We start from the raw sequence: 57,671 nt of genomic DNA on the forward strand, positions 1-57,671 counted from the left end.
GGTTGGATAAAATCTGAACATCAACAATTGTTGGACCCTGATATCCAATTTTATTCCGGTCCACAATATCCAAATAAGAAGGAAAATTTTGGTGTCTTTTTAGATAGCATGCCAGATACCTGGGGAAGAACCTTGATGAAAAGACGTGCAGCCCAACTAGCTAATGAGAAAGATCGAAAAGCTGTTACATTATATGAAATCGATTATCTACTTGGAGTTTATGACGAATGTAGAATGGGAGCTTTACGTTTTAAAACAGACCGTGATGGACCATTTTTGGATAATAATGAAGATAATCCTACCCCCCCTTGGTCATCAGTGAGGGAATTACAAGAAGCTGCCAAGCATTTTGAGAACGACACCGATAATGAAGAAGTAAAAAAATGGTTGGCCGTTCTAATGGCCCCAGGATCTTCTTTGGGTGGAGCAAGACCCAAGGCCAATATTTTGGATGAACATGGAAATCTTTGGATAGCAAAATTTCCTTCAAAGAATGATACTATAGATAAAGGAGCATGGGAATTTTTGGCATATCGATTGGCAATAAATTGTGGAATCGAAATGGCACCCTCCCGAATTGAAAAAATTACGGGAAACTATCATACCTTTTTTACACAACGTTTTGATAGGATAAGAAAAGAACGTATCCATTTTTCATCGGCCATGACCATGACAGGGAATAATGAGGATACTATCCGGGATAACCCAGCAAGTTATCTGGACATTGCCGAATTCATCCAAACAAATGGGGTAAACATTGATAAAAACCTACACCAATTATGGCGTAGGATTGTTTTTAATATTGCGGTTTCCAATACGGATGATCATTTGCGAAACCATGGTTTTATCCTGACTTCAAAAGGTTGGATACTTTCTCCCGCTTATGATATTAACCCATCAATAGACAAAGACGGACTAGCACTTAATATTGACATGGAGAACAATGTTTTGGATTTGGAGCTGGCAAAAAGGGTAGGGGAGTACTTTCGTTTGGATGATAAACAAATGGATACCATTATTGAGGAAGTGATGGCCTCGGTTAGTCAATGGAAAAAGATTGCCGATGAAATCGGAATTCCAAGGGCGGAGCAGGAATTAATGGCAGCGGCATTTATGGATGGCTAGCTGTTGTACAAGTTAAGGATGTCGATAAAACTCAAAAATTTTGACACATGCAGCATATCCGTCGCTGGTATAGACATCTCGCCATATTACATACATGGCCAAGTGTCCCATAAAAGCTCAATTAACGAAACTATTAAAAGAGACCAAGTTAAGGATATTCTAAGTATTTATAACAAGTCTTTCTTTAAGGTCCGTTTATTATAAAGACTGAAAACTTCTTTTCAAATTGGTGACTACTCTCCCAAGTGCACAACTTTTCATTGTCGTCCGTTCTAGATTTTACATAGTTCCGTAAATCGAACCTTATTTGGATCTAAAAAATAATTCCTATCTTAAACTTGAAAGTTCAACTAAAGTATTCCTTGACTTAGATAAATAATTAGACAAATGTTGTCAATAAAATCAAAACACATATGAAGTATTATGCACTGTTCCTTTTATGCTTTACGGTCTTGAACCTATATTCCCAAGAGAAAAAATTTATAGACTGGCTTCCGCAAGAAGTGGAGTACTATAGAAATCTTAAGGGATTGGCGGAATACATCAACAACAAGGATAAAGCTGATATTTCCAAGGATACCTTGTTAAACAAATACATCTACATGGATATGGATACTTTAAAATATAAAGGAACCATTTATGATATGGCGAATATGGATACTATTTTCTCACTTATCCCCCAAGCCATTAGAAAGAACGGTGGTATCGAGAATTTGGACGCGAAACCGATTCGTTTCTATAAAGATCATGAAGTATACCGGCCATTTGAAAGGGCGCTTAAAGATGCTGTCCCTTTTGTTTTGGTATACTATAGAAAAGAGCGCCCAGATGAACCTTTGGGAACATTGCTATTTGACCCGAAAACCCGTAAATTGGCTTCATGGATATTGATCAGTCAAGGAGGGAGTGGTTGGTATTACTTTTAGAAAGCTTCCAAAAAGGTTATAATCTCTGAATCTTCCAGATATCCTTCTTCTTTTTGTGTTGGCTAATGGCCTCTAGTACCAAACTCTTAACAAAATGTGTTTTTAAAAAGACATTTTTTTTACAATATTTCAAAAAAAACCTCCTAGACTATTTTTTAATTTGAGCATAACTCTTGATAGGTATTTTTTCTAAATAAGAAAACACCTAGCTAATCTTGGAGTTTATAATATTTGATGATATTGATTTTCTTTGTAATTTCATCCCGTAAATAACACATAATCAATACGTTCTTGAGCTATTTATAAATCGAGTGTCCATATAGGGATTTGATTTTGATAAGTAAACGTAAAATACTGAAAATCAATTACTTGTAACATATGGTTGTATTCTGTCATCCCGACTTGACTAGTTTCATCTAGTCGCATGACGTTGCAAATCACCTGATTTGCAACGTTTTATGTTTTTAGGGGTGTCAGATGGAACCTCTTGAAAATCACTTGAAAAAATGGATCAAGTACAATTTCTGGGTATTTTCCCCAACCTGGAGACATTTTCTGGTTTTTTTCATTTTATTATTAGCGCCAAACCATTTTTTGGAGCCGAATGGCATTGAGGATGGCCAATAACGCAACCCCCACGTCGGCAAAAACGGCCTCCCACATTGTTGCAAGTCCCCCTGCGCCAAGAATAAGGACCACTATCTTTACACCAAATGCCAACGCAATATTCTGCCAAACAATTCTACGTGTAGAACGCCCTATTTGAATAGTACGTGCAATCTTGCTCGGCTGGTCGTTCTGGATGATGACATCTGCAGTCTCTATGGCTACATCGCTGCCAAGGCCTCCCATGGCAATTCCTACATCACTCGCCGCCAGGACAGGGGCATCGTTAATACCATCACCAATAAAGGCAACTTTGGTATCGGGCCGCTTTTTGAGCTTTTCAACTTCGTTCAGTTTATCTTCGGGCAATAGCCCGCCCTTTGCCCAATCCAATTTCAATTCTTGTGCCAGCTGTTGGGTTATGGAATCCTTATCGCCGGAAAGCATGATGATTTTGGAAACCCCTGATGCCCTAATTTGCTTTATGGCTTGGTGCGCATCGTCCTTTAACTCATCCGCAATGGTGACATAGCCTGCAAATCTTCTATCAATGGCGACCATTACAATTGATTCTACAATACCATCTGTTTCTGAACCCACTTCTATTTTGTTCATGGCCATCAAGGCTTTATTGCCTACCAACACGGTTTTTCCGTTCACCCTTCCCTTTAATCCTTTCCCGGCGACTTCGGAAACCTCGGTCGCTACAAAATCGGTACCCTCCGCCCTGTATTCCAAAATTGCCTTTGCAATGGGATGGGTGGATTGTGCTTCCATCGCCATTAGGTACCGCATAAATTCTGCTTCGGTATAGAAAGGGCCGTTTACAATTTCCTTGATTTTAAAGACCCCCTTGGTAAGGGTTCCCGTTTTATCCATTACCACGGTGTTTACCTTGGTCATCGCATCCAGGAAGGATGCACCTTTTAACAGGATCCCATTTCGGGAAGCCGCCCCCAGACCCCCAAAATATCCTAGGGGAATGGAAATGACCAAGGCACAGGGGCAGGAAATGACAAGAAATATCAAGGCGCGGTACAGCCAATTTTGAAATACATAATCGTCAACAAAAAAATAGGGCAGGAAGGTGAGACCAATTGCCAAGAATACAACGATTGGGGTATAGATACGGGCAAACTTTCTGATAAACAGCTCCGTTTTGGACTTTCGGGCGGTGGCGTTCTGTACCATATCCAAAATTCGCGCTATGGAACTGTCCTTAAATTCCTTTGTCGTCTCCACTTCTATAACCCCATCCAGGTTGATGCTACCGGCAAATACCTTTTCATTTTTTGCAATGGTATCGGGCTTGCTTTCTCCTGTCAAAGCTGCCGTGTTAAGCGAAGCTTTCTTGGAAAGCAGTATCCCGTCCAGTGGTACTTTCTCGCCCGCACGTACCTGGATCCTCTCGCCAATGGCCACCGTTTCAGGGGCGACGGAAATAAAGTGGCCATCACGAAATACCAGGGCTTCCTTGGGGCGTACGTCCAGCAAAGCTTTTATGTTTCCCTTGGCACGTTTAACGGCGGCACCCTGGAACAGTTCGCCTACGGCATAGAACAACATCACGGCCACCCCTTCCGGATATTCGCCCAAGGCAAATGCCCCCAAAGTTGCAAGGGACATCAAGAAGAATTCCGTAAAGAAATCACCTTTCTTAATACTCATCCAACCCTCTTTAATGACGGGAAACCCTACTGGTATATAGGCTACCGAATACCAAACGATGCGGGACCATCCATTAAGGAAAGGGAAGGCCCCGAAATAATCCATGGCCATCCCCACTATCAGCATAATAAAGCTGAAAATGGCAGGTACGTAAGGTCTAAAATCGGATATTTTTTTAGGACTGTTGTGACTATGTCCGTTATCCGGCCCCGACTGGGTGGCGTGCCCGTGCTCGCCCCGATGTTCTTTGGGGTCCAAATTGCGTAAGTTTACTTTTTTCTTTTTCATAACGGATGTAAAGTTCCTTAAAATAAGCGTGCAATGGAAGTGCATTTATTGACCGATACACCTCTCTGTTAGTGCGAGTCCGCCCGTTCACTGAATCAGTCGGCCATAAAGGCATCTCGCTCGTTACGAAAAGGGTAGACAAACCATAGTAGAAAAGAAGATGATGGTTTAAAGAGGGGGTGAAAATACAGATTCAAAAACGGGACTATTGCAAGGAATTGATAAATTTTGATTAATATTGAGCGATTCAATTAATAAAAGTTGAATTTTACTCGATAATCGAGATTTAAATGCTCCGACACTTGCCTGCCCGTTCCGTTCAGGCGGGCGTCGAAATCAAACTTGAATTTCCTTTCAATGCCTCGTGGGCTTGCCCCGAGGCAGTTTACTTCAAAATATTTTTTAAAGGAATATATTAAATTTTACTTGGAAACTGGGTGATGAAGCATAAGGTAGAAGGCGATAAATTATTGGTTAAGGAGCTTATCACTGGCAATGAAAAAGCCTTTCGTAAACTTTTTGATAGCTATCGTAACGACCTCTATAAATTCAGTTTAAGTATGGTTTGTTCAGAAGAGCATGCCGAGGAAATAGTTCAGGATGTTTTTATGAAAATTTGGATCAAGCGAGGATCTTTAAAGCCTGAAAAGTTGTTCAAGGAAAGCGCAAAAGCAGGGTTTCCATTGTGGGAAATTCTTTAGGGCCGACCCCTATCCAATTGGTCGTAGATTACCTTTTCTTGTTTTGAAGAATAATAACATTACTATATTTACTTTATCTCCTATAGATTTTCTAAGAATATTAAAGGCTTTGGTAATATGGGCCTCTACCGATTTAATTGACACCTGCATATACTCTGAAATTTCCAAATTTGTAAGTCCTTCCTGTTTACTTAGTATAAATATTTCCTGACATTTAGGAGGTAGGTTTTGAATTTCACGTTTTATTAAATTTATTTTTTGATCTAAAGCATATTCATCTTCGTTTTCAACCATATTTGTAAGCGCATCGATATATTTCTTTTCCAATGGAACAACTAATTTCTTTTTGCGGTATTCATCTATAAATTCGTTATGAACCGATTTATATAGAAAACTTCTAATTTCAAAATCACACTTTAATTGGCCCCGTTTCTTCCATGTCCGAATAAAAACGTTCTGTACAATATCTTCGGCAGCATTATGATCATTGGTAAGACTATATGCATAAATACATAATTTATGGTGGTATATATCCACAAGGGCTGTGTATGCCTTTGAATCCCCTAATTTCAGGGCTTCAATAAATTTTGAGTTGTCCAAATATTTGTTAATCATATAGTAATTTGATAAAATTTTACAACTAATTTGGGCAATTTATAAAAAAAAGAATAATAAAAGTTAGGGTTATGTAAAATTGATACGTACTTATTGTAAATAATAGAATGAATAATTCCGAAGCGAAGGCATTAATAACCAAATTCTTGACCCATCAGGCCTCTGTGGCCGAGTTGGATGAGCTAGTGATTTGGTTACAGGATGATAAGAACGAAAAATTGTTCAGCTCCTATGTCCAGACAAATTTTGCAATAGAACATGAAATGAGACAATTCGACGCCAATAAATTAAAAAGCAAGTTGGAGAAGTTAATGGTCGAGGAGAAAAAGGCCTTTAGGGTCAAAAAATGGCGTCAAATTGGAAGCTATGCAGCTGCCGCGGTTGTTGCGGGATTATTGGTAACCGGCTTTTTAATTAAGGACAAAATCATCAATAAACCAGAGGAGACAACCCCCCGTATTGTTAACAATAATATAGAAGTTGGTTCGGACAAGGCTACCTTGACCTTGGAAGATGGCTCTCAAGTTTCATTGGAAAGGGGAAGTACATATCAAACTCAAAATGCCCATAGCAATGGGGAAGAAATTGTGTATTTGCCGAAGGAAGGCAATATTACAAAAGTGGCGAACAATATTTTGACCATACCCAGAGGAGGGCTGTTTCATCTTGTTCTTTCCGATAAATCGGAAGTATGGTTAAATTCCGAGTCACAACTAAAGTACCCGGTAAGCTTTGTAAAAGGACAGCCCCGTATAGTGGAACTCGTTTATGGTGAAGGGTATTTCGTTGTTTCTCCGAGTACCGAACATGGGGATGCCAAATTTATCGTTGCCAATCAATCTCAAGAAATAGAGGTATTGGGTACCGAATTTAACATTAAGGCCTATAAGGACGAATCAAATATTTATACCACCTTGGTGGAGGGCAAAGTATCTGTAAGTACGTTAACTACAAAAAAGATGTTGAAACCCTCCCAACAAGCAAACCTAAACCTAATAGATAATAGCATGGACATAGGAACGGTTAATGTTTATAGCGAGATTTCCTGGAAAGATGGGGTTTTTAGTTTTCGAAGAAAACCACTATTGGAGATTATGAAGGTGTTATCGCGCTGGTATGATATCGATGTTAATTTTGAGGACCCTAAACTTGAAAAGGCACTATTTAATGGGGCACTGGGAAAAGATCAAAATATTGAAGATATATTGAATACAATAAAAAATTTCGGAGTTATAAAGGATTATGAAATTATTAATAAAACAATACTATTAAAATAACATTATTCAAAAAAAAAGGAAACGAAGTAGAACATTTTGCGGTGCATCAACTTCGTCCCTTTAGAGCGTATTACTTAAACAAATGTCCAACCAATACTATGTAAATTTATGAAAATTAAATTAATTAAATCGCAATCGTTCGTCCGAATGCGGGTGCTAATTTTGATTATGAAAGCCTTTGTCTTTTTATTGTGCACAACCGTTTTTGGATTTAATCCGGGAAAATCATTTTCTCAAGAAAAAATATCTATTGAAGTAGACAAAGTAGTTTCGGTAGATGAGGTCTTTGATATTATTCAAGACCAAACAAAGTATCGGTTTTTATATCCTGCCGATTTGTTTGTAAATGCACCAAGGGTACAGTTAAAGAAAGGCGATATCGGGGTAGATGAACTTTTAAATCAAAGTTTATCCCATAGTGCCGTTGAATTTGAACTGCTACAAAAAAATCGAATCGTTATCCGTGAGCGGGACCATTCCAACAATGCAGTAGATGTTTCCCAACAGCAGCAATTCGAAATCACCGGTATGGTGCTCGACGATGAAGGTGGGCCTTTACCGGGAGCGAGTATTGTTGAGTTGGGCACATTAAATGGAACCCAGACCGACTTTGATGGTAATTTTTCGCTTTCCGTTACCGATGAAAATGCTGTTTTAAAGATATCCTATATTGGTTTTGCCACTAAGGAGATTGCGATCAATGGCCAACAGAATGTAACAGTGACCCTAAATGTTGACGCCTCCGGTCTGGAAGAGGTTGTTGTTGTTGGTTACGGAACCCAGAAAAGACGGGATTTAACAGGAGCCGTAGCCTCTATCAGTACTCAGGACATCGTTAGGGCAAACCCCGTACAGGCTGCTGCTGCACTGCAAGGACAGGTTACCGGGGTTAATATCAATAAGGTCAAGGGTAGGCCTGGAGATGGTTTTACTATTGATATTCGAGGACTTAGTAGTTTTGGGGGTAGTGAGTCAAGTGCCCCCCTTGTAGTAATCGATGGAGTGGTAGGAGGAGATATAAATTCCATGAACCCCAACGATATTGCTTCAATGGATGTATTGAAAGACGCATCCTCAACGGCTATTTATGGTTCACGTGGAGCCAATGGGGTAATCATCATTACCACCAAGAAGGGGGTATCGGGGAAGCCAAAAGTGACCTATAGGAACTATACCGGAATAAAAGTTCCCACGCACCTCCCGGATATGATGAACGCACAACAGTTTTATGACAGGAACTATGTATTACGTCCGCAAGAAACAGGAAGGAATCCCCGTAATATAACCGATAGTGAATTGGCCAATGCCCAAAATGGAAGAACGGTGGATTGGGTGGACCTGATTACGGGAGCGGCCTTACAAAGTAGTCATGATATTTCCCTTTCTGGAGGTTCCGATAGGACTACCTACGACTTTTCGGCCGGATATTTGAACGAAGAGGGGAATACCTTGGAAACCGGATTTAAAAGATATACCATAAAAGGAGGAATCCAAAGTGCATTAAATGATAAGCTAAAGGTAGGTATGTCTACCTACTATACCTATAGCAAGCAAAATTTGGCAGGAACCGAGTCGTTGCGGTCAGCATATAGGGCAAGGCCGACAGGAACTGTTTTTTATGACGATTTATTGCCACAGGACCAGGCCCAGGACAAAGATTGGAACGGATATGCGGTTTTTATGGGAATTAACGACAATCAGGTTATTCACCCATTGGTCGAGATAAATCCTGAGAATACCGTTCTTGAAACACTTCGCTCATCTGTATTGGCAAACGCCTATGTAGATTTTACGCCCGTAAAAGGGCTATCGTTCAGATCGTCACTTTCTGCCGCAGTATCGAACCAAAAAGCAGGGGATTATAGGGGCACCTATACCAAGAACCAAAAAACAACGCTTTTGCCCATAGCCAATTTACAGACAACGGATATATCCTCCTACACACTGGATAATACCATAACCTACAATTTAAATTCGGATTCCCACAATTTGACCGTAACGGGCCTGTACAGTATTTTTCATGAAAGGGAACAATTTTCGCGATTGGATGTAAAGGACCTGCCATTTAGGTCTTTATGGTATTCCATGGGAGATGGAGAGGTTACCAACAACGAGTCTTATTTGACCGAGCAAGCCTTGATTTCTTATATGGGCCGTATCAATTATAGTTTTAAGGATAAGTATTTGTTGACGGTAACCGGCCGAACTGATGGCGCATCGGTTCTGTCCGAGGGCAACAAATGGCAATTTTTCCCTTCAGTGGCCCTGGCCTGGCAATTGGGAGAGGAAAATTTTATTAAAAATGCAAACCTGTTCTCAAATTTGAAATTAAGGGCAAGTTATGGGGAAGTGGGGAACGCCACTTCGGTTCAGCCGTACGATACCCAATCCACAGTGACCCAAACCCAGTATGATTTTGATGGATCACCGGCCTATGGGTTTGCGATCAATAACCTTTCCAATAAAAATTTGGTGTGGGAGCGCAGCAAGGAACTTAATTTCGGGCTCAATATGGGACTCTTTAATAATAGGATCTCCACTTCGATCGAAGTTTACGACAGGCAAACCGTAGATCTGATCTTGGGGGACAAATTACCTAATTCAACGGGGTTTACAGATGTTGTGGCCAATGTGGGCGAGATCAGTAATTCCGGGCTAGAGGTGCTTCTGAATACCGAGAATATTGTAAAAAATGATTTTAGGTGGTCCACATCCATCAATTTTACTAAAAATAAGAATGAAGTTACCAAATTGGCAGGTGGTCTAACCCAGGACATCGGGAACAACAGGTTTGTGGGGGAGTCCGTGCAACCCCTTTATTTTTATGAAGTAGCGGGGATATGGCAAACAAACGAGGCCGCGGAGGCAGATGTATTTGGTTATAAACCGGGCAATGTAAAAATTGTAGATCAAAATGGCGATGGAAAAATTACGGAAGATGCCGATCGTATAATAGTAGGGTCCGAAACTCCGGATTATATTATGGGTATTCGGAATCAGTTCAACTATAAAAATCTGGATTTTTCCTTCTTTATCTATACCAGACAAGGGGTGAAATGGAAAAGTAATTACCTGAGGGGAACTTTTGGTGAGATTAATGGGGATCGCTATAACGCCGACGCCTCCATTGACTTTTGGACCAGTACCAACCCTTCCAATACCTATTTTGGCCTGGATGGCGCAGGGGGTTCCGGAAATGCTGCAAGGGATGCCATTTCCGTAGTGGATGCCAACTTTGTAAGGGTCTCGGATATCACTTTGGGCTATACATTGCCAAGTGATCTGTTAGGTCGCTTAGGCTTAGGTCATTTAAGGATCTATGCACAAGCAACCAATCCATTTTTGTTTACGGATACCAAGGGGTTTAGCCCTGAGTATAATTCGGGCATAAATAGCGATGATGTACCTTTTGCAATGTATGCGATCGGCTTGAACATAACTTTCTAATCTAGATAGTTGAATAAAAAATTGTTTGATTGTTCCACAAAAAAATATTGATAAAATGAAAATATATAAAAAATGGAAAGTACTGATCTCGTGTATTTTGGTCTTTTCTGCAGTTGCATGTAGTGATTTTTTGGATGAGGATCCACTATCGGTTCAGACCGCTAATAGTTATTATGTAAATGAAGAGGGCTTTGAGGACTTGGTAAGGGCCGCATACCCTCTATGGCGGGATATTATACAGGACCGTACTTTGGTGCTGAGGGGCACGGATATGTTTAGCGCGGGTACCTGGGACGATGCAGCTACCAATCAGGGACAAGGTCCGCCGGAGGATGCCTACGATACAGGTTTTGGAGCAGGTTTTGAACCCTTGGGAACCTTATGGAATTTATTGTACAGGGAAATTAACAGGGCCAATACCGTAATTGACCGTGCCGATGCCGTTGTTGGTATGGATGATGGATTAAAAAACATAAGGGTTGCCGAAGCCAAGGTTCTACGATCACTGGCACTCTTCTACGCGGTACAACAATGGGGGGATATTCCAATGCCACTGACCGAAACCACTGTTCCGGACAAGGAAGTGATCAAGGTAGCTGCTGCGGATGTCTATTCCCAGCTCATAGCCGATTTAACAGCTGCTGAAACTGTTTTGCCTAAAGAGGCTACCGACTATGGACGTGTTACCAAGGGAACCGCCCAATTTTTGCTGGCCAGGGTATATCTGACCCGTGGATGGAATTTTAATAATTCCTTAGGGGGCAGTAATGTCGATTTTGATATGGCGCTGGATTATGCGGACAAGGTCATTGCCGAATATCCGCTGGCCGCAGACTATACCGATCTTTTTCCGCAACGAAATGATAATCCGCTACTGGAAACCAATAATCCCGGTACTCAGAATGCCAAGAATGAAGAAATTGTTTTTGCTGTTCAATTTAATACCAATGATCTTACCAATGCAGGCGATGACACCAATGCCAATTCTTTGGTAGGGAACGATTACCACTCCATATTCGGTGGAGGAGCGGACGATGTGCCCGGTGCAGTGGCCCGTTCAGGTTTATATAACCGACACTTGAATAAATTCAATACTACCCCGGCCATATACCGTTTGTTCGACCCGGAAATTGATAGTCGTTATAATCACAATTTCCTCGGAAAATTATATGCCTTAAAAGATGCCTCTGGATTTAGTCCTGTAGAAGGAGGTGATCCAATAGATATTAAACAAGGGGATGTTGTACTTGAATTTAGACCTTGGAACAGTCCGGCATTGACTCCGGCAGAAAGAGGATTGGATGTAGGGGGGTCGTTGCCCTATTCCGTTATCAATACTGACGAATACGGTAGAATAGACGCATCCAAATACCACGATTCCTATAAAGCACCGATGATGTGGAAGTTCTGGGAACCGGGCATACCATATGGAGATGGTGGGGGTACGTTCGATTTTGCCCTATTCCGTTCAGCAGAAGCCTATTTGATCGCTGCCGAGGCCATAGTTAAAGGAGCAACAGGAGGTAGTCTAGGATCGGCCGACGTATATTACAATAGAATTGTTGACCGCGCCTTAGGTAGCAATGCTGGAGCGAACCCGTTACAGGCATCTGTTCCCGAGGATGTTTCATCTTTGGCTTCAAAGTCCTATAGGGCCACTGGGGCCACTATCGATATCGACATGATTTTGGATGAACGTGCAAGGGAACTGATGGGTGAGTACGTTAGATGGTACGATTTAAAACGTACCGGCAAGTTAATCGAAAGGGCTAACAAATATAACCCTTGGACCGCCGCCAGTGGTAGTTTGGATGAGCATCATCTATTACGTCCCATTCCACAACAGGAGATAGATTTGTCTTCAAATAATTTGGGTCAGAACCCCGGTTATTGAAGAACAATAGTTTTAGTTTAGTTGGTTTTTAAGCACGGACCGGCTTTTAATTAAGGTCGGTCTGTACTAAAAATGAGAGGTTCGGGCAACGAAAAGATCATAAACGATTTGGTTTGGCCTCAGTATTCTATTCCCTAATTGCTGGCTATATAGATAGTAATAATAGAATGGTCAAAACTCGCATATTAAAAGGAGATGGCAGTAACGTGCTTTATGTCTCCCGGATATTTATTCCGTGCTCCAACCCTTAAAACTTTGATAAATAACTTTAATATTTTAATCCGATGGAAAGAAGAAATTTTGTAAAATCCAGTGCCTCGGCCATAGTGGGCTTTGCTGGCTTCTCTATAATTCCCTCAACCGTTCTAGGAAAAACATTCGGCCAAGTTGCTCCAAGTGACAAAGTAAATTTGGCCTGTTGCGGAATTGGCAATAGGGGTGGAGGAGTGGTTAAATCCCTTTATGAATCAGGCTTGGCCAATATAGTTGCCCTATGCGATGTGGATCTGGGTGCTCCACATACTTTGGAAGTCATGAAGATGTTTCCCAACGTGCCACATTTTAAGGATTTTAGGGAAATGTTCAATACAATGGGAAATAAAATTGATGCGGTAAGCGTGGGCACTCCGGATTTCTCACATTTCCCGATTACCATGTTGGCCATGTCCATGGGAATCCATGTATATGTGGAAAAGCCTATGGCGAGAACCTTTAATGAGGTTGAATTGATGATGAACTGTGCTGAGCGGCATAATGTGGTAACCCAAATGGGAAACCAAGGGCATTCAGGGGAGAATTATTTTCAATTTAAGGCATGGAAAGAAGTGGGCATTATAAAGGATGTAACGGCTATAACGGCCCACATGAACGGTAGACGGCGTTGGCATGGGTTTAATGTCAATATGACCAAATATCCAGCCAAAGAATCCTTACCTACAACATTGGATTGGGATACCTGGCTCGGTACGGCTTCCGAGCACGATTACAACAAAAATTTTGTAAACGGACAATGGCGCTGCTGGTACGATTTTGGTATGGGCGCCCTTGGCGATTGGGGAGCCCATATTATGGATACGGCACATCAGTTTCTTGAGCTGGGGCTGCCGTATGAAATAGACCCGGTTATGCTTGAAGGACATAATCCTTTTTTCTTCCCCATGTCATCCACACTTATATTTAAATTTCCGGAAAGGGGCAACATGCCGGCTCTGGACATTACATGGTACGACGGGGTGAACAATCAACCCCCACTACCAAAAGGTTATGGTGTCTCCACCACGGATGCTGATATTCCACCCCCAGGTGATGGTAAATTGGAGCCTACCAAATTAAAGCCGGGAAAAATTATTTATGGGAAGGATTTGACCTTTAAGGGAGGCTCCCACAGTAGTCCATTATCAATTATCCCAGAAAAGAGGGCGAAGGAGATGTTAGGGAGTTTGCCCGTAGTTCCCGAAAGCCCGTCAAACCACTTTGAAAACTTTTTGCTTTCCTGCAAAGGCGAAGAAAAATGTCGGTCATCCTTTGATATTGCAGGGCCATTGAGCCAAGTTTTCAATCTAGGGGTTCTGGCCCAAAGGCTAAATACAAAATTGATCTTTGATCGGGAAACAAAACAGATAACGAACAATCCCCTTGCCAATATGATGTTAAGAGGGGGACAACCAAGAAAAGGTTGGGAAGAATATTATAAACTCTAAAATTATTCTAAGTACATGACAAAATTTTATTTCACAAGATTTTCCTCAATTTTTTACCCCGACCCTAAAGGGAGAAATCAAGGAAAATCAGGCTCCCTTTAGGGTTTGGGGTAAAACGGATTTTCCGATAAACCTTGTTGACGATTTTTGTCATGTACTAAAAAAATTATTATATCCAGTATTATGTACAACACTATTTTAACGAAATCGATAACTGGTTTTCTGATTTTGGCGGTATCCACCGGAATTATGGCCCAAGAGTATACTATAACGGACTATGGCGCAAAGAATGATGGAAAAACATTGGCTTCGGCCGCAATCCAATCCGCTATAGATGCTGCCCATAAAAGTGGCGGCGGCAGGGTAATTGTCCCTAAAGGTGTATTTCTTACGGGCAGTATCGTCCTTAAAACGGGGATCGAACTGCATTTGAAGAAAGAAGCAGTTCTACTGGGAAGTACCGATCCATACGATTATAAGGGCATAAACCGATGGAAAGCACTTGTTCTGGCCGATGGACAAAGCCATATCGCCATTACAGGTGAGGGCACTATAGATGGCCGGGGCCAGGAGTTGGCAATACAGGTGGACAGTCTTTTTCATATAGGAAAACTCGATAGTACCCATTACAATATCCGTAGAAAACGACCCAGCGAAGTATTGCGGCCACAACTTATAGAAATGGTGAATAGCAATCATATCGATATTTCAGGTATTACATTGAAAAATGCGGCCTGTTGGGTTCAGACCTATGATAGGTGTACAGATCTGGTCATAGACAGGATTCAGGTGGATAGCGATGCCTACTGGAACAATGATGGTATGGATATCAGTGATTGTAAAAATGTGCGGATTACGAACAGTTACGTAAACGCTGCCGATGACGGAATATGTCTCAAATCCCATACAAAAGGTTTCTTTAACGACAACATATATATCGCTAATTGTACCATTAGATCCAGTGCCAGTGCCATTAAATTTGGTACGGCATCCGTAGGTGGCTTCAGGAATATTAGGATTGAGAACATAACGATTTTCGACACCTTCCGCTCCGCACTTGCCTTTGAGGCCGTTGATGGTGGTACCATAGAAAATGTAGTCGTAAATAATGTATCTGCAAGCACTACGGGAAATGCTCTTTTTATTAAGCTTGGACATAGAAATGTTGATGGAGAAATAGGTGCCATCAAAAATATAACTGTTAAAAATTTAAACGTTCATGTCCCATTCGCCAAGCCAGACCTAAAATATAATATTAGAGGTCCGGAATCCCCATTTTTTCACAACATATTCCCTGCCTCAATTACTGGATTGCCCGGACATGATGTTGAAAATATTACTTTGGAAAATGTTTCCATTTCCTATCCGGGACGTGGAAATAAAGGATATGCCCATATGCCGACCTGGCGCCTTAATTCAGTTCCAGAACAAGCTACCTCATACCCCGAATTCTCTATGTTTGGAGAACTGCCGTCATGGGGTCTTTATGTGAGACATGTGTCCGGCCTGGAAATGAAGAATGTGAGGTTGGGTGCTCGGGAACATGATTATCGTCCCGCCTATGTTTTTGATGATGTAAAAGGTCTCAAAATTGAAGGTGGTAGTATCACATCGCTCTCCACCCATGGGCAACTTATTGTTAAGGATGTTATGGGGATGAAGGTGAACCATCTATTTGTGGATGGTATTGAATTACAAAAAGTGATTTCCTATGGTACAAATTCTGAAATATTAGGGGTTGAAATACTCAAGTAAAGGGAATTTTTTGGTTCCAAATCAAGGAAAGCGTATTGCAATGGAAAAATGAGTTATAAACTCAATAAGTAATAGAATTTTTTTGTCTTATGAAAATCCAAAATACTACAGCTTATCTATTCCTGGGGTTATTGATTTTATGGGGCTGTTCTAAAAAAGATCAGCCCAAGCCCCCACCGAATATCATCTATATCCTTGCCGATGATATGGGGTATGGAGACGTATCCATTAACAATCCGGATTCCAAAACAAGGACTCCGAATATTGATAAATTGGCCTCGGAGGGAATGCGGTTTATGGATGTGCACTCGCCTTCCTCTGTTTGTACGCCTACCCGATATGGAATTTTGACAGGACGATATTGTTGGCGGACCAATTTGCCCACAGGGGTGCTGCGTGGTTATGGACAGGCACTATTGGAAAAAGAGAGGACCACCGTTGCCTCACTGTTAAAGGAAAATGGTTATACCACCGGGGTAATCGGAAAATGGCACCTTGGGCTGGATTGGGTACTGAAAGAAGAATATAAGGATTCTATAAACGAAAAGACTGCGGAAATAAACCCATTAGGTTTGATTACCCAAATGAACGGGGATTGGGTCGACTTCACCAAAAAACCTACAGATGGACCCTTGGACCATGGGTTCGACTATAGTTATATTTTGCCTGCCTCCTTGGATATGGAACCCTATTGCTATTTGGAAAATGATGTGTTGACGGAATTGCCCAACGATCACACACCTGGCAACGACCTTGATACCGGATCGTATGCGACGGGGGCATTTTGGCGGCCCGGACGTATCGCAAAAAGTTTTGATTTTTATGGGGTATTGCCAAAGTTTATTGAGAAGGCCAAAGAGTTCGTTACTTCCCATGCAAAGAGCGAAAAACCATTTTTTTTGTATTTGCCCTTGGCTGCGCCCCATTCGCCCTGGGTTCCTAAAAAAGATTTTGAAGGTACCTCGGGAGCTGGGCAATATGGGGATTTTGTGCAGATGGTGGATGCCCAGATAGGAAGTTTCCTGAAAAGTTTGGATGAAAGTAAGATTTCGGATAATACAATTGTGATTTTTACGAGTGACAATGGCCCATTCTGGAAGCCTGATTTTATAGAACGGTTTAATCATAGGGCCGCTTATATTTATCGTGGTATGAAAGCGGATATTTATGAGGGCGGCCATAGGGTTCCATTTATAGTGCGTTGGCCGGGGAAAGTTAAAGCAGGGGCTGTAAGCGATTATACAAGCACACTGACCAATCTGATGGCTACCTGTGCCGATATAATTGGTACACAATTGAACGATAGCACAGCTGGGGATAGCCAGAGTATCTATCCCATTTTAATGGATGATGAAGAAAACAAGGTGGAGGCCATGCCCATTGTTCACCATTCCTCCCAAGGGTTCTTTGCCTTGAGAAAAGGAGATTGGAAACTAATTGATAAAAGAGGTTCCGGAGGGTTTTCAATTCCTGTTGTGGTTGATCCGAAAGTAGGTGAACCCGTAGGGCAGTTGTACAATTTGGCAGAGGATCCTTCTGAAACCAACAATTTATATAATGAAGAACCTGAATTGGTAAAAGAACTTTTGGCAGAATTGGAGGCCATTAGAAATCGTTGATCCAAAACATTGGGGACATTGATATTCACTGCCCCTGGTAATTTAAATAACGTGAGTTCGAAATAAAAAAATTATCAACACATTGATTTAGCGTAAATTAAAATAAATGCTAAGGTCCCCTCGAGCCTGCCCGTGCCGTTCAGGCGGGCGGAGTCGAGAGGTTATTTGACTGTAATGTATTTACAATGAGGTCTCGATCCCCGCCCGAACGGACCGTTCGGTACGGGCGGGCGCTCGACCGGACAGATGTCATATAAACATCTGATTTTTAATAAAATATATATCGAACTCACGTTAAATAAAATTCAATTGAAACTGGAACGGAACATGGGATATAGGAATTTTTGGGGTACTCTTTGCTTGCTTACAGGCATGCTACTTATTTTATTCTCCTGCGGATCTGAAGCCGAAGGACCCATAAAGGAACGTATTGTTATGGATAACATTACATTGCCCAAGGGATTCGATATAAAAAAAATATACAGCCCCGAAGAGCATCATCAAGGTTCTTGGGTAAGCATAACCAAAGATGATCATGGCAGGCTGTACACCTCCGATCAGTTTGGTTATTTATATCAAGTGACACTTCCCAGTGGGGCAAACAAACAAGATAGCGTGGTGGTCAAAAAACTGGATATAGGGATAGGCCTTGCGCAAGGATTGCTTTGGCATAAAGAAGTACTCTACGCCCTGGTCAATTCCAATGTCAACCGAGATTTACATATTCACAGCGGATTTTATAAGATTACGGATTCCGACGGCAATGGGGAATTTGACAAGGTAGATACATTAAGGGTGTTTAAAGGTAGTTTTGGGGAGCATGGCCCACACAGTATCGAACTGTCCCCTGATAAAAAATCCTTATATCTAGTGCTGGGGAATAGAATAGTAATCCCTGAGGGATTGGACAGTTATGTGCCGAAAGTTTGGGGTGAAGACAATATTTTGCCTGTTATTACAGATCCTAGCGGTCATGCCAATGAAGTGATGGCTCCTGGAGGCTGGGTGGCAAAAATTGATTTAAAAAGTGAAGAATGGACCGTTCACAATGTAGGCATGCGGAATACCTATGATATTGCATTCAATCAGGACGGGGAACTTTTTGGGTTTGATTCCGATATGGAACTGGACTTGGGAATGCCTTGGTATAGGCCCATACGCCTTTGTCATTTTACAAGTGGCAGTGAGTTTGGATGGCGAAAAGGGACAGGGAAATTTCCAGCGGAATATCCCGATAACCTTCCGGGAATAGCCAATTTGGGACAAGGTTCGCCTACCGGATTGATGAATGGGGAAGGTTTAAGGTTTCCGCCCTACTATCAAAACGGCCTATATCTTTTTGATTGGAGTTACGGTACCATGTATTTTGCAAGCCTTACGCCAAAAGGCAGTAGCTATTCCGTAGAAATAAAGGAATTTTTGTCGGGCGTACCCTTGCCATTGACCAATGGTGTCGTGGGCAATGATGGTTCCATGTATTTTCTCACTGGAGGTAGAAAGTTGGAATCGGCATTGTACAAGCTGACATACACAGGCGAAGCGGCTACCAAAATACGCGACCTTCCAGAAAATACCGAAGGTGCCACTGAAAGAGATCTGCGAAAGGAATTGGAAGTCCTTCATCTGCAAAGGGCAGCTGATAAAATGGATTTTATTTTGGAGAATTTGGATCACCCCGATCGGTTTACAAGATTTGCGGCACGGATTGCCATGGAGAATCAGGAATACGAGCTTTGGAAGGATGAAATTACCAACAAAACACCCCCATTAAAAACAATCGCCCTAGCTATATCCATTGCCCGTCATGGCGTTGATGTGGATAGATTAAGGGCACTTGATACATTGCTCAATATCCAGTGGACAACCTTGCCGGAATCGCAACAGGTCGATTTTATCAGGGCCATAGAATTGCTATTGATCAGAACCGGAGAAGAGATACCGGAATCCGTGAAAAAACGATTGATCAATGTATTGATATCCGCTTATCCCCTTAGCGGCGATATCGTAAACAAGGAACTATGCAAAACGTTAAGCTTTTTGCAGGTACCCGCTATTATAGAACCTACGCTGGAAATGATGGAGCGGGATACCCTTATTACCGCTGAACAAAAAGCCAACTATTTATCCGGCGATATTTCCGGGAGAAATGAACAGTATGGGAGCGAAGTGGAGGAAATGCTTCAAAATATGCCGAATGCCCAACATATAAGTTATGCTAAAAGTCTTAGTGTACTACAAAGGGGTTGGACGAGCGAGTTAAGAAAAAGATATTTTAATTGGTACAATAGGGCCTTAAAGAAATCGGGAGGTAAATCTTATGCCCAATATATCAGGAAAATTCAAGAAAAAGCGTTGGACTATGTTCCTATGGCCGAACGTCAATATTTTGAGGCTTTGGCTACCGAGGCCATTCTGGAGTCCAATAATTTAATGCAGGGCGTTGAGCAACCCAAAGGTCCTGGACAAAACTGGACCGTTGCTACTGTGAAATCTGCATATGCCAAAAATAAGGACAAGGTGAATTATGAAAATGGGCAGAATTTTTACAAGGCTTCACTTTGTGTTGGTTGTCATAGTGTTAAGGGAGTTGGGGGTAATTCTGGCCCTGAATTGACCCAGCTGGGTACCCGGTTTACCATTTCTGATATGGCAGAAGCGATCATTGATCCATCGGGTACTATTTCCGATCGGTACCGCTTTACGGAATATCATTTGCCGGAAGGAAGGGTAGTAACAGGAAAACTAGTCAAAGAAACCAAAAGTGAACTAATAATAGGCACCAACGCATTTTCTCCAGATTTAACAACGATTATAAAAAAGAAGGATATCCTAAAAGAGGAAGAGTCTCCCATTTCACCAATGCCCCCGGGTCTGATCAATCGATTAAATGAAAAAGAGCTTAGTGATCTTTTGGCATTTTTAATTTCGGGAGGGGATAAAAACCATAAAATTTACAATGAATAGAAATAGTAGTTCCAAAGTATACTTTATGAAAATTAACTTATTCTGTTTAGCAATTTGTCTAACTTTTTGTACCTGCAGTGCACAAACAAAGAGTTCGGAAAAAATTTCCCTTTTCAACGGGAAAAATCTGGACAATTGGCGGGGAGATCCCCGTATTTGGTCCGTAGAGGATGGTTGTATTGTAGGGCGGACAACCGATGAAAATCAGATTGAAAAGAATACCTTTTTAATCTATGAAAATCCTTTTTCAGATTTTGAACTTACGTTTCAATACAAAATAATTGGGGGCAACAGTGGTGTTCAGTACCGTTCAAAAGTCATGGATGAAGATTTGTTCATTGTAGGGGGGTATCAGGCAGATATGGAATCGGGAATCCAACATTCGGGAATATTATATGAAGAAAAGGGCAGGGGCATTTTGGCAAAAAGAGGTGAAGCGGTTATTTTGGATGAAAAGGGCCATAAAACTGTAGATCAATTTGCAAATAGTGAAGGTATTCAGAACCATATCAAGAGCGAACAATGGAACACGTATAGAATCCTTGCCCAAAAAGACCATTTGCAACACTTTATTAACGGACATAAAACTATTGATGTTGTGGATAAGGAAATGGGAAAAAAATCCGCTTCGGGAATAATTGCCCTGCAAGTGCACAAAGGACCCAATATGGAGGTTTTTTATAAGGATATTAGGATAATGAAAAAGTAAGGATGACATGTTGGAAACAAGGGACAAGGTTGCTTTAAAAATAAAGACCGTACTGCTTTTTGTCCTGGCAATTTGTTCAGGTCTTCTTTTGGGCAGCAGTTCTTCCAATCCTAAGGAATTGGTAAGACCAAATGTCCTATTTGTTGTTTTTGATGACTTAAACGATTGGGAAGGCTGTATGTTCGGCCATCCCCAAAGCATTACCCCCAATATTGATCGTTTGGCGGCAAAAGGAGTATTATTCAGCAATGCCCATAGTGTAGCCACTATGTGCTGCCCATCAAGGACTTCTGTAATAACGGGGTTAAGACCTACTACAACAGGGGTTTACAATAATACGGATACACCATTGGAGCTTTATGAAAGTAAAAGAACCCTTAATAGGCATTTTAAGGAGAACGGATATTTTGTGGCAGGGGCAGGTAAGATTTTGCACAAGTTCCATTATGGAAAAACCGATTGGCATGAATTTGTGGGCAGACATCGGGACGAAGGTATAGTAGGTAACCGCGAGAACCCTGAAAAGGAAAATATAACCCAAATGGGCGGAAGCATTGCCTGGGGACCATTTTCTTCCCCAGATTCGTTAACGTTCGATGGCAGAACCGTTGATTGGGTCAAGGAAAGGATTGCCCGGGACCATGAAAAACCATTCTTTTTGGCCTGTGGCATTTACCGCCCCCATATACCTTGGTTTGTGCCAAAAAAATATTTTGATCAGCATCCCCTACAAGGGGTAATGCTACCCTTGGTAAAAGAAAATGATTTGGACGATGTGCCCCTATCCGGCAAAAATGTGGCGTATTCTACCTCTAATTTTGGTGATGGGGACGACCTGCACAATACAGATGGGAATTATGAACATGAAGCCATTAAAAAGAAGGATTTATGGCATGAAGCCGTTCAAGCTTATCTCGCTTCGGTAAGTTATGCCGATGCTCAGTTTGGTCGGTTGCTTGATGCGTTGGAGAACAGTAAATATGCCGATAATACCATTATTGTGCTATGGAGCGATCATGGTTGGCAGCTCGGGCAAAAGGAACATTGGAGAAAGGCCACCTTATGGGAAGAAGTAACCAGGGTTCCCCTAATAATTTATGACCCTAAAAATATAGCGAAGGGCAATTGTGGGCAAGCCGTTAGTCTTCTGGATATTTATCCCACCTTGATTGAACTGTGCGGTTTGCCGCAAATTGGGGAATTGGAAGGAGAAAGCCTTCTTCCGCAATTAATCGATCCCAAAACTAAAAGAACCAGTCCGGCTATTTCAAGTTTAACGCCCAATTTTCATTCGATTAGGGATGACCGGTTTAGATATATTTCCTATGGTAATGGAGAAGAGGAGTTGTATGACCATGAAACAGATCCGAATGAGTGGATAAATATTGCCCACGATGAAAATTATCAAGAAGTAAAGCAAAGGCTTAAAATCTTTGTACCAACGAACGCCAGGAAACCCGTCAAAGGAATATATAACAAACGTAATCAGGATAAATAGTGTTATGAAATTAAGAAGGACAAATTACCTATTGGGAGTCGGTGTGTTGTTATTATTGAGTGCCTGTATGGGGCTGACCCCGGAGAAGAAAGAAAAACAAAAAAGCCCCAATATTATTTTCATTCTAACGGATGATCAGGGTTGGACACATACTTCGCACCGGGCAGATCCCAATATTCCCGAATCTAAAAGTGACTATTATGAAACCCCGAACATGGATATACTGGCCCGATCAGGGGTGTTGTTTACAAATGGCTATGCACCAAACCCCATCTGTTCCCCATCGCGCAACAGTTTAATGTTTGGTCAGAACGCGGCTAGGCACATTTACAATAAAGATGCTGACTGGTATAAGAAAACAACCAATTGGCTTACTATTCCAAGGGCTATTAAAAAAGCTGATTCTACATATAGAACGGCTCATTTTGGCAAGTGGCACATTGCCATGGAACCCAAGGATGCCGGTTTCGATTACGATGATGGAATGACCTCCAATAACGGAGGTGAAATTTTTGGGAATGGGTTCTTAAATATCAAAGAGTATACAAAGGCCGCCGATAATTACATGAAAGCCAATAAGGTGGAAAATCCTTCCAATGCAAAAAAGGTAGGTAAGCCAAGTGGGCATTGGGAAGATGAAAATGCCAAGGATATTTTCGGAATAACAGGTCGTGCAAAAGATTTTATGAAAGAGAGTATTGCAAAAGGGAAACCTTTTTATGTTCAGCTTTCACACTATGCCGTTCATCTTTCTTTGGTTTCACAAAAAGAAACGTATGAATATTTTAAGAATAAAAAACCGGGAGATCTACATACCAATCCGGAATTTGGGGCCATGCTGAAAGATTTGGATACCGGTGTGGGACTGATTATGGACTTTGTTAAGGAGATGGGGATCGAAGACAACACATACATCTTTTTAATGGGAGACAATGGAGGACGCCTATCGCTAAACCAAATTGCCGTAGTGGATGAAAACAAGGAATTGGTAAATGCCTATTATTCAACACAGCACAACAGAAATGCTCCCCTTCGTGACGGGAAACACTCCTTTTATGAAGGTGGTTTAAGAGTTCCTTTTATAGCTGTGGGTCCTGGAATAAAAGCAAATAGGGTCAGCAGCACTCCGGTAACCGGCTTGGATTTTTTACCGACGTTTACGGAACTCGCCGGGGGTAATGTTGCTATGCCAGAGGCAATTGACGGAGGAAATATGCTTCCCCTACTTCTAGATGAAAATGTGGAAAAAGTAAGACGTAACAGCGAATATTTGATATTTCACCAGGGGTCGCACCGCAAACCACGGACTGCCGTACGGAAAGGCAATTATAAACTGATTAAATATTGGTCCCAGGAGACGAAATATCAGAACACGCCCAAAGTTGAGCTTTTCAACATAGCCGAAGATTTGGGCGAAACCACGAACATAATCGAAAAATATCCTGAAATAGCAAAAGAACTGGAAACAGCACTAAACAAGTTCCTGACCAAAACAAATGCGGAAACCGGAATACGGAATATTGAAGGAGCATACTATCGCTTATTGGACGACCTGAAGATATCATCGGACGACGAATAAGGGTAAGAAGGTTTGTAATGTAATTGTAATACCATTTCTTTTAGGAGCATAAAAATCAGGGAAAATCAATTGATCTGCAAGTACATGCCATGAGTAAAAATGAAACAATGGGTAAAAAATCTGGAAATCTAGTAGTCGTTTTTCTATTTCTGCTTATCATCACTGCTTGTGCTAGTCCACAAAGTAAAGTCTTGATCGTTTCCAATGAGAATGAATTTAAGTCCGCGATTCATAAAATTTCTGCGGGCGATACCCTGATTGTTAAGAATGGCACGTATTTTAATTGGTCCGTTTTAGCACCACTCCATGGAACTCCAAGCAATTTGATCACCATTCGTCCGGAGAAAAAGGATGGCGTAATTTTTTCGACTTCGAAAACTGCCGATAAACCCATATTTAAGCTAAGTGGAAGTAATTTTATTTTCAAGGGATTTGTTTTTAAGGATATCGTTTTTCGTAAATCGATTGTGGAACTTAACGGTACCCGTAACGCTCGGATTACAAATTGTCAATTTCAGGATATTACCGGAGATGGTCGGGAACGAAGGATATTTATTTTAAATGGAGCCTCGGATAATAATGAGATTGACCACTGTTTGTTTAAAAACAATGATAGGGTACAAACCCTTACAATTAGGGTTTCACCAGGCCAAGTTCCAAGATACACCCATATTCACCATAATATTTTTAAAAATTTGAATTTAAAAGCAGGAGGTGAAGGTTCCGAAACCCTTCAGGTGGCCCAAACAGGAAATCATAATGATTTTGAGGAATTGGGTTTGAATACTTTGGTAGAGTATAATCATTTTGAAAATATAAGAGGGGACGCGGAGACGGTGAGCAATAAGAGCAATTATAATATGTACCAGCATAATACCTTTATCAACACAAATCAATTTGTACTGCGCGGGGGGCATTATTGTACTGTTGTCAATAATACATTTAGCAATTCCAATGGACCGGCCATTCGGATCTATGGATCTAAACATAGGATTGAAAAAAATATCATTAAAAACCCATCTGGGAATGGTATTACTATCTGTTACGGCATGGGATCCGGAATTCATGCCAAAACACTCCGTATCACTACAACGGATTGTATAGTTAAAAATAACATTATAGACCACGCTGGTGGATATGGCATTTTTTTGGGTGAAGGCAAGGGGACGGATTATTCCGATCATAAAAATAGGGCACTTTGGAATACAGGTGCCATACAGAATATTCCGGCTTCGGGAAATATCATTTCCTCCAATAGCATTATAAATTCAACGAAAAAACCAATTGAGCTTGCCGGATCAATAAATAATAGGATAGAAGACAATCGGTATAAGGAATAAAACCAACAATTAAATAGTGAAATAGAAATACAGATCTGGAATTGGAATTCATGCCCAAGGATTTTTATACCGGATTAAGAACGATTAAAAATCTCAAAACAATGATGTCTAGAAGTACTTTCATACGGAAAACCTCGGCCGGCTTCTCAGCTATAATGGTGGCTCCTGGCCTATGGTCCTTTGTCCCTTCAAAGGGAAAGAAACACCCGTACAAATTTAAGTCGTACAGACCAGGACGTTTTTTGGCCCCCGTTACCTGCGTTACACCAGATGATGGTTTTTATATCCATACATTTTATGACATTGTACCCTGGAGTCCCGATCAAAAATTATTGACCGTCACAAAATTACCTTATCAAGGTAAAGCCCCTATCTGGGGAGATACGGCGGAAGTATGTGTAATTGATCTTGAAAATGAGACCATTCAAACCGTTTATGAGACTAAGGCCTGGTCATTTCAATTGGGGGCCAATGTGCAATGGGGAGCAACATCCAATAGATATCTGTATTGTAACGACCTTATCGATGGTAGGCCGGTCTGTGTCCGTATCGACTTGCAAACAGGGGTTGCCAAAGCTTTTTCCGGTTCGAAATATGATATTTCCCCAGACGAAAAATCTATAATAAGTCCCAACCTTCTAACCATGAACATCCATCAATATGGGTATGCCGTACCGGACAGGGTATTGGGCCGGCCGGAAACATTTACTACAGAGGCTATTGCCGGTGAAGGTTTGTGGAGGACGGATCTGGATACCAATGAAACAAAATTATTGGTAGGGTTTAACAAGTTTCTAGAACGGGTGGAAGGGTCAGAAGACGATAGGGCCTATTACGGCAAATGCATTCCCTATCTTTTTCACTCCAAATACAACAAACAGAACACACGTATACTGCAAGTCTATAGGGGGCTGGTCAATAATGAGGGGAGGGATGCATCCTTATTTTCCTTAAACATGGATGGAAGTAATCTGAAACAATGCCTTACCCGGGAGCAATGGAATCAAAAGGCCCGTTTCGGTGGTGCGGGCAACCATCCCAACTGGCATCCGGATGGGGAGCATATTATTATGAACTGTATACCTAGATGGATGGGGCATGAAGATATGTTGTTCTGCCAATTTAAATACGATGGGTCGGATTTTAAGGTGCTTTCCGAAATGCACTTAGGTAGTGGGCACCCCAGCGTCAATGCCGATTCAACCTATTTATTGGCCGATACCTATCCCAAACAAAAATGGATTCCTTCCCCAAAAGGGGAGGTCCCTATCCGACTATTGGATCTTAATACGGACGAGGAACAAATGATTTGTTCCGTTTCCACGGATGTGGGCAATAATGGCAAGGCATATAAAAAAGGGGAAACGGGAAGCCATTACAAATTAGACCCCCATCCGGTCTGGAGCCATAACTATAAAAAGGTTTGTTTTAATGGTGCACCCAAAGGGAAAAGACAAGTGTTTATTGCCGATTTGGAGGGAATTATCTAAACAGTTTCTAAGTTGATGACAAAACTGGAAATAATATTAAAATAAAAATGAAAATAAAAATAAAATACAGCCTATTTACAAGTGTTCTATTATTGGTGGTATCCGCTTCTTTGGGGCAACAACAGGAATATGCCAGCTGGACACTTGAGGAGGTACAGGAGGCCATAGACCATTGTAAGGTAAAGACAGAGCGGACTATTGTGAATTTAGAGGGGTACGACAAATCGCCACGTACGATCCCCGCGGATAGTAAACATTGGGAGGCGAAACCTACAGGAGGCTGGACAAGTGGTTTCTGGGCGGGAATATTGTGGTATGTTTATGAAGGAACCGGAAGCGAAAAGATCAAAATTGAAGCTGAAAAATTCACTAATGAAATTGAAACCATTTTGTCGGTACCCGTTAAGAGCCATGACTTGGGTTTTATATTTCAATGTAGTTATGGGAATGGTTATCGATTGACAAAGAATGGGGCTTACAAGAAAACGCTTCTTATAGCTGCAGATTCCTTGTCACATTTATACAATCCGTCCGTTGGTACAATCCTCTCCTGGCCGGCACAAGTAAGCAATAAAGTATTTTCCCCGCATAATACCATTATTGATAATATGATGAATTTGGAGTTGCTGTTTGAGGCCTCCAAACTCTCGACCAATAAGAAGTATTACAAAATGGCAGTTTCCCATGCCAATGTAACCGCAAAGAACCAAGTTCGTCCGAACAATACGGTTTACCATGTTTTGATTTATGACGATAGAACAGGGAAGGCTTTGCGGAAAGCTACGCATCAAGGCTTTTCCGACGAGTCGGTTTGGGCACGGGGTCAGGGATGGGGCATTTATGGTTATGCTATGGGTTATCGTGAAACCGCCAACAGAAAATATTTAAAAATTGCCGACAAGTTGGCAAAGGCCTATCTTAAAAGACTTTCCAAGGATTATGTGCCTTTTTGGGATTTTGATGACCCTGCTATTCCCAATACGCCTAAGGATGCTTCAGCTGCTAGCATCGTGGCGTCGGCATTTTTGGAACTATCCGAACTGCATAACAAGAGGGCTAAAAAGGAATTATATAGGACATGGGCGGAAAAAATGCTCCGTTCCCTTTCTTCTCCCAGCTATTTAAGCGGAAGTCGGAACGATGCATTTTTGATTCACTCAACAGGTAACAAACCTAGGAATAGGGAAGTCGACATCCCCATTATATATGCGGATTACTATTATATCGAGGCCCTTGTCAGATTAAAGAAAATACTGCAATCGGAGATGGCAGGTAAACAAATGCCAAAAAGATGAGCGGATATATTTTAAATTTTCACCTATGGATCGTCTTGTTATCCGTATTTGTGGATGTGCAATGTCAAGGGCTGAACACGGGAATCGGAAAAGGGGACTTACTTTATGAAAATTCCATGGGTTCGGCAAAACAAATGACCGATTGGGTAATGGAAGGACCGGCCATGACGGAATTTAGGGATGGTTGGATGCATATGTATTCACCAGAAGAAGAGGGTCATCACGTATTGTGGTGCCCCGTAGATTTTCCTTCAGATTTTATTGCAGAATGGGAACTACAGAACCAAGAAACGGATGCTGGATTGGTAATTATCTTCTTTTCCGCTTTAGGAAATAATGGGGAAAGCATTTTTGACCCATCCTTCCCAAAACGTGATGGTACTTTCAGTCAATATACAAAAAGTGAATATTTTAATAACTATCATATTTCATACTACGCCAATGGTAAGGATAACCGGGAGAGGGAGGTTGCACATCTTCGAAAAAATAAAGGTTTTGAAAAAGTGCAGGTCGGTGAAACCGGAATCCCAATACATTCTACTGCCATTCACAAGATAAAATTGATTAAGAACAATGCGCATATCATAATGTATGTTGATGGGCGTAAAATAATTGACTGGATAGACCAGGGCCAAGGTCAAGCAGTTTGGAAGGATGGAAAAATAGGCTTTAGACAGATGAAATGGACGCATTTCAGGTACCGTAATTTTAGGGTTTGGGAATTGAAGGAAGACCGTAACTGATGGTGCTTGATTTAATCAATAGAATTTCCCGAGCCCGCCCGTACCGAACGGGCCGTTCGGGCGGGGCTCTGCCCGCCCGTTTCCGGTCGGACGGGCCTCGGGTGTAGCGTTATAGGCGGTTACGACGTACGGCATTGGATTATTTTGTCTTGTATCTTGGTTCTTGTAGCGCAGCGGTCTTGATAGCTCGGGACGGGTGAGGCTAAATGAGGCGTCTCCCCATTACTTTGGACGGAGTGGTGAATATTAAAAAATAAAATAAGTAATGTCTATGACAATAAGAGGAATACGAATTTCGTCAATGGTTCGTGGAATTGCCACAGGATTGATATCCATATTTTTTTTAACATGTACGACTTCGGAAAAGGCAACTGAACTGCATGGTGAAATAAGAGTAACCAGCAAAATGATTTATCCAAAATACAGGCTATGGACTACACCCTCGAACGGGGAAGAGCCAGCGTTCAATTCCCCCAGTTTTGAGTGGCCTACGACAAAAAAAATGACCGATTATGATGTACGGCTTTCTTCCAATAAGGATTTTTCAACAAATCTTATTGAAAAAAAGAATATTCCATTTGCCATCTTTAACCCACACCAAAAGTTGGATAAGGGCATTTGGTACTGGCAGCACCGTGAGAGCGGAAAAGAATGGAGTGTGATGGATTCATTTAGGATTACGGCAGCAACAAAAGAATTTACAACCCCTAAATTAAGTAAGGTACTCCAAAATATTTCTACAGAACATCCAAGGGTTTTTGCAAACAAAAATGATTTGGCGGGCCTGAGGGCTAGAGCAAAAGATTACAGGGAGACCAAGGCAATTCTGGATCTGGCCAATAATCTTTTGAGCGAAATTCCTCCAACAGAGGAATCCGGGCTTCCAAAGCATAAGGGAAAGAACGAATATGAAGATGCTATGATTGCGGAACAGGCCAGCAAAACCCTTGGAAGGCGAGTTTTTTCCACCCTTAATACACTATCGCAGGCCTATATTTTAACCGGGGACATTAAGTACTACGGAGCGGCTAAAAAATGGATGGTAGAAGTTGCGGATTGGGATCCGAACGGGATCACCCATTTGTCCAATTTTGGCGACTCCGCAATAATGACATGTTTGGCTTTGGCCGTAGATACTTTTTGGGATGTATTGGATGAGGCCGTAAGGGAGAAAATGATAAGGCAATCCTCTGTACGCGCAACTAATTTTTATAATTTGTGGATAGGAAAAGTGGAAAGCAGGTCTTCATCCATGCATGTTTGGCAACATATTTTGCATCAAATGTTTCAAACCTCAATGGCGTTGGCCGGCGAAACTACAGAAGCGGATAAATGGTTGGAATATATTTATGAAATATGGATTGCACAATTTCCAAAAATGGCCGAAACCGATGGTGCTTGGTTTAATGGCATCGGTTATTTTATAATGAATACGTTGACCATTTATGATATGTCTTCTAGTTTTAGCGACCTTACGGGTGTTGATTTTCAATGGTCGGATTGGTTTGTGAACAATCCAAAATGGTTGTTATATGCCTTTCCGCCTAACAGTGTTGGTGATGGTTTTGGCAATGATGGGGACAAATATTGGTATCCTACCATCAAATATGCGGGATTCATGGATACTGCTGCCCGCATGCTCAATGATCCTTACGCGGCATGGTATTCAAAAGAAGTTGCCAAAGGACTGAGCCAAGATATTTCTTCCGAGTCGGAATTTCGTTGGTATAGAATTCAATGGGCAAACAAAAATCCGCGCCCAAAGATTTCAGAAGATTTTAATTTTCCCCAAGCGGCACATTTCCCCGATGTAGGGGTGTCCTATATGCATACAGATATACAAAGTATTGAGAATAATTTAATGTTATCGGCAACTAGTAGTCCATTCGGATCAAATGGCCATAAACATGCGGAACAAAATAATTTTAATATTGCCTTTGGTGGAAAACGTCTATTTTATAATTCAGGATACCGACCTAAGATGGGGGATCCACATCACCAAGATTGGCATAAACATACTCGCGGACATAACGGAATTTTAATTGATGGCAAAGGTCAACCCTTTGATGCAGGAGCTTATGGCTGGATGCCGCGCTTTCTTCATGGTAAACAGATTTCATATGCCGTTGGCGATGCATCCAATGCATATTCTGCTTCTGATGGGGTATCCATTGATTTGGGAATGAAACGATTTCGACGACATTATCTAATGCTACGCCCTTCGATCATTGTTATTTACGATGAATTGGAAGCAGATCACGCTGCAGAATGGACCTGGTTGCTGCATAATGATAAAGGATTGGAAATAGATTCGAATAAAAAAACGATCACAGCTGAAAACGAGTATGCAAATGCTCTGGTTTCTCTTTATTCATCTACGGATATTGATTTTAATGTAACCGACACTTTTAGCATTCCAGCAAAAAATTGGAATAGAAAAGTGGATCAGGCAGGAAATATAATTGATTTTGTAGATCAATGGCATTTCACGGGAATTACAAAAGAGAAGACCGACAAAATGCGCTATTTGGCAATTTTTCAAGTGAAACCCAAAGCAGGGGATTCCGTTTGTGAAGAGGTGATTTTTGACGAAACTACAAATACCTATTCAATTGCCGGATGGAATATTAAAGCAGAAATGAATGTAGCTAAAGCTGCGAAAATTGAAATAAGTGACCGTTTGGGAACGGCATCGTTCATATCATCGGGGGTATTGGAATTTGATGGAAAAAAATACAAGGGAAAGGTTAGTGGCAGTTCCAAATTAGTGGAAATAATAGAAGGCCAGAAAGTACTTCAGGAGAAGGTGGATGAAGTACCGGCTGAAATTCAAAAAGTAATGATGAACGACTAAAAAATGCCCACCGATGGTTGGCCAAATCCCAAAAAAGTTTCTAAACTAAAAATGAAATTTGTAAGGTAAGAATTATGAAAAAAATGAAGCGTCCAATACTAGTAGTTTTGCTTTTGAGTCTTTTGATTTCCTGTAAAGAAAAGGAAATAAAAAGGGAACAAAGGCCAAACGTCTTGATGATCTGTGTGGATGACCTTAACGATTGGATAGGGGCTATGGGCGGTCATCCAAATGCGATAACCCCTAATATGGACAGATTGGCAGCTAGGGGGGTGCTGTTTACCAATGCGCATTGCCAGGCTCCCATATGTGGCCCTTCCAGAGCCTCTATAATGACTGGATTGAGGCCTTCCACCACGGGGATCTATGGCCAGATAGACGACGAGGAAATAAAAAGTGCCTCCGAAGCGACCCTGGACGTAGTTTTTCTTCCGGAATATTTTAAAAACAATGGGTATCATACTATGGGCAAGGGAAAGATATTTCACAACTTTGCGCCCAAGGGTGTTTTTGATGAGGCAGCTGGTAGGGAAAAAGGTTTTGGGCCAAGGCCTGAAAAAAACTTTAAATGGGATAAAAATGGAACAAGTACCGATTGGGGGGCATTTCCTGAAAACGATATTGAAATGCCGGATTATAGGACTGCGCAATGGGCAGTTGAAAAATTGGGAACAGATTATGAAAAACCATTTTTTCTTGTAGCAGGCTTTGTCCGGCCCCATGTACCCTGGTATGTGCCTCAGAAATGGTTTGAGATGCATCCAGTGGACAAGGTGCAAACACCTCCCTATAAAAATGATGATCTTTATGATTTACCCGCTATTTCGAAACAGCTGCATGAAATGCCCATGATGCCCACAACGGAATGGGCCATTGCATCCGGGGAATGGAAAAATATAGTCCAGGCCTACTTGGCCAGCGTCACCTTTGTGGATTATTATATAGGTGAAGTGCTCAACGCACTCGAAAATAGCCGATACAAGGACAATACCATAGTAATTCTCTGGTCGGACCATGGATATCGGTTGGGCGGGAAGGGAACGTTTGCCAAGCATGCATTATGGCAGGAGGCTACCAATGCACCGCTGATTATTTCCATTCCCAATGGGCAGAAGGGGATAGTACGTACCCAAGCCGTTGAAATGTTGGATATTTACCCCACACTCCTGGATTTATGCAATTTGCCTCCGAATATAAAGAATGAGGGTAAAAGTTTAAAACCCTTACTTGAAAACCCCAATATAAAGGAGGAATATTATGCGGTAACCACCTATGGCAGAAACAACCATGCCGTGGTTTCGGATCAATTCAGGTATATTCGTTATGAAGATGGAACCGAGGAGTTATACGATCATACGCAGGACCCCAATGAATGGCAGAATATTGCCAAAGATACGGTGAACAGTAGGGTCGTTCAAATGCATAGGCATAGGCTGCCACAATACAATGCCCTGTGGACCCCAAAGGGAAAAAATAATTCCGTAAATACCTATTTTGAAAAGCAGCGTGCCGAACAGACCAATAAACAGGGAGAAAATAATTAAAATCCCATAAGGTTTTATATAAAACTTGAGCAGTGTCTTAAACAAGGAGAAAATGAAAAATTATACAAAACAAGGGTTAACAGTTGCAATATGCTTTATTTTATTAGCCCTTTTAGGTTGCAAATCTAAAAATGAAATTGGACAGGAACCGGAAAAGAAGCCAAATATCCTATTTGCCATTGCCGATGACCAGTCTTTTCCTTATGCTTCGGCCTATGGAACCAGTGGAATAAGAACCCCCTCTTTTGATAAGGTGGCCAAAGAGGGTATTTTGTTTACCAACGCCTTTGTTGCGGCACCCCAATGCAGCCCTTCAAGAGCAGCAATCCTAACGGGTAAAAATATTTGGCAGATTGAGGAAGCGGGTACCCATGCCAGCTACTTTCCGAAAAAATATCCTGTATTTACAGATTTGCTGGCAGGTGTAGGTTATAAAATCGGTTTTACAGGAAAACCATGGGGCCCGGGTAATTGGAAAGATGCGGGTTGGTTACAAAACCCGGTCGGACCGGAATTCAATGATAAAAAGATGGGTCCCGTGCCTACCACGGGAATTCACACTACGGATTACTTTGGAAACTTCATGGATTTTTTTCAGCAAAAGAAAAAAGATCAACCTTTCTTTTTTTGGTACGGAGGCCATGAACCACATCGAAACTATGAAGCGGGTTCGGGAGCAAAGGCCGGGAAGATTTTAGAGGAAGCGTTTGTACCGGCATTTCTTCCGGACCACGAATTGATTAAGACCGATATTGCGGACTACGCTATGGAAATAGAGTGGTTCGACGCCCATTTGGGAAAAATGATCCAGTTTTTGAAAGAACAGGGAGAACTGGAAAATACGATTATTGTGGTGACCGCCGATAACGGAATGCCCTTTCCTTCGGCCAAGGCCAATTTACAGGAATACGGTACACATGTACCTTTGGCAATATGTTGGCCTGCCAAAATGAAAGGGAATAGGGTAGTGGAAGACCTGGTTGCACTTATAGATCTGGCACCTACTTTTCTGGAACTGGCCAAGGTGGAAGAAGTACCTGAAATGACAGGTAAAAGTCTTTCAAAACTATTGATTCCCTTTCCGGACGTTCCATCCCAAACGCATCGGGAATTTGTTTTGACAGGTCGTGAAAGGCACACCCACGCCAGGCCTGATAATTTAGGGTACCCCGCACGGGCCATTAGAACCCGGGATTACCTTTATGTACGTAATTTTAAGCCCGATCTTTGGCCGGCTGGCAACCCTGCGCCCCCTTCTTCAAAAAGCAGGACTGTGACCAATGGATATAAATCATTATGGCCGGGATTTCATGATGTGGATGACTCCCCATCAAAACTCTTTCTAATGGAGCAACAGACCGAATATCCCACCTACTACAATTTGGCCTATGATAAGCGGCCCTCGGAACAATTATATGATATTAAAAAAGATCCGGGTTGTGTGGACAATGTTGCGGACGAACCTCATTACGTTGAAATAATAAAGGATCTAAGAAAGAAACTTAATACGGAACTTAAGCTGCAAGGAGACCCAAGGGTTTTAGGGTATGGGGATATATTTGATGGCTACCCCCGTATGTCGATCATGCGCGAATTTGATGGTTTTCATGAACGGAGCAAATACAATCCGGCTTTTATTCAACAGGGCCAGGGGATAATAAAATAAGAAAGTAGCCCGTTTTTTGAGTTACCTTAATTCAAATTGGCTTTAAAATATAATATAGCCCAATAAAACCAATTTGAAATGGGCCTTGGACGAGGAAAAGTACTGGGTACAACCAATAATCTTGATAAGGAAAGTCTGTAAAAGTCTTATTTTGTGGACAGTATTTAAAAATGGGCAAGATGGCCCTAAGGGAATTCGGTGAAAGCGAAAGAATATCCCTTGTTAGCAATTACAAATACTTGAGACAACGAAAATTCGATAGGCAATTGAGACCTTATAAGTATAACAAGGAAGTATAATTAAAAACAAAAATGAAGAATTTTTAAGAAAAGGCCGATTTAATATGGAGGGTAGCGGATCTACTGAGAGGAGATTATAAGCAGTCGGACTATGGAAAAGTAATCTTGCCCATGACCGTATTGAGACGACTTGATTGCGTACTTGAGCCTACCAACTATTTGGTCGAATGGATCAAAATCAAGAAATCTTTGAAAAAATATTGGAGGACAAAGTGTTTGGCGATTTAGTGAAAGAATTGATGATGAATAAAATTTATAAAAAGCTGAACGAACAATAAAATTTCAGTGCTATGAATATAAAAAATAGCTACAATTATATCCATTTAAATAGGTGCTGCCATGCCGACCGGATAGAAAAGTGATTTGTATTGGCAACTCACTTTTCTGTCTCTATTGGACCCGGGAAAAAATGCCGTTTGACCATTAGAATTGCAAACAAATCAATACATTCGTATAGACCAAACTGCCCCAATCATAATATTATTATTGTAAAAATATATGGGCCGGAAGCTCTGAAAACGCTTCTGTTTGATAAAAAGAATACACTATTTTTGTTGAATGAAATATGATTTAGGAAAACTTTACGGAATTGCATTTTGGGCGAGCGTTATTGGAATGTTCGCCTTTATTTTTGATTTTGGTTTTTCCCAAACTACATTGGTTCAACAGATCATTGATGGATTTTACTTTTTGGTCATAGCCTTGGGGTTAACATCGACCGCTGCAAGATATTATGATAATCCTGATTTGTTGAAGCGTAAAGTAGCCATTTTCGATATTATTTCGGTAGCATATACCCTTTATATATTTTATATGTACCTCTTTGTAGGGGAGGCATTTAAAACCGATCTGATATTGGAAAACCCCCTTTGGGTAGTTTTGGCGGTTATTTTGTCGTTTTTCAGGGAATTTTCGGAACAAAGGTTGAATTTGAGCAGAACCTACTTTAATCCCGCACAAATATTCATTTTAAGTTTTTTGACCATTATTGTTCTGGGCTCCCTATTGTTGATGTTGCCCAAGGCTACACATAACGGGATTTCGTTTGTAGATGCCCTGTTTACCTCGACCAGTGCGGTTTGTGTAACGGGATTGATCGTAGTGGACACAGCTACCTATTTCACACTTTTTGGTCAATCCATCATTTTGTTCTTAATACAGATCGGGGGTTTGGGAATATTGACTTTTGCGAGTTACTTCAGTTATTTTTTTAAAGGGGGCAGTACCTACGAGAATCAATTGACCTTAAGTGAAATGACCAACTCCCAAAAAATAGGTGATGTTTTTAGTACCTTGAAGAGTATTATTGTAATTACCGCCATTGTTGAATCAACGGCCGCAGTACTTATTTTCTTTACCTTGGATAACACGTTGATCAATAATTTTTCGGACAAGGCGTTCTTTTCCATCTTCCACTCGATCTCTGCATTTTGTAATGCAGGTTTTTCAACCTTAAGCAATGGTATTTATGAAACAGGGTTTAACTTTAACTACCCTTTACAGCTTATAATCATATTTACCTTTGTATTGGGTGGCCTAGGGTTTCCAATTGTTGTGAATATTGTTCGATTTATTAAGCACAAGTTGATCAATATGTTCCGTTTCAATTCCAAAGAAAAAACCCATAAACCTTGGGTACTGAATATGAATAGTAGAATTACGCTTGTTACCACTTTTTCCCTTACAGCGGTAGCTTTTATCTTTTTTTTACTGTTGGAATACAATAATACACTGGCAGAGCATTCGTTCTTCGGAAAATTGGTACATGCCCTATTTGGTGCCGCAACCCCAAGAACGGCCGGTTTCAATTCTGTGGATATGACCGCCCTGGCTTTTCCTACGGTAATGATTACTTTTTTATTGATGTGGATTGGGGCATCACCGGCCTCTACCGGAGGTGGTATCAAAACCAGTACCTTTGCCATAGCAACACTGAATATTCTGAGTTTGGCAAAGGGAAAACAGCGCATAGAGGTGTATAGGAGGGAAATTGCGGATATTTCTGTAAAACGGGCATTCGCAACCATAGCGTTGTCGTTGATCGTAATTGGTTCGGGAATTGTACTCATCACTATTTTTGACCCGGAAAAGGGGCTGTTGAATATTGCATTCGAGAGCTTTTCGGCCTACAGTACCGTGGGCTTGAGTTTGGGCATTACGGGCCAACTAAGCACTGTTAGTAAATGTATTGTAATTGCCATAATGTTTGTGGGAAGGGTAAGTATGCTCTCGATAATTGTGGCCGTTTTTAAAAAAATTAAACATAAAAATTATCGCTATCCCAGCGAGGAAATCACTATCAATTAAAAACTAAATGAAACCGACATGTATAAAATAATCTTTAAGTACAAAGGTGAAGGATTATTTTAAAACATCAAACCTGTCTGTACCATCGGGGAAGGTTACACCCGCCAGTCCGCCCGTTCCGGTACGGACGGGAATGACTTTGTCGGGCTGGTGTGACATTTGAAAAACAATAAATATAAACACATGAAACAAGCATTAATAAATTTTAAAAATTACTTCACAAAAGGCAATGTTTAAAATTCCTGCCTTGCCGGCAGGCAGGTTTAATGTGAGAGCGTAGCGGTTACATACGTTCTCAACCTGCCCGACTAGCCGTTCAGGCGGGTTTTTTAATTAGCTTATTTTTAAATAATTGCAAAAATTTAAACGTATGAAATACATCATTGTAGGTCTAGGTAGTTTTGGAGCATCATTGGCAGCTAAATTAACTGCACAGGGAAATGAAGTTATAGGCATTGATAACCGTATGAACAAGGTGGATCTGTACAAAGAGAAAATTTCACATACCATCTGTATGGATGCCACGGACGAATTTACGGTTTCCGGGCTGCCGCTTAAGGAAACCGATATTGTTATCATTGCCATAGGTGAGGATCAAGGAGCCAATGTAATGGTCACGGCCCTATTTAAAAATTTGCAGGTGAAACGATTGATCAGCAGGGCTATAGACCGGTTGCACGAAAAAGTGCTCATGGCGATCGGAGTAGACGAAATTGTACGTCCCGAAGAGGAAACCGCAGAGCGTTGGGCCAAAAAGTTATGTTTGACCAATGTGGTGGATTCATTTGAATTAAGCGATGACTTTAGTATCATTGAAGTGGAAGTTCCGAAAAGGTTTGTTGGAAAAACGATCAAAGAAATTGAATTACGGTCTACATTCAACCTTTTGGCTTTAACAACAATTAAAAAAACAGAAGTTAAAAGTGTTGTTGGAAAGACTCGAAACGAAGATAGGGTCCAAGGGGTGGCATCGCCGAATACAGTATTGAATGCAAATGATATTTTGGTGATTTATGGCGCCAACAACGATTTGCGAAACTTTACAAACCAATAGCCAAACTTTTTTTGGAGCAGAAAAAATACTAGAATTGAGATGTTAGATGCTAGATGTTAGATACTGGATGCTAGATTTTAGATTCTAGATAGATACTAGATGTTAGAATTGAGATGCTTGATTTAGAGCTAACTTTCAACATTCAAACTTTCAACATTCAAACTTGCCCTTGAACCTTGAACCATTGAATAGGGCATAGTCAGTTTCAATTTTTTTATTAGCGGTCGATTGCATTAATAAATTTCGTTATTGAATTAGAGTTGGTTGAAATAAAAGATTAACTTTAAATGGTCCCTTTTATATAATTTATGTAAGGGAAAAGTCAGATCAAGAATAATCACTAAATAATCATACACATAAATTTTAATATCTTAAACCTTAAATTATGAGAAGTATACTTTGGTTAATCGCAGTAATTTGTATTGTTATCTGGGTCTTGGGTTTTTTTGGTATAGTGGCCGGTATGGGTACCAGTAGCCTGATCCATATTCTTTTGGTAATTGCTATTATTGCAATTCTCTACAATATTATCTCTGGCCGAAAGCCCCTATAATATTTTCAGGACAATGGAGTTATAACCACCGGCCGAATATGGCTGGAGGTGTTGCTTCATTGGTGTGGAAATCAATGATGGACAGGTCGATCAAAAGATGCTCCCACCCTTGGGTCGGGCCAACCCATGCCGTTCGGACAGGCCAGCCTGTTCGTCCGACAGGATTACGATTCCCCCCATGCCATTATGACGGGCCGGCCTTTTTACCGGTTCCGATAGCTATCGGAACGGGTGGTGCAAAGTATAAAAGAAATTTTGTAGTTGTTGGCTGCCAATTTTGGAATTGGAAATCATAAATAAATCTTTCGGATATTATGGATTCCAAGTGTAAAGTGTAACTTATTTTGTTGATAGATAACAAATATAAAAAGAAATCCATTTAATATTTTGCCTGATCTTCCTGATTTCGGCTTAGTCCTATGACACAGATCAATCCTAAAATAATTCGACAAATATTTAGTTTGCTACTCATTATTCTGTTGGGCGGACTAATTTTTCAGGCAATACTTCCTTATTTTTCAGGTATTTTGGGAGCCATAACCATTTATGTGCTTTTGCGGGCACCCATGGCCAAACTCATAGATAAAGGGTGGCCTCCAAATCTGGCAGCCATTACCTTACTTATAGGATCATTTATTTGTATTTTATTGCCTGTATCAGGAATTGTTCTGATGCTGGGAAATAAAGTAGAAAGTGCCATTAAGAATTCTGAAAAAGTAATTTCTGCCGTGAAATCCCAACTGACCACTTTGGAAAACAAATTTGGATATGATTTTACCTCCCAAATTGATGCCAGTGGGGTCTCTACATGGCTTTCCAAAAATCTTCAGGGCTTCGCCGGGGGAACCTTCAATATTTTTATTGCCATTGCCATCATGTATTTCTTGCTTTTTTATATGCTCACCAATCGTAGGCAATTGCGCGAATCTTTATTCGATTATATTCCTATAAGCAAGGAAAATTTAAAAATAATAGGTGGGGAAGTTAGGGCAATGGTACGTTCCAATGCTTTGGGTATACCTTTGGTGGCCTTGGCCCAAGGGATTATTGCGCTTATTGGGTTTTTAATATTTGGAGTTCAGGCTCCCTTTTTCTGGGCGGTTATTGTTACCATAGGCTCAATGGTTCCTTTTATAGGCTCTTTGTTGGGAATAGTTCCGGTCTTTATATTATCGCTCTCCGAAGGCAATACTTTTGAAGCATGGGGAATTTTGCTCTATGGTGTAATCGTTGTAGGGGCAACGGATAATATATTTCGGCTTTACGTTCTTAAGAAATTGGACAATGTACATCCCTTGATTACACTGATCGGCGTAATTGTAGGTGTCCCTATCTTTGGGTTTATTGGCCTCATATTTGGCCCCATCCTTATTAGCCTTTTCCTGATTACCGTGCGGATGTATAAAAAGGAATACGCCCAGGGGAACCCACGCTAAATTAACGTGGGTTCGACATTAAAAATAATTTCAAGACATTGATTTAGTGTAAATTAAGAAATTGCTACAATCCCCTAGGAGTCGAGAGGTTTTAGACAGGTATATCCTTAAAAAGAGGGTTCACTATTGATTGTAATCGGGATGTGGCTGTTTGGACGGCAGAAGGGGATGAATGGGTCAACATAAAAATAAACAACCCCCACACAATGGTAGGGGCTGCCGCAATGGGATATACATTTCTAGGCGTGAGGCTACATATTGTCGATTTCCTCTTTTAATTGCTCTTTTTTCTTACCGGTCTTTTCTTGCAACCTGCCTAAGAATTCGTCAAACTTACCTTCTGAATACGTTAGGTCATTGTCTGTAAGGTCGCCGTATTTTTGTTTGAACTTACCTTTGACCTGTTTCCATTTTCCTTCCAATTGATCACTGTTCATAATATTTTTCTATTTATGGTCTGCATAAAAAGCGCAGACGGGTTAATAATTCAACTCTTATAAAGGTATGCCTAAACACCACAAGGGAATGGTTCAAAAGATTCCATTTTTGACCCATTTACTTGATAATGAAAATTTTATGATTTCTTTAGGATAAATGTTCTCCGCTCCTTCGTGCGGGCCTGCCTGTTCGTTAGACATGGTTTACCTCTCCTTGGGAGAGGTCGGAACTGCTTTTTCAGCAGTTCCGGGTGAGGTAAAATAAAAAATTTTATGATTTCTCTAATAAAATAGGTTTCCAAATCCCCAATATCAATTAAAAAGGGTATCCGATGGCAAAATTAAAGATGAGGTTATTACTGCCCCCATCAAAGAAGGGAATTCTTAAACGTTCCCCTTCGGGCAGGTAGGGTACCTGTAAGGGAGAAGCAAAATCGAAGCGGAGGACAAAGCTTTGTATGTCTACCCTAAGGCCCAAGCCTAGGCCAATGCCCAATTCCTTGGCCCAATTCGAGCCAAATTTTCCTTTGGCGAGCAATTCTTCGTTGAACTCTCTACTCACTGTAGATGCGTCGGCAGGAATCTCTATTTCATTGGTCAGCCAGACGTTTCCGGCATCGGCAAAAATAGCTCCTTTAAAATAGGACCAAATTGGAAATCGGTATTCCAGATTGGCTTCCAGCTTTAGGTTGCCCGATTGATCGAAAAAGGAGGAGTTCCCATTTTCGTCGGAACTGAAGGTGCCAGGTCCGAGCGATCTAATATTAAATGCCCTAACACTATAGGGCCCTCCGGAAAAAAATTGCTTTACAAAGGGTAGGGTGGAAGAGTTGCCATAGGGAATACCCCAACCGCCATAAATTCTGGTCACCAAAGCCTGTTCTTTATTCCATTTTATATAGTACCGTAAATCAATATCGGCCTTGGCATATTGGGCATACTCAAGTCCAAAAATGGTAGTCTTTGAACCACTAAGGAGGTTTAAGGTGTTCCCGGCGATATCCAAATTTGTAGAAAGAAAAAAAGGATTTCCTCTATTGGAGTCTACCAATTCGTTGTAGGTGAAGGTATAATTTAGTCCGGCAATGAACTGCTGTTCAAAACTTTGGCTTAGAAACGGATTATTTTCTAAAATGGCCAAAAACTCTTCCGTGGTGTTGGATAGATTTACATAGTTGACATTGATCGGGTTAAGTTCGTGGTACGCGAACCTATTGGCATTCCACGTATATCCAAAAGAGGTATTGAACGAGCTTAAGGTGTATAATTTGCTTCTCTTTAGGAAATCGGTTCCCAAACTTATTTTGGTCTTGGGTACCGCATATTTAAAACTTCTGGGTGAAAACGGAAGGAGGGAGGGGATGACCAGATCGGCCTTCAACCCCCCTGCAATGCTGCTGAGGCCCGTATTCTTTCCACCTGAAAGCTGTGATTCATAGGCAAAGTTCCCGGTTATGCCAAAGGTCTCGCCCCCCCTGAACAGATTCCTATTATTATAGGTAACGGCTACTCCGGGACCTGCAAAACCATTGGATTTGGTTACCCCCTGTAATTCCGCACGTACCGATCTTTTGGTGAGTGGCGAAAGGTATATATCGGCGGAAAGGGATCCGGTACTATCGGTCCCCACGGTATCTATGGCGTTAAATCTAATATTTACAAATTTATACGTGCCCAGGGAGGAAAGGCGATTACTGGTTAAGCGTGCGGTTTTTGAGTTGTATTTTTGACCTGGCGCGAACAAAATATAAGGCTCCAGTTTTTTGGGTTTAAAAAATTCTTCTTTCTGAAAAAAACTTAGACCGTTGATCGTTGAGGTTTTGGGGGGGCTAAGGGTATCCGTATCAATGGAATAGTTGGGAAAAATGGAAATGGAATCTATGGTATAGGGAATAAGTGACTTTTTGGGAACGTTTTTTTTAAGCCTGAGAAATAGATCGAACTTTTTGTTGTCATAGCGATTGGTATCGACTTCAAAAATTAAAAAATCCGGGTTAAAATTGTAATATCCCATTTGTTTTAGTTCCTGGTCTATACGTTCCCTTTCATATTTCATGAGTTCCAGGTCGAATCGTTTTCCCGACTTTATTTGGGTTTGGACCAGGGCTTTGGATATATCGTTATAAATAGGCAGGGAATCCTTATCCAATTTGAATTGTCCCAAGGTATAGGGCTGTTGGAGTTCCGCGCGGAACCTTAGTGCCGCATGTTTTTGGGTACTGTCCAATTCGGAGGATACATCGCTGTAAAAATAACCGCGATTGTCCAAACGGTTCAACATGAGTTGCTCTATGCGTTCCGGGTTTACATCGGATAGATATACCGGTTCTTCCCCCAATTTTTTATTGAGCCATCGGTTTAAAAAACCCGGATTTTTTTTCTGTGCCTTGTAATGGAAGTACAGACCCGGTCTTATTCCCAGTATCTTTGAATTTGGTTCGGGTTCCAAAAGGGTATGCAGTTCCTGGGAGATTTTTTTTGTATTCCCTATTTCCTTTTTGGCTTCAATATTGATCTTGGAACCTGTATATAAAGCTTTCCCCTTCGGAATATATTTATGTACACTACAGGAAGATAGACTTACCACCAGTAGTAGTGCAAGGGCGTAGTAATATGTGATGGAAATTTTCAAAATATTATTCTTTTTTATCATCTCCCTTCTCCTTGGCCTCTGTTTCAGCTGTATCTTTCATGGGGTTGAACAATTGACTAAATTTATTGAATTCCCTGTTGAAAATCAGGGCTATTCCCGTTACGATCAATTGACCGTCTATGATATTTTCATATTCGTTCTTTCTAAAACCCTTTAGTCTATAGCGCCCATCTTTGGTAAGCAGGTATTCCAGACCAACGTTGCCGATAATAGGGGTTTCCTCTTGGCCTGGCTGCGCACTTCCTTCCACGTCCACAGCACTTCCGGCCGTTACCACCAATCTATCATCGAACAATTTTTTCTTGGCGTTGATGTTCAATTGGGTACGGTCCTGTGGACTATCGCCCTGGTAGTCCGTAAAACTGTCCAGATCAAAATCGACCTCAAATCCCGATTTACCAAAAACCTTATCCGAAAAGGCATTGATCTGTCCGGACAATACCTTGTTTACATTGTCCCTGGCAATGGCCGAAGTACCTCCCATACTGCCATCACTTCCAGAATTGGGATAAAATCTATTTAATGCCAATAAGGAAAATACTTGTTTGTTCAACTCTGCCTCCTGCTGGTTCAACTGTTGTACCCTACCGTAGACAGCTCCTCCAAGGGAGCCCTGTTCATCCTCTGGCATATCCAATCTAAAGGACAGCTTTGGTTGCAATAGTTCGCCATCAACATTTAGGTACACCAAAAAGGGGAGTACTTGGCGGTATTTATTGATAACACTGATATCTTCCCCGGAAATAACCGAAGACATTAACGGTGTAGCGGAGGTGGCCACCTTGTACACAGCGGTAACGTCCAGTTTGGCATCCGTTGGCTGGCCCTGCCAGGTAATGGTGCTGCCGGGGTTTATTTCAAACCTTCGCTTTACCAGGTTGTACAGGGAAGTTTCATAATGACCGGAGCTTAGTTCGTACCTACCCGTTAGATTTGTTAGGCCGTTGGGTTCCATATTCAGGATCAGCGATGCATTTCCGGAAACTTGAAGGTTATCACCGGTACGTTCATCAATAATGATATGAAATTCCGAATCGTCCGCTATTTCCAGATTAACATTGACATCCATTCCGGAAAAAAAGTTGGGGGTTTCTTCCTGATCGTTTCTGGTCAGGATATCATCTGGATTTTGACGGTTTACAAAAAGTACCACTCCTTCACGTTCCTGTACATCCAACTGTGCTTTGGGAACTACATAGGTAATATCGGTTATTTCGCGGACCCGGATTTTCCCTTCTATCACCGGGAGTTTTAAATGGCCCGTTACACTCAGATCCAAATCAAAACTTGTTTTTCCGTAAAACAGTTCATTATCCTCTTTTGTGGAGTTAAGGGCTTGAAATTGTTCTGCGCTAAGACTTAGATCAAATGTTGGGTCGGTCAATTCTTCAGTGCCAATGGAACCGTTCATATTAAATTGGCTGCCATTGGCATCCGTAATCTGAAAATTGTCCATATAAACCCCCTCGTTATCAATTTTAAGGGATTGATCGGAAATTTTAAAAACGGAATTCAAGGTCGCTATATTAAAATCGGTGTCATGAAAATTTATGGAACCGGAATACAAGGGGGAAGTAGTTGTTCCCGACACATTAATATTTCCGGATAGCGTTCCATGGGAATCTTTCAATCCGCCCGCAGAGAATTTTTCAATAAAGGCAAGGTCGATCCTATTTAGGTCCAGGGCCAAATTTAATTGGGCAGCTGTTTCGGATGCCGCATAATCGCCATTTAGGTCAATTTCTGCGCCACCGCCTTCCAAAGCTAGGTTAAAATCGTAGGTTCCTTTGGTTTTGGAATTGGCACTCAAGCTTAGATTGCCAAGTGTTCGCTCCAATATTTCTAAATCGGTTACATTAAAATCGGCTACGATCCCGGTAGCACCAAATAGATTTTCAATGGTAAAATCCCCGTTGATCATTCCTGATGCCAAAGGCTTGTCAGGGTTTAGCATGCCCATAATGGTCTGTAGGTTAAATTGTTCGAAGCGTAATGAGAGTGGGTTGTCCTCCGTTTCGGATGTTAGGCTTGCAAGGCTCAATTTTTGGGAATTTCTTTCAAATCTTACATTTTTGAATTCCAAAAAGTTTTCTGTAAAGGATATGGTGTTATCTTTAGGAACGGCCCATTCCTCCTTATTAAAAAGGAGGCCGATGGGATTAATATGGAGCAGGGTGGTGTCGTTTGCACGGGTTATTTCGGAGGCAATGTGCGTTATTTTTTCATTTTCATCATAGGCACTAAAATCCAGTAATAATTGCTTATTGTTCAGCTTACCTTCCAAAGAGGTCCTTCCAAGGGTTACCGGATCGGCCAATAGGTTGGCCAGGCCTGCCTTAAAACGAAGGTTGGTGGAATCCCCGTTTATAGAAATGCTCAAGCTATCCAGTGCAATGCCCTTATAGCTGGCATGGGGTATTTGTAGGGCCGACGACAGGATGCCTTTGGCCGCATCAAAATGGGCGTGTGCACTAATGGAGTCCAATTGTTCCAAATCCCTTAAAAACACTTTAGTGAGAATAGAATTCGGAACCAATTTCATATCCATTTTTAGTTTTAGGGTATCGGCAGGAGCGGCATTTACGATCGAATCTTGAAAATGATTTTTAAAATATTGTTTCAAGGAGGTGTTTATGCCCTGGGGAGAGGCGTTGGAATATAAGTTTCCTGTAAGAAAATTGCTGTTTATGGTAATCTCGGTATTCAGGGTATCGATTTTGGATTTAATCTCTACATCGCCCATTTGGTATTGTTGTCCATCATATACCGCTACCCCGTTATTTAGAACGGCATTCAATGTAAAGTCTTCTGGACTGCCAATAAAATCGGCTTCCAAATTCAGCCCTGCCTTTATATTTTCTTTGGTAATGCCAAGGGCCTGAAGGTCGGCACCGATTACATTTAAATGAAGGCCAAATTTAGAATTTAAGGAATCCAGATCTACAACTGTTTGGGAAGTGAAGTGTAGATTGTTGTCCTTAAAATTGAGGTTTATGTTGCCTTTTCCGTTTCGGATTTTTCCATGGAGATCCAAATCTGCAAAGTTGTAATTTTTAAACTTAAGTTGGTCGAATTCGGAATCCAATTCGGCATTCAGGGTATTAAGGTCGCTGCCACTTCCGGACGCGCGTATTGTAAATGCCATGGTGCCCAGTTGGTCATTTTGTAACAATTTGCCCAATTGAAGGTCGTTCACTTGAAGGTTTCCGTTAAAGTGTATCGAATCCAAATTGGAATAGTTGCCGGAGATTTGGGCAGTGCCTTCCGGAATTTTCATAAGGGCCTCCCCGGTGATGCTTTTTAAACTGCCCTTGGCCCGGGCCTCTACCAAAATAGTCCGGGGCAGTGCCATGTTGAGTTCTTTTTCGTTCACAAATAGCTGTAGGTCGGCTTTTGTGGTGGTGGCACTTACTTTAGAAATATCAAAGGAAAGTGAATCTGGCCGGGAAACCTGGAATAGTTGGCCTTCGCCCGTCAAGGCCGTGTTGTTCCAACCTAAATTTAATTTGGGGATGTCCAATTCATTGAGTGTCCCGCCAATGTTTACATTTCCGGTTATGGGATGCCCCTGTGCCATGGTAAAATACTCATTTTCGGCCAGCTTGGGCCGGAAGTAGAGAGCGTCCTGAAGCCCTAGTATTATGTTGTTCAATTGGATGCCTACCCTTGTGTTTTCCGGGAAAGCTATTAGATTTTGTAAGGAAGGATAATCCAATTTGAATGCTCCATGTAGGGCACTTGAAGCCGTCTGCATGTTAAATCCGGAAATGGATGCCATGGTGTTATTTAAAATAACATCCATAGCCAACTGTTCCAAAGTGAAACCACTTCTTTCCAAAAAAGAAAACCGGGCCAACTTTAGGTGGGCATCTTCCGCTTGATAGTGAACTTCTGTAGCGTCCAAACTAAGATGGGATAAGGCTATATTGTTGGGATCGAACTGGCCTATCACTGAAGGGGTATTACCTAACCGGTATTGGACCGAGTTGTTTTCGAGGGATATTTTATCTGCCACTAAAAAGAAATCCGGCCATGAAAAGTCAGGCTTTTGGGTGGTAGTCGCGGTAGAATCCCTTACCTCCAGATCATCTTTTGGGAGTTGTAGGGCAATGTCCGAGTTTTTTAGGGTGAGCCATTTTATGTCCACCTCATTTTTTGCCAGGTCGGCTTTGGGCAGATCCAATCCAAATTCCCCCAATCTTACCGCTGCCACTACCTTATCGGGAACGGAAGTGTAATCTATTTGGATATTGCTAAAATTAAGTTCGTTGACCACTACGAATGGAAGTTTGGTGGCCGGATCGTCCGTCTGGACAAAAGGTTTGCTTTGATGGTATTGGATTTTTGTATCCGAAAGGGCCACTTCGTCCATCTCGTAATGCATGGTTTCAAGATGGGTCCTGTTGGCGTTCATATATAATGTGCCCATGGTAAGTTTGACATTTATTCCCGAAGCCCTATCGTTATAGGATATTTTAAAGTCGGAAAAATCGAGCGTGCCTATTTTTATCTTCATAGGTGCTGCATCCGGCTGTTGGGGAAGGGTATCCCCAGTTGCCAAGGCATCTATAAGAAACTGGTAATTAAATTTTTCCGTTTCCGAATTTCGTACAATATGGGTGCGTAAACCTTCCCATGTAACCGATTTTAAATGCAGTTCATTTTGAAGAAGCAGGGCTCTAAGCGGTACATTTGCTTCCATGGTTCTGGAAAACAATAGGGTATCCCCTTTTTTATCTTCCAGGTATAATCCTTTTAACAGGGCATTTCCTGAAAACGTGATATAAAGCTGGTCCAATTCAACTTTGGTACCGGTCCTGTCGGATATGTAATGGGTGGCTTTGTGTACTATGAAATTCTGGACCCACGGACTCCTGATCAGGAGTACCAATACCATGAAGAGCAAGGCAAGGACCAAAACCATTTTTGCTGCCCTCCTTAAAAATCGATATTTTGACTTGGTTATTTTCATAATTCGTAGACCAAAGATCATCATTAACGGAATAGAAAACGCGCTTTTACCAATCTTATACTAACTTATTAAATAAAGGCTCTAGTTTAGAATAGATATTATATTAAATCTCCTTGCTTTTCGGCATTTTCGGCTCCCTTTAGGGCTGGGGAACAACGAAAAAAGCCGAAAATTCGGTTATTTCCCCGTCCCTAAAGCCCGCCTGTCCGCCCGTTCCGGTACGGACGGGAACGATGTAGTCGGGCAGGGGTGAATCGAATTTTCTATGGCGATAAAGATTATAAATACCATGATTTTCCATCAAAATTCAAATTATCAACACTAAATTAAACTAGAACCTAAATAAAATACATGGGAACGGAATATTTATACAAATTTATTGGTTAATAATGGGGAGGGTAGGTTCTTTAATAAATAAAACGCAGCTATAGGAATAATGAAATATATTTGCGGACATGGAGAGGTAGTAATGGGGTATAAAAAAAAGAGGAAAGAAAAAAGAGGAAAGAAGAAAGAAGAAAGAAAAAAGAGGAAAGAAAAAAGAGGAAAGAAGAAAGAGGAATTTTTAATCAATAGAAGAATAATTATATGGCATCAGGATTTTTTGCTTTACTGGACGATATTGCCAGTCTAATGGATGACGTGGCGGCTATGAGCAAAATAGCCGGAAAGAAGACCGCAGGTATTTTGGGGGATGATTTGGCCGTAAATGCGGAAAAGGCCTCAGGTTTTGTTTCCTCTAGGGAAATACCCGTGTTATGGGCCATTACCAAGGGTTCATTTCTGAACAAATTGATCATTCTTCCCATCGCTTTTTTGCTCAGTGCCATTTTTCCCTTGGCGATCACCGTAATCCTGGTTTTGGGCGGACTTTATCTGGCATATGAGGGGGTGGAGAAAATTTATCATTTTTTAAAGCCCCATCATCATTCCAAAACCGAAAAGGTGGCAACCAATCTAACAAAGGAAGAAATCCTGTTAGTGGAGAAGGAAAAAATAAGATCGGCCATTGTTACCGATTTTATTCTCTCCGTAGAAATTATAATCATTGCCCTGGGAACGGTAGTGCAACAACCTATTTGGACGCAAATTATGGTGGTTACCATAATTGCCCTGATAGCCACTGTAGGGGTGTACGGTATTGTGGCATTGATAGTGAGAATGGACGATCTGGGCCTAAAACTTATTGCGATAAATGGCCAAGAGGGTGGAATAACCAAAGCCATAGGACAGTTTTTAGTGGCTGCCCTGCCGGTGGTTATAAAAAGCTTATCTGTAATAGGCACCATTGCCCTGATTCTGGTGGCCGGGGGGATTTTTGTACATAACTTGGATTTTCTTCATCATTGGTTGGAGGCATTGCCGGCAATAGTGGGGGAATTTATTGCAGGTCTGGTTATCGGTTTTCTATGTCTATTGGTTGTATTGGCACTTAAGAAGGTTTTTTCAAAAAAAAGATCCGACCGGGATACCGACCATAGATAAATATGCGTTCGTTTTTGTTTTAAAAACTAGAAAAAAGTCATTTATAGCGTACGGAAAATTACTCCAAATGGGATTGTAGCTTCAAATTATTTCTTAGTTCCATGTCCGATACCCATTGGAAATTTATAGGAAACCATTCGTCCTTGAGGATGGTCCCGGTTGAGGGTTCCACCATACTTCTTTTTAAGAAAACCTGATTATCCTCCGAAAATACATGTTGGGTTTCTATAATATCGTGGCAGATACTGCAAATATTTTTGGTAGTGTTTTTCATATTGTTATAAATTCTTTTTATACCTATTCCTTCCCATATTGAAAATACCTACTTTGACTCCTATTCCGGCGGAGAAGCCATTTATTCTTCGTATTGGGTCAAAGTTTTTGGAATCGTTTACACTATTGGAAAACCTATACTTTAGCCCTGCCTCCAGTTGTAGGTATCTGGATATGTTGAACAGGGCGTTAATTCCAGGTTCAACTATAAATAGGGCTTGCGCGTTATCTTCAAATTCGCGTTCGTCAAAATCATAATCATTGTAGTTGTCATTTATATAGCCCATACCACCGGCTCCTATCAGGACAGGAAAGGAAAGGCTCACAAGGTTTTTGCTAAAAAAGATAGGTTCCAAATGCAGCCCTCCATAACCGCCGATGAGATCTTCGTCATAGGAGGATATTCCCCTATATATGTTTTGGTCCGAATAGAAAAAAGTACCCACAAACCCTATTTCGAATTGTTGGTTGGCCACATAGGCTACCTTTAAACCTGTAAAAAAGGTGTCCTTATCCTCAATTTCTCCATAGTGGGTAGTTAATCCTAGGTAGACCCCGTGAACTACGTTTTTTCGATCGTTAAACTCCACATAATCAACGGAGGTGTCCTGGGCAAAGCACGGAATTGCAAATCCCAATAGGAGGGGAAGTAAAATTACTCTGTTTAGTTTCATGCCATTTGATTTTTGATTGATATTGTTATAGAAGACAACAAACCTTGTAAAAGGTTGCATATTTTATCGGTTTATTTTTAATATTTATTACAGCTCCTTCAAGAGAATTACCCCTTTTTCACCTGTAATGGTTATGGATCCCTGTTTGGAATTGCCGTAGGTAGCTTTTATATCCCGTATTTTTTTTCCTTTATCGATCATTTGGGTCTCTATATTTTCGAAGGTTTTTGGAATACGCAACAAGCCTTCCTCCAAGGTGGCATTAAACCTAAAGGAGAAGTCCTGAACATTGAGGACTATTTCCGAAGATTGTTGTTGAATGTTGATTGTGGCATCGGCACTATGGATGGTCAATACTTTGAATTCTGCGATATTCATGGCCAGATCAATTTTATCATCTACATTGGCCAATTCCAAATTGGAGAACTCCAGTTCCCCGTGTATGGTTTCCACTTCACCAATAGTAATTTCATCTTTACTGGAGTAGATTTCCAAAGAGGAAATTTCCTCCATATCTATGGTTGAACCGCTACTGGTAAGCCTTAAGTCTTTGGATTTGCCAAGGGATAGACCGCCATTTTTTAGATTGATACTGCCAAAGTTTATATTATTGGCCTTTAATTTGCCATATTTTATGTCAATATCGGCAATCTTAAGGTTTTTGTTGATCCAAACATCGCCATGCTGTACCTCCATCTTTAATTTGCCGGTCCAATCCTCTAGAATTACGTCGCCAAACTTATTGTTGATATCCACTACCGCATTGACCGGCAAATAAATGGAATAATTTATCTGCACATTGCTCCGGTCGAAGTCGAACGGATTTGCCTTATTGAAATACTCGGCTAAAAAGCCTTTGTTTTTTTCGGCTATTTCAGAACTAATGGCTACAAAATCGGTCATTACTTTAAACTTGGGTTCGATACGATCCAACAGCTGTTGTGCATTTTCCCTTTTTTTATGGGAGGTAACAATATCTACGGTAATGGCAATATTGTTCTTGGACCACCCGTGGATGGTGATGTTCCCATATTTGTTGTCCACCTGGAGTTCCCCCGCATTGGTCATTTCAAAGGTTTCCGATATGGTTTTCGATACTTTTTCCTGGGCCATCGTTATATGGGCCATCAGGACCAAGGCTATACATAAAAGCCATTTTTTACAAGCTGTATCCATAATCGTCATTTATCATTTTTGAATCGTTTATTTGCCTCAATAAGTTTTCTATGAGCTCAATCCTTTTTTTGTAGTTGCCAATAATGGCTTCCAGGACCCTTTCATTGCCCAGGTTTTTTTTCATTTCCAATTTTAAAGTCTTGTATTCCTCATCCAATTCGTCCATAAACGACAGGAATTGCTCCTTGTCTTGCTGTGATAGATCGGGATGATCCTTCACCAATTGTACCTGATGCCGGACCAAGTTGCTATAATGCATATCAATATCCATAAGCTCCTGGGAGACCACGCTGTTCTGCCCGTTGGACGGGTATCTGTCATAAACTGCAATGCCGATGAGGGAAGACAAAAAGAGGACCAACACAATACTGGCCGCCACTCGGAATAACGGGGACCTCCATAAGGGCACTGCCTTTGGCTTGGAATGGGATAGTTCCGATTCTATTTTGGCCCACATTTTAGATCGGTCCGCCTGGTGTTCATCGAACAATGCCTTGTTGTTCCTTATGTGTTTTTCAAAATAATCCATTACATTTCTTTAATAACATCGAGTAACTTTTTCTTTGCCCTATGGTACTGGGATTTGGAGGTAGATTTTGAGATATTCAATACTTCCCCAATCTCCTCATGGTCATACCCTTCTATCAAGTAGAGATGTATAATTTGTTGGTAGCCCGGTGGTAGCAATTTAATACCCCTTTTTACTTTTTCTATATCTATCTCCTTAACATCTTCAATAGGTTCTTCAGCGAGATGGTATTCATGGTCAACTATGGGTAGGAAAGGAATCCGTTTTAGCTTTAAATGATTGATACTTTTATTGATTACGATCCTTTTTAGCCAAGAACCAAAGGTGCTCTCATATCTAAAATTCCCCAAATTTTTAAATGCTTCCACAAAACTGTCCTGAACGGTATCTTCGGCATCCTCCTTATTGCACAACATCCTCATACTTACATTATACATAGCATCTACATAATGTTCGTACAATTGAAACTGCGAGTTACGGTCGCCCAACTTGCTCTTTTCAACAAGTTCACGGTGTGTAAAACAGATATTGGTTTTCAACTAAAAAAAATGGTTTAACGGTCCAAATAGGGGGAACTTCAAACTAATAGACAAACATTGGTTGAAAAAGTTGCATCTAAATTGAAAAATATTTTTGGCCACATTAATTTGTCCCCTATTTCTACACGGGAATAGCTCAATTTTGGCAGAATGGACCTATCCATTGAAAAGCGATTTTTTTTGGGAATATGCAACCTTTATTTTTTTTGGATGTCAATAGGTCATAATTAAAATATCTAAAATTGAAATCAAAAAAACAATTAATATAAACAGATGAAAAATATTTTTTTAACATTTATGTTGTTCACGGCAGTCACATCCGCTCAGGAAAGTTACACGCTAAGTGGTACCATAACGGACGGAAGCAATGGGGAAACCCTCTTTGGGGCCTCTGTATTTTTGGAGGGGACTACCATAGGCGTAACCACCAATGAATATGGTTTTTACTCCATTACAGCTCCCCAAGGGAACCACACTGTTATTATTTCCTATGTAGGATTTACCGAATTGAGAAAGGGGATAACCTTGGATCGGGATCAAAAAATGGATGTTGAAATCTTGGAATTCTCTACCCAACTGGACGAGGTTGTGTTGACGGCCGAGGAGCCGGAACGCGCCATCCTGAGAAAACCGGAGATGAGCGTTGCCAAATTAAATATGAAGACAGTGAAACAAATGCCGGTGGTATTGGGGGAGTTGGATATTATAAAGTCCCTGCAAATGCTTCCTGGAGTTACCAATAATGGGGAAGGTTCCAGTGGTTTTCATGTTAGGGGCGGTGCCGCCGATCAAAATTTAGTGCTCTTGGACGAGGCCATTATTTATAATACCTCCCATTTGTTGGGTTTCTTTTCGGTCTTTAATGCAGATGCGATCAAGGATATAAAATTGTACAAAGGGGGTATTCCTGCGCGATTTGGGGGAAGGACATCTTCGGTATTGGATGTACGTCAGAAGGATGGGAATAGCAAAAATTTTGAAATGACCGGGGGAATCGGGCTTATTTCCAGCAGATTGGCCTTGGAAGGCCCTATGTTTAAGGAGAAGGGTTCCTTTTTAATTGCAGGGAGAGGATCATATGCCCATTTGTTGTTAAAGGCGGCCGGGGAAGATAACAGCGCCAACTTTTATGATCTGAACCTAAAGACCAATTACAACCTTAACGGCAGTAATCAGCTCTTTCTTTCCGGATATTTTGGTAGGGATGCGTTCCAATTTGGGGAAAGTTTTAATAGCAGTTACGGAAACCTGTCGGGAAATTTACGCTGGAACCACATTTTTAACGATAGATTGTTCTCCAACCTATCGTTGATATATAGCAAGTACGACTATGATCTGGGTATTGTCATAGAAGAGTTCGATTGGGTTTCCTCCATAAATAACTACAATATAAAATATGATTTAAAGTACTATACCAGTGAAAATTTTAAATTGGATTTTGGGGCCAGTGGCATTTATTATGATTTTGATCCAGGGCAAATTAGGCCAACTTCCGAAACATCGGAAATAAATCCATTATCCCTGGACCGGAAAAAGGCCTTTGAAAGCGCCCTGTATATAAATGCGGAACATAAGCTGACCGATAAGTTCACGGTACAGTATGGTCTTCGCTATAGTGTCTTTAGTCGCATGGGGGGACAGGCAATGACCGTGTATGCGGAAGACAGACCGGTGGTGTATAACCCCCAATTGGATATATACGAAAGAGGTACCCCAGTGGGGGAGACCACATACGGGAAAAGCGAAACAATAGAAACTTATGGCAATTTTGAGCCAAGGCTTTCACTTGCCTACCAGTTGAACGATTGGTCTTCTGTAAAGGCGGGGTATTCACGGGCAGCACAGTATATCCATTTACTGTCCAATACCACCTCGGTTACGCCACTGGATGTGTGGACACCTAGCGGGGAATTTGTAAAACCGCAATTGTCGGATCAGTTTGCCTTGGGCTATTTTAGAAATTTCAACGATAAGATGTATTCCATGGAGGTGGAAGCCTATTATAAGACTACGGATAATAGAATTGATTATATAGACGGATCGGACTTAATAGGGACCAATACTATTGAGACAGAAATTTTGAATGGGGAATCCAGGGCCTATGGGCTGGAATTTTTGGCCAGGAAAAATGAGGGCAGGTTTACGGGATGGTTTGCCTATACCTTTTCAAAATCGGAACAGCGGACCCCGGGAGGCAAGGCAGGAGGCTTGGGAATCAACAATGGCAAGTGGTACAACACGGCCTATGACAGGACCCATGATTTTTCCTTGACAGGGGCTTATGAGTTAAATGGAAAATGGTCGTTTGGAACGAATCTGGTATTCCAGACCGGAAGACCGGTCACCTATCCCAACGGACAGTATACCTATGAAGGCCTGTCCATTGCCAGTTATTCGGACCGAAATTCCGATCGCTTGCCGGCCTATCATAGATTGGATATTTCCGCTACTTATAGACCCAATAGAAAGCCCAACAATAGATGGAAAGGGGAGTGGGTCCTGGGCCTATATAATGTTTACAACCAAAAAAATGCAGCTTCCATCTCTTTTGGACAGAATGTGGATACGGGAGCCAATGAAGCCACTAGAACGGCAATTTTCGGCATTGTACCATCAGTTACCTATAACTTTAAATTTTAATAGAACATGAAGACCATTATAAAGCTTGCAATTAGTTCAATATTAATAGTTTCCAGTGCCTGTACCGATGTGATAGATGTAGACGTGCAAACGGCACCGGCAAGATTAACTATTGAAGCTTCCTTGGATTGGGAAAAAGGAACTTTGGGGAATGTACAGACCATTAAGCTTAGTACTTCCACCCTGTATTTTGGGAATAATACCAGTTCCGGTGTAACAGGGGCCTCTGTAAAAGTCACCAACAATGGCAATGGGTCAACCTACGTATTTGCGGATCAAAACAATGGGGAATACACCACTACATCTTTTGTACCGGTTTTGAACGACACCTATACCTTGGAAGTTATTTATAATAATGAAACCTATACGGCCACGGAGAGATTAATTCCTGTAGTGGATATCTCGGACCTTGCCCAATCGCGAAAAAAAGGTTTTAACGATGAAGATCTTGAAGTTAACGTTATATTTACGGATCCTGGGGAGGAAGAAAATTTTTACCTTTTTAAGTTTAAGAAACGGGGCGATCTATTGCCTTATTTGGAGGATGCGGACGACGAATTTATAAACGGGAACGAAATTAGCTGGTATTTTGAGAAGGAGGAAGATGAAAGTACCGATAAAATAGAGGCATTTGTTCCCGGGGATATCGTGGATATATCGTTTTATGGTATTTCGGAACAGTATTCCAATTTTATAGGGATACTTATAGAACAGTCGGGCGGTACCGGCCTTTTTAGTTCAATTCCCGTTCCCCTTAAGGGAAATTGTATCAATGTTGATAATCCGGAAAATTATGCCTACGGATACTTTAGGTTAACGGAGATGGTGAAAAGAAGTTACACCTTCCAATAACCAAGATTAATATGGAACAAGATGATAAAAGCAATAATTTTTGATCTTGATGGAACCCTGGTACATACCGAAATATTAAAGGCGGAATCCTATGCCCGGGCCATTCGGATTTTGACCAAGGGGTCGGTATCACGGAAAATGGTCTTGGACAGTTTCGGGAAGTATGTGGGGCTTGCCAGAGCCGGGGTTGTGAACGGACTTTTTGAAGAATATAAAAAGCCATTATCCGAAGATATGGATGACCTTGATCCGGAAACCGTAAAAAGGGGAATTATTACGGAGAGATTGGCCATATACCATGAAATGCTGAACGATAAGGATCTCTTATCCAGTCATTTTTGTAAATACAACCTTGAGCTGTTACACAGGGTCCACGCGGATAATTATCGAACGGTAGTGGCTACCATGTCGCATCGCCCTGAGGCTGAAAAGGTTATCGAGGCCATGGGAATCCAGGGGAAATTGGATATTGTCCTTACCAGTGAGGAT

At 41.2% G+C, this 57,671-nt stretch carries 41 protein-coding genes (2 of these 41 cut by a window edge); 30 read left to right on the forward strand and 11 right to left on the reverse strand.

Going from position 1 to position 57,671, the window contains the following annotated elements; genetic code table 11:
• Both D0S24_RS13265 and D0S24_RS13270 read left to right on the forward strand, forming a co-directional pair.
• Nucleotides 1–1,125 carry the 3' portion of a type II toxin-antitoxin system HipA family toxin gene (locus D0S24_RS13265; RefSeq protein ID WP_117020359.1) on the forward strand. 129 nt of this gene lie to the left of the window's left edge, so the window shows 1,125 of its 1,254 coding nt (coding positions 130–1,254); its start codon lies off the left edge, out of view; its stop codon occupies nucleotides 1,123–1,125.
• A 413-nt stretch (nucleotides 1,126–1,538) separates the two neighbouring features.
• Nucleotides 1,539–2,051: a hypothetical protein gene (locus D0S24_RS13270; RefSeq protein WP_117020360.1), complete on the forward strand. Its 513-nt coding sequence runs from the start codon at nucleotides 1,539–1,541 to the stop codon at nucleotides 2,049–2,051.
• A 576-nt stretch (nucleotides 2,052–2,627) separates the two neighbouring features.
• Here D0S24_RS13270 and D0S24_RS13275 read toward each other — a convergent pair.
• Nucleotides 2,628–4,613, reverse strand: a complete 1,986-nt coding sequence (locus D0S24_RS13275) for a heavy metal translocating P-type ATPase (protein WP_117020361.1) — start codon at nucleotides 4,611–4,613, stop codon at nucleotides 2,628–2,630.
• Between the two features lie 440 nt (nucleotides 4,614–5,053).
• On the opposite strand from D0S24_RS13275, the gene D0S24_RS13280 reads away from it, so the two are divergent.
• Entirely contained in the window at nucleotides 5,054–5,314 is a 261-nt protein-coding gene (locus D0S24_RS13280; RefSeq protein WP_117020362.1) for an RNA polymerase sigma factor, read from the forward strand.
• A 9-nt stretch (nucleotides 5,315–5,323) separates the two neighbouring features.
• Here the strand turns inward: D0S24_RS13280 and D0S24_RS13285 are convergent, their stop codons facing one another.
• Complete coding sequence (locus D0S24_RS13285; protein ID WP_117020363.1) at nucleotides 5,324–5,929, reverse strand: RNA polymerase sigma factor; 606 nt, start codon at nucleotides 5,927–5,929, stop codon at nucleotides 5,324–5,326.
• 107 nt (nucleotides 5,930–6,036) lie between these two features.
• On the opposite strand from D0S24_RS13285, the gene D0S24_RS13290 reads away from it, so the two are divergent.
• The 22 genes from D0S24_RS13290 to D0S24_RS13395 all read left to right on the forward strand — a co-directional run bounded on the left by D0S24_RS13290 (nucleotide 6,037) and on the right by D0S24_RS13395 (nucleotide 40,952).
• A complete protein-coding gene (locus D0S24_RS13290) occupies nucleotides 6,037–7,206 on the forward strand; it encodes a FecR family protein (protein ID WP_117020364.1) in 1,170 nt (389 codons plus the stop codon).
• Between the two features lie 108 nt (nucleotides 7,207–7,314).
• Nucleotides 7,315–10,653 (forward strand): TonB-dependent receptor, encoded by a 3,339-nt coding sequence (locus tag D0S24_RS13295; protein WP_220377763.1) that lies wholly within the window; start codon nucleotides 7,315–7,317, stop codon nucleotides 10,651–10,653.
• A gap of 55 nt (nucleotides 10,654–10,708) precedes the next feature.
• The gene (locus D0S24_RS13300; RefSeq protein WP_117020366.1) at nucleotides 10,709–12,547 is read left to right on the forward strand and encodes a RagB/SusD family nutrient uptake outer membrane protein; all 1,839 of its coding nucleotides are present in this window, start codon (nucleotides 10,709–10,711) and stop codon (nucleotides 12,545–12,547) included.
• Between the two features lie 284 nt (nucleotides 12,548–12,831).
• Entirely contained in the window at nucleotides 12,832–14,247 is a 1,416-nt protein-coding gene (locus tag D0S24_RS13305; protein ID WP_117020367.1) for a Gfo/Idh/MocA family protein, read from the forward strand.
• A gap of 183 nt (nucleotides 14,248–14,430) precedes the next feature.
• A complete protein-coding gene (locus D0S24_RS13310) occupies nucleotides 14,431–16,002 on the forward strand; it encodes a glycoside hydrolase family 28 protein (RefSeq protein ID WP_117020368.1) in 1,572 nt (523 codons plus the stop codon).
• An 89-nt stretch (nucleotides 16,003–16,091) separates the two neighbouring features.
• Nucleotides 16,092–17,621: an arylsulfatase gene (locus D0S24_RS13315; RefSeq protein ID WP_117020369.1), complete on the forward strand. Its 1,530-nt coding sequence runs from the start codon at nucleotides 16,092–16,094 to the stop codon at nucleotides 17,619–17,621.
• A 309-nt stretch (nucleotides 17,622–17,930) separates the two neighbouring features.
• Nucleotides 17,931–20,585 carry a c-type cytochrome gene (locus tag D0S24_RS13320; protein WP_181938092.1) on the forward strand — a complete coding sequence of 885 codons (2,655 nt, stop codon included), beginning with the start codon at nucleotides 17,931–17,933 and terminating at the stop codon, nucleotides 20,583–20,585.
• Nucleotides 20,586–20,610: 25 nt separating this feature from the next.
• Nucleotides 20,611–21,294: a DUF1080 domain-containing protein gene (locus D0S24_RS13325; protein WP_117020573.1), complete on the forward strand. Its 684-nt coding sequence runs from the start codon at nucleotides 20,611–20,613 to the stop codon at nucleotides 21,292–21,294.
• Nucleotides 21,295–21,301: 7 nt separating this feature from the next.
• Entirely contained in the window at nucleotides 21,302–22,792 is a 1,491-nt protein-coding gene (locus tag D0S24_RS13330) for a sulfatase (RefSeq protein WP_117020371.1), read from the forward strand.
• Nucleotides 22,793–22,796: 4 nt separating this feature from the next.
• Entirely contained in the window at nucleotides 22,797–24,371 is a 1,575-nt protein-coding gene (locus tag D0S24_RS13335) for a sulfatase (RefSeq protein WP_117020372.1), read from the forward strand.
• Nucleotides 24,372–24,478: 107 nt separating this feature from the next.
• Complete coding sequence (locus tag D0S24_RS13340) at nucleotides 24,479–25,711, forward strand: chondroitinase-B domain-containing protein (protein ID WP_181938093.1); 1,233 nt, start codon at nucleotides 24,479–24,481, stop codon at nucleotides 25,709–25,711.
• 101 nt (nucleotides 25,712–25,812) lie between these two features.
• Nucleotides 25,813–27,201 (forward strand): hypothetical protein, encoded by a 1,389-nt coding sequence (locus D0S24_RS13345; protein ID WP_147321456.1) that lies wholly within the window; start codon nucleotides 25,813–25,815, stop codon nucleotides 27,199–27,201.
• A 47-nt stretch (nucleotides 27,202–27,248) separates the two neighbouring features.
• On the forward strand, nucleotides 27,249–28,496 hold the full coding sequence (locus D0S24_RS13350; protein WP_117020375.1) for a glycoside hydrolase family 88 protein: 1,248 nt from the start codon (nucleotides 27,249–27,251) through the stop codon (nucleotides 28,494–28,496).
• Nucleotides 28,493–29,239, forward strand: coding sequence for a DUF1961 family protein (locus tag D0S24_RS13355; protein WP_117020376.1), 747 nt, complete (start codon nucleotides 28,493–28,495; stop codon nucleotides 29,237–29,239). Before D0S24_RS13350 ends, D0S24_RS13355 begins: the two co-directional genes overlap by 4 nt.
• A 271-nt stretch (nucleotides 29,240–29,510) precedes the next feature.
• Complete coding sequence (locus D0S24_RS13360; RefSeq protein ID WP_181938094.1) at nucleotides 29,511–32,093, forward strand: DUF4962 domain-containing protein; 2,583 nt, start codon at nucleotides 29,511–29,513, stop codon at nucleotides 32,091–32,093.
• A gap of 74 nt (nucleotides 32,094–32,167) precedes the next feature.
• The gene (locus D0S24_RS13365; protein ID WP_220377764.1) at nucleotides 32,168–33,637 is read left to right on the forward strand and encodes a sulfatase; all 1,470 of its coding nucleotides are present in this window, start codon (nucleotides 32,168–32,170) and stop codon (nucleotides 33,635–33,637) included.
• Nucleotides 33,638–33,689: 52 nt separating this feature from the next.
• On the forward strand, nucleotides 33,690–35,303 hold the full coding sequence (locus D0S24_RS13370) for a sulfatase (protein ID WP_117020378.1): 1,614 nt from the start codon (nucleotides 33,690–33,692) through the stop codon (nucleotides 35,301–35,303).
• A gap of 362 nt (nucleotides 35,304–35,665) precedes the next feature.
• Complete coding sequence (locus D0S24_RS21355) at nucleotides 35,666–35,830, forward strand: type I restriction-modification system subunit M N-terminal domain-containing protein (protein ID WP_251795794.1); 165 nt, start codon at nucleotides 35,666–35,668, stop codon at nucleotides 35,828–35,830.
• Between the two features lie 330 nt (nucleotides 35,831–36,160).
• The gene (locus D0S24_RS13380; RefSeq protein WP_117020379.1) at nucleotides 36,161–37,909 is read left to right on the forward strand and encodes a TrkH family potassium uptake protein; all 1,749 of its coding nucleotides are present in this window, start codon (nucleotides 36,161–36,163) and stop codon (nucleotides 37,907–37,909) included.
• A gap of 370 nt (nucleotides 37,910–38,279) precedes the next feature.
• Nucleotides 38,280–38,963 (forward strand): TrkA family potassium uptake protein, encoded by a 684-nt coding sequence (locus D0S24_RS13385; protein ID WP_117020380.1) that lies wholly within the window; start codon nucleotides 38,280–38,282, stop codon nucleotides 38,961–38,963.
• Between the two features lie 385 nt (nucleotides 38,964–39,348).
• Nucleotides 39,349–39,516, forward strand: a complete 168-nt coding sequence (locus D0S24_RS13390; RefSeq protein ID WP_117020381.1) for a lmo0937 family membrane protein — start codon at nucleotides 39,349–39,351, stop codon at nucleotides 39,514–39,516.
• Nucleotides 39,517–39,935: 419 nt separating this feature from the next.
• Entirely contained in the window at nucleotides 39,936–40,952 is a 1,017-nt protein-coding gene (locus D0S24_RS13395; RefSeq protein WP_117020382.1) for an AI-2E family transporter, read from the forward strand.
• Between the two features lie 251 nt (nucleotides 40,953–41,203).
• Here D0S24_RS13395 and D0S24_RS13400 read toward each other — a convergent pair whose 3' ends face one another.
• From D0S24_RS13400 to D0S24_RS21135, 4 genes are all read right to left on the reverse strand, one after another.
• Complete coding sequence (locus D0S24_RS13400; RefSeq protein WP_117020383.1) at nucleotides 41,204–41,389, reverse strand: CsbD family protein; 186 nt, start codon at nucleotides 41,387–41,389, stop codon at nucleotides 41,204–41,206.
• 316 nt (nucleotides 41,390–41,705) lie between these two features.
• Nucleotides 41,706–44,021 (reverse strand): BamA/TamA family outer membrane protein, encoded by a 2,316-nt coding sequence (locus tag D0S24_RS13405; RefSeq protein WP_309545098.1) that lies wholly within the window; start codon nucleotides 44,019–44,021, stop codon nucleotides 41,706–41,708.
• Nucleotides 44,022–44,025: 4 nt separating this feature from the next.
• The gene (locus D0S24_RS13410; RefSeq protein ID WP_181938095.1) at nucleotides 44,026–49,014 is read right to left on the reverse strand and encodes a translocation/assembly module TamB; all 4,989 of its coding nucleotides are present in this window, start codon (nucleotides 49,012–49,014) and stop codon (nucleotides 44,026–44,028) included.
• 139 nt (nucleotides 49,015–49,153) lie between these two features.
• Complete coding sequence (locus tag D0S24_RS21135; RefSeq protein ID WP_181938096.1) at nucleotides 49,154–49,315, reverse strand: hypothetical protein; 162 nt, start codon at nucleotides 49,313–49,315, stop codon at nucleotides 49,154–49,156.
• Between the two features lie 135 nt (nucleotides 49,316–49,450).
• On the opposite strand from D0S24_RS21135, the gene D0S24_RS13415 reads away from it, so the two are divergent.
• Both D0S24_RS13415 and D0S24_RS13420 read left to right on the forward strand, forming a co-directional pair.
• On the forward strand, nucleotides 49,451–49,648 hold the full coding sequence (locus D0S24_RS13415) for a hypothetical protein (RefSeq protein ID WP_117020386.1): 198 nt from the start codon (nucleotides 49,451–49,453) through the stop codon (nucleotides 49,646–49,648).
• On the forward strand, nucleotides 49,603–50,499 hold the full coding sequence (locus D0S24_RS13420) for a DUF808 domain-containing protein (RefSeq protein ID WP_117020387.1): 897 nt from the start codon (nucleotides 49,603–49,605) through the stop codon (nucleotides 50,497–50,499). Before D0S24_RS13415 ends, D0S24_RS13420 begins: the two co-directional genes overlap by 46 nt.
• Before the next feature lie 58 nt (nucleotides 50,500–50,557).
• On the opposite strand, the gene D0S24_RS13425 is transcribed toward D0S24_RS13420, so the two are convergent.
• The 5 genes from D0S24_RS13425 to D0S24_RS13445 all read right to left on the reverse strand — a co-directional run bounded on the left by D0S24_RS13425 (nucleotide 50,558) and on the right by D0S24_RS13445 (nucleotide 53,690).
• Nucleotides 50,558–50,773: a hypothetical protein gene (locus D0S24_RS13425; protein WP_117020388.1), complete on the reverse strand. Its 216-nt coding sequence runs from the start codon at nucleotides 50,771–50,773 to the stop codon at nucleotides 50,558–50,560.
• A 4-nt stretch (nucleotides 50,774–50,777) separates the two neighbouring features.
• The gene (locus tag D0S24_RS13430) at nucleotides 50,778–51,446 is read right to left on the reverse strand and encodes a hypothetical protein (protein ID WP_147321457.1); all 669 of its coding nucleotides are present in this window, start codon (nucleotides 51,444–51,446) and stop codon (nucleotides 50,778–50,780) included.
• Between the two features lie 87 nt (nucleotides 51,447–51,533).
• Nucleotides 51,534–52,622, reverse strand: a complete 1,089-nt coding sequence (locus D0S24_RS13435) for a hypothetical protein (RefSeq protein WP_147321458.1) — start codon at nucleotides 52,620–52,622, stop codon at nucleotides 51,534–51,536.
• The gene (locus D0S24_RS13440) at nucleotides 52,606–53,151 is read right to left on the reverse strand and encodes a hypothetical protein (RefSeq protein ID WP_117020391.1); all 546 of its coding nucleotides are present in this window, start codon (nucleotides 53,149–53,151) and stop codon (nucleotides 52,606–52,608) included. The genes D0S24_RS13435 and D0S24_RS13440 overlap by 17 nt, the downstream gene beginning before the upstream one ends.
• On the reverse strand, nucleotides 53,151–53,690 hold the full coding sequence (locus D0S24_RS13445) for an RNA polymerase sigma factor (protein WP_251795789.1): 540 nt from the start codon (nucleotides 53,688–53,690) through the stop codon (nucleotides 53,151–53,153). Before D0S24_RS13445 ends, D0S24_RS13440 begins: the two co-directional genes overlap by 1 nt.
• A gap of 273 nt (nucleotides 53,691–53,963) precedes the next feature.
• On the opposite strand from D0S24_RS13445, the gene D0S24_RS13450 reads away from it, so the two are divergent.
• The 3 genes in view from D0S24_RS13450 to D0S24_RS13460 are tightly spaced (at most 21 nt apart) and all read left to right on the forward strand, a layout consistent with a single transcriptional unit that may run on beyond the window.
• Nucleotides 53,964–56,330: a TonB-dependent receptor gene (locus D0S24_RS13450; RefSeq protein WP_117020392.1), complete on the forward strand. Its 2,367-nt coding sequence runs from the start codon at nucleotides 53,964–53,966 to the stop codon at nucleotides 56,328–56,330.
• Nucleotides 56,331–56,336: 6 nt separating this feature from the next.
• Entirely contained in the window at nucleotides 56,337–57,182 is an 846-nt protein-coding gene (locus tag D0S24_RS13455; protein ID WP_117020393.1) for a DUF4249 family protein, read from the forward strand.
• A 21-nt stretch (nucleotides 57,183–57,203) separates the two neighbouring features.
• Nucleotides 57,204–57,671, forward strand: partial view of an HAD family phosphatase gene (locus tag D0S24_RS13460; protein ID WP_117020394.1) — the 5' portion only. 264 nt of this gene lie beyond the right edge of the window; 468 of the gene's 732 nt are visible here — the first part of the coding sequence; it begins with the start codon at nucleotides 57,204–57,206; the stop codon falls past the right edge of the window.

The sequence above is a fragment of the Arenibacter sp. P308M17 genome (genome assembly GCF_003426735.1).
GTDB lineage: Bacteria > Bacteroidota > Bacteroidia > Flavobacteriales > Flavobacteriaceae > Arenibacter.

Bases quoted from the DNA above. Each gene is read 5' to 3' on its own strand.
- D0S24_RS13350 (WP_117020375.1), top strand. From the start codon at position 27,249: ATGAAAATAAAAATAAAATACAGCCTATTTACAAGTGTTCTATTATTG.
- D0S24_RS13275 (WP_117020361.1), bottom strand. From the start codon at position 4,613: ATGAAAAAGAAAAAAGTAAACTTACGCAATTTGGACCCCAAAGAACAT.
- D0S24_RS13370 (WP_117020378.1), top strand. From the start codon at position 33,690: ATGAAAAATTATACAAAACAAGGGTTAACAGTTGCAATATGCTTTATT.
- D0S24_RS13330 (WP_117020371.1), top strand. From the start codon at position 21,302: ATGTTGGAAACAAGGGACAAGGTTGCTTTAAAAATAAAGACCGTACTG.
- D0S24_RS21135 (WP_181938096.1), bottom strand. From the start codon at position 49,315: ATGGAAAATCATGGTATTTATAATCTTTATCGCCATAGAAAATTCGAT.
- D0S24_RS13305 (WP_117020367.1), top strand. From the start codon at position 12,832: ATGGAAAGAAGAAATTTTGTAAAATCCAGTGCCTCGGCCATAGTGGGC.
- D0S24_RS13365 (WP_220377764.1), top strand. From the start codon at position 32,168: ATGAAAAAAATGAAGCGTCCAATACTAGTAGTTTTGCTTTTGAGTCTT.
- D0S24_RS13395 (WP_117020382.1), top strand. From the start codon at position 39,936: ATGACACAGATCAATCCTAAAATAATTCGACAAATATTTAGTTTGCTA.
- D0S24_RS13270 (WP_117020360.1), top strand. From the start codon at position 1,539: ATGAAGTATTATGCACTGTTCCTTTTATGCTTTACGGTCTTGAACCTA.
- D0S24_RS13290 (WP_117020364.1), top strand. From the start codon at position 6,037: ATGAATAATTCCGAAGCGAAGGCATTAATAACCAAATTCTTGACCCAT.
- D0S24_RS13335 (WP_117020372.1), top strand. From the start codon at position 22,797: ATGAAATTAAGAAGGACAAATTACCTATTGGGAGTCGGTGTGTTGTTA.
- D0S24_RS13300 (WP_117020366.1), top strand. From the start codon at position 10,709: ATGAAAATATATAAAAAATGGAAAGTACTGATCTCGTGTATTTTGGTC.
- D0S24_RS13295 (WP_220377763.1), top strand. From the start codon at position 7,315: ATGAAAATTAAATTAATTAAATCGCAATCGTTCGTCCGAATGCGGGTG.
- D0S24_RS13325 (WP_117020573.1), top strand. From the start codon at position 20,611: ATGAAAATTAACTTATTCTGTTTAGCAATTTGTCTAACTTTTTGTACC.
- D0S24_RS13310 (WP_117020368.1), top strand. From the start codon at position 14,431: ATGTACAACACTATTTTAACGAAATCGATAACTGGTTTTCTGATTTTG.
- D0S24_RS13435 (WP_147321458.1), bottom strand. From the start codon at position 52,622: ATGGATACAGCTTGTAAAAAATGGCTTTTATGTATAGCCTTGGTCCTG.
- D0S24_RS13285 (WP_117020363.1), bottom strand. From the start codon at position 5,929: ATGATTAACAAATATTTGGACAACTCAAAATTTATTGAAGCCCTGAAA.
- D0S24_RS13280 (WP_117020362.1), top strand. From the start codon at position 5,054: ATGAAGCATAAGGTAGAAGGCGATAAATTATTGGTTAAGGAGCTTATC.
- D0S24_RS13355 (WP_117020376.1), top strand. From the start codon at position 28,493: ATGAGCGGATATATTTTAAATTTTCACCTATGGATCGTCTTGTTATCC.
- D0S24_RS13440 (WP_117020391.1), bottom strand. From the start codon at position 53,151: ATGGATTATTTTGAAAAACACATAAGGAACAACAAGGCATTGTTCGAT.
- D0S24_RS13345 (WP_147321456.1), top strand. From the start codon at position 25,813: ATGATGTCTAGAAGTACTTTCATACGGAAAACCTCGGCCGGCTTCTCA.
- D0S24_RS13340 (WP_181938093.1), top strand. From the start codon at position 24,479: ATGGGTAAAAAATCTGGAAATCTAGTAGTCGTTTTTCTATTTCTGCTT.
- D0S24_RS13415 (WP_117020386.1), top strand. From the start codon at position 49,451: ATGAAATATATTTGCGGACATGGAGAGGTAGTAATGGGGTATAAAAAA.
- D0S24_RS13360 (WP_181938094.1), top strand. From the start codon at position 29,511: ATGACAATAAGAGGAATACGAATTTCGTCAATGGTTCGTGGAATTGCC.
- D0S24_RS13315 (WP_117020369.1), top strand. From the start codon at position 16,092: ATGAAAATCCAAAATACTACAGCTTATCTATTCCTGGGGTTATTGATT.
- D0S24_RS13455 (WP_117020393.1), top strand. From the start codon at position 56,337: ATGAAGACCATTATAAAGCTTGCAATTAGTTCAATATTAATAGTTTCC.
- D0S24_RS13380 (WP_117020379.1), top strand. From the start codon at position 36,161: ATGAAATATGATTTAGGAAAACTTTACGGAATTGCATTTTGGGCGAGC.
- D0S24_RS13385 (WP_117020380.1), top strand. From the start codon at position 38,280: ATGAAATACATCATTGTAGGTCTAGGTAGTTTTGGAGCATCATTGGCA.
- D0S24_RS13450 (WP_117020392.1), top strand. From the start codon at position 53,964: ATGAAAAATATTTTTTTAACATTTATGTTGTTCACGGCAGTCACATCC.
- D0S24_RS13400 (WP_117020383.1), bottom strand. From the start codon at position 41,389: ATGAACAGTGATCAATTGGAAGGAAAATGGAAACAGGTCAAAGGTAAG.
- D0S24_RS13410 (WP_181938095.1), bottom strand. From the start codon at position 49,014: ATGAAAATAACCAAGTCAAAATATCGATTTTTAAGGAGGGCAGCAAAA.
- D0S24_RS13390 (WP_117020381.1), top strand. From the start codon at position 39,349: ATGAGAAGTATACTTTGGTTAATCGCAGTAATTTGTATTGTTATCTGG.
- D0S24_RS13425 (WP_117020388.1), bottom strand. From the start codon at position 50,773: ATGAAAAACACTACCAAAAATATTTGCAGTATCTGCCACGATATTATA.
- D0S24_RS13420 (WP_117020387.1), top strand. From the start codon at position 49,603: ATGGCATCAGGATTTTTTGCTTTACTGGACGATATTGCCAGTCTAATG.
- D0S24_RS13430 (WP_147321457.1), bottom strand. From the start codon at position 51,446: ATGAAACTAAACAGAGTAATTTTACTTCCCCTCCTATTGGGATTTGCA.